At 68.8% G+C, this 57,671-nt stretch carries 42 protein-coding genes and 5 pseudogenes (1 of these 47 running past the window's edge); 32 read left to right on the top strand and 15 right to left on the bottom strand.

Annotated features, from left to right (window positions below):
• Together IF73_RS42740 and msrA are read left to right on the top strand one after the other, a co-directional pair.
• A protein-coding gene (locus tag IF73_RS42740; protein ID WP_324616094.1) for a hypothetical protein crosses the window boundary here: on the top strand, positions 1-15 show its final stretch. It extends 471 nt beyond the left edge of the window; only the last 15 of its 486 coding nucleotides appear in the window; its start codon lies off the left edge, out of view; it ends in the stop codon at positions 13-15.
• A 110-nt stretch (positions 16-125) separates the two neighbouring features.
• The gene (msrA, locus tag IF73_RS0120400) at positions 126-641 is read left to right on the top strand and encodes a peptide-methionine (S)-S-oxide reductase MsrA (RefSeq protein WP_031010084.1); all 516 of its coding nucleotides are present in this window, start codon (positions 126-128) and stop codon (positions 639-641) included.
• A 94-nt stretch (positions 642-735) separates the two neighbouring features.
• On the opposite strand, the gene IF73_RS0120395 is transcribed toward msrA, so the two are convergent.
• A complete protein-coding gene (locus tag IF73_RS0120395; RefSeq protein WP_031010082.1) occupies positions 736-1,734 on the bottom strand; it encodes a helix-turn-helix domain-containing protein in 999 nt (332 codons plus the stop codon).
• A 164-nt stretch (positions 1,735-1,898) separates the two neighbouring features.
• Here IF73_RS0120395 and IF73_RS39665 point away from each other — a divergent pair, with 164 nt between their 5' ends.
• From IF73_RS39665 to IF73_RS0120380, 3 genes are all read left to right on the top strand, one after another.
• Entirely contained in the window at positions 1,899-4,910 is a 3,012-nt protein-coding gene (locus IF73_RS39665; protein ID WP_234338292.1) for a S8 family serine peptidase, read from the top strand.
• A gap of 143 nt (positions 4,911-5,053) precedes the next feature.
• The gene (locus tag IF73_RS0120385; protein ID WP_031010077.1) at positions 5,054-5,419 is read left to right on the top strand and encodes a response regulator; all 366 of its coding nucleotides are present in this window, start codon (positions 5,054-5,056) and stop codon (positions 5,417-5,419) included.
• A gap of 225 nt (positions 5,420-5,644) precedes the next feature.
• Positions 5,645-7,231, top strand: coding sequence for a GMC family oxidoreductase (locus tag IF73_RS0120380; RefSeq protein WP_037879831.1), 1,587 nt, complete (start codon positions 5,645-5,647; stop codon positions 7,229-7,231).
• Positions 7,232-7,484: 253 nt separating this feature from the next.
• Here the strand turns inward: IF73_RS0120380 and IF73_RS0120375 are convergent, their stop codons facing one another.
• A complete protein-coding gene (locus IF73_RS0120375) occupies positions 7,485-9,755 on the bottom strand; it encodes a tetratricopeptide repeat protein (protein ID WP_051717073.1) in 2,271 nt (756 codons plus the stop codon).
• The gene (locus IF73_RS42095; protein ID WP_158822079.1) at positions 9,752-10,186 is read right to left on the bottom strand and encodes a hypothetical protein; all 435 of its coding nucleotides are present in this window, start codon (positions 10,184-10,186) and stop codon (positions 9,752-9,754) included. The genes IF73_RS0120375 and IF73_RS42095 overlap by 4 nt, the downstream gene beginning before the upstream one ends.
• 66 nt (positions 10,187-10,252) lie before the next feature.
• Between IF73_RS42095 and IF73_RS0120370 the strand changes: the two genes are divergently transcribed.
• On the top strand, positions 10,253-10,597 hold the full coding sequence (locus IF73_RS0120370; protein ID WP_031010070.1) for a hypothetical protein: 345 nt from the start codon (positions 10,253-10,255) through the stop codon (positions 10,595-10,597).
• A gap of 405 nt (positions 10,598-11,002) precedes the next feature.
• Here IF73_RS0120370 and IF73_RS0120365 read toward each other — a convergent pair whose 3' ends face one another.
• Positions 11,003-11,425 (bottom strand): SMI1/KNR4 family protein, encoded by a 423-nt coding sequence (locus tag IF73_RS0120365; protein ID WP_234338291.1) that lies wholly within the window; start codon positions 11,423-11,425, stop codon positions 11,003-11,005.
• A gap of 272 nt (positions 11,426-11,697) precedes the next feature.
• On the opposite strand from IF73_RS0120365, the gene IF73_RS0120360 reads away from it, so the two are divergent.
• The 4 genes from IF73_RS0120360 (at position 11,698) to IF73_RS0120345 (ending at position 14,029) form a co-directional block, all read left to right on the top strand.
• A complete protein-coding gene (locus IF73_RS0120360; RefSeq protein WP_158822077.1) occupies positions 11,698-12,081 on the top strand; it encodes a hypothetical protein in 384 nt (127 codons plus the stop codon).
• A 349-nt stretch (positions 12,082-12,430) separates the two neighbouring features.
• Entirely contained in the window at positions 12,431-12,625 is a 195-nt protein-coding gene (locus IF73_RS0120355) for a hypothetical protein (protein ID WP_420706569.1), read from the top strand.
• A gap of 76 nt (positions 12,626-12,701) precedes the next feature.
• Positions 12,702-13,403 (top strand): restriction endonuclease, encoded by a 702-nt coding sequence (locus tag IF73_RS0120350; RefSeq protein WP_031010060.1) that lies wholly within the window; start codon positions 12,702-12,704, stop codon positions 13,401-13,403.
• Positions 13,404-13,600: 197 nt separating this feature from the next.
• Positions 13,601-14,029, top strand: a complete 429-nt coding sequence (locus tag IF73_RS0120345; RefSeq protein ID WP_031010058.1) for a hypothetical protein — start codon at positions 13,601-13,603, stop codon at positions 14,027-14,029.
• 31 nt (positions 14,030-14,060) lie between these two features.
• On the opposite strand, the pseudogene IF73_RS37815 reads toward IF73_RS0120345, so the two are convergent.
• The 3 genes and pseudogenes from IF73_RS37815 to IF73_RS41485 all read right to left on the bottom strand — a co-directional run.
• Positions 14,061-14,870 (bottom strand): annotated as a pseudogene (locus tag IF73_RS37815) (IS110 family transposase); the annotation flags it as partial.
• Positions 14,871-15,423: 553 nt separating this feature from the next.
• Positions 15,424-17,193: an ATP-binding cassette domain-containing protein gene (locus tag IF73_RS0120330; RefSeq protein ID WP_107049302.1), complete on the bottom strand. Its 1,770-nt coding sequence runs from the start codon at positions 17,191-17,193 to the stop codon at positions 15,424-15,426.
• A gap of 378 nt (positions 17,194-17,571) precedes the next feature.
• The gene (locus IF73_RS41485; protein WP_031010049.1) at positions 17,572-17,784 is read right to left on the bottom strand and encodes a hypothetical protein; all 213 of its coding nucleotides are present in this window, start codon (positions 17,782-17,784) and stop codon (positions 17,572-17,574) included.
• A 475-nt stretch (positions 17,785-18,259) separates the two neighbouring features.
• Here IF73_RS41485 and IF73_RS41080 point away from each other — a divergent pair, with 475 nt between their 5' ends.
• Positions 18,260-18,472: a hypothetical protein gene (locus tag IF73_RS41080; RefSeq protein WP_158822075.1), complete on the top strand. Its 213-nt coding sequence runs from the start codon at positions 18,260-18,262 to the stop codon at positions 18,470-18,472.
• 11 nt (positions 18,473-18,483) lie between these two features.
• Here IF73_RS41080 and IF73_RS0120315 read toward each other — a convergent pair whose 3' ends face one another.
• Entirely contained in the window at positions 18,484-18,759 is a 276-nt protein-coding gene (locus IF73_RS0120315) for a hypothetical protein (RefSeq protein ID WP_051717071.1), read from the bottom strand.
• A gap of 454 nt (positions 18,760-19,213) precedes the next feature.
• Between IF73_RS0120315 and IF73_RS0120310 the strand changes: the two genes are divergently transcribed.
• From IF73_RS0120310 to IF73_RS42085, 3 genes are all read left to right on the top strand, one after another.
• Complete coding sequence (locus IF73_RS0120310; protein ID WP_031010045.1) at positions 19,214-19,495, top strand: hypothetical protein; 282 nt, start codon at positions 19,214-19,216, stop codon at positions 19,493-19,495.
• 202 nt (positions 19,496-19,697) lie between these two features.
• The gene (locus IF73_RS42090; protein WP_234338290.1) at positions 19,698-20,486 is read left to right on the top strand and encodes an ISL3 family transposase; all 789 of its coding nucleotides are present in this window, start codon (positions 19,698-19,700) and stop codon (positions 20,484-20,486) included.
• 48 nt (positions 20,487-20,534) lie between these two features.
• Positions 20,535-21,293, top strand: a complete 759-nt coding sequence (locus IF73_RS42085) for a transposase (protein ID WP_234338289.1) — start codon at positions 20,535-20,537, stop codon at positions 21,291-21,293.
• Between the two features lie 9 nt (positions 21,294-21,302).
• Here the strand turns inward: IF73_RS42085 and IF73_RS0120300 are convergent, their stop codons facing one another.
• From IF73_RS0120300 to IF73_RS0120290, 3 genes are all read right to left on the bottom strand, one after another.
• Positions 21,303-21,626 (bottom strand): hypothetical protein, encoded by a 324-nt coding sequence (locus IF73_RS0120300; RefSeq protein WP_158822073.1) that lies wholly within the window; start codon positions 21,624-21,626, stop codon positions 21,303-21,305.
• Positions 21,627-21,729: 103 nt separating this feature from the next.
• Positions 21,730-22,008: a hypothetical protein gene (locus tag IF73_RS0120295; protein WP_234338288.1), complete on the bottom strand. Its 279-nt coding sequence runs from the start codon at positions 22,006-22,008 to the stop codon at positions 21,730-21,732.
• A gap of 456 nt (positions 22,009-22,464) precedes the next feature.
• Positions 22,465-23,148 carry a hypothetical protein gene (locus IF73_RS0120290; protein ID WP_031010039.1) on the bottom strand — a complete coding sequence of 228 codons (684 nt, stop codon included), beginning with the start codon at positions 23,146-23,148 and terminating at the stop codon, positions 22,465-22,467.
• Positions 23,149-23,254: 106 nt separating this feature from the next.
• Between IF73_RS0120290 and IF73_RS0120285 the strand changes: the two genes are divergently transcribed.
• Positions 23,255-23,764 (top strand): hypothetical protein, encoded by a 510-nt coding sequence (locus IF73_RS0120285; RefSeq protein ID WP_107049300.1) that lies wholly within the window; start codon positions 23,255-23,257, stop codon positions 23,762-23,764.
• Positions 23,765-23,802: 38 nt separating this feature from the next.
• A pseudogene (locus IF73_RS39650) lies at positions 23,803-24,078 on the top strand (transposase); the annotation flags it as partial.
• A gap of 76 nt (positions 24,079-24,154) precedes the next feature.
• Here the strand turns inward: IF73_RS39650 and IF73_RS0120280 are convergent.
• The gene (locus tag IF73_RS0120280) at positions 24,155-24,742 is read right to left on the bottom strand and encodes a TIGR04222 domain-containing membrane protein (RefSeq protein ID WP_031010035.1); all 588 of its coding nucleotides are present in this window, start codon (positions 24,740-24,742) and stop codon (positions 24,155-24,157) included.
• Between the two features lie 154 nt (positions 24,743-24,896).
• On the opposite strand from IF73_RS0120280, the pseudogene IF73_RS42855 reads away from it, so the two are divergent.
• From IF73_RS42855 to IF73_RS0120255, 5 genes and pseudogenes are all read left to right on the top strand, one after another.
• Positions 24,897-24,977: pseudogene (locus tag IF73_RS42855) on the top strand (IS5/IS1182 family transposase); the annotation flags it as partial.
• A 131-nt stretch (positions 24,978-25,108) separates the two neighbouring features.
• Positions 25,109-26,083: a hypothetical protein gene (locus IF73_RS0120275; protein ID WP_158822071.1), complete on the top strand. Its 975-nt coding sequence runs from the start codon at positions 25,109-25,111 to the stop codon at positions 26,081-26,083.
• Positions 26,084-26,304: 221 nt separating this feature from the next.
• On the top strand, positions 26,305-26,598 hold the full coding sequence (locus IF73_RS0120265; protein ID WP_031010028.1) for a hypothetical protein: 294 nt from the start codon (positions 26,305-26,307) through the stop codon (positions 26,596-26,598).
• Positions 26,599-26,779: 181 nt separating this feature from the next.
• Complete coding sequence (locus tag IF73_RS0120260) at positions 26,780-28,984, top strand: FG-GAP repeat domain-containing protein (RefSeq protein ID WP_031010026.1); 2,205 nt, start codon at positions 26,780-26,782, stop codon at positions 28,982-28,984.
• 119 nt (positions 28,985-29,103) lie between these two features.
• Positions 29,104-31,368, top strand: a complete 2,265-nt coding sequence (locus tag IF73_RS0120255; RefSeq protein ID WP_031010024.1) for an FG-GAP repeat domain-containing protein — start codon at positions 29,104-29,106, stop codon at positions 31,366-31,368.
• 223 nt (positions 31,369-31,591) lie between these two features.
• Here the strand turns inward: IF73_RS0120255 and IF73_RS0120250 are convergent, their stop codons facing one another.
• Complete coding sequence (locus IF73_RS0120250) at positions 31,592-32,335, bottom strand: EcsC family protein (protein ID WP_051717069.1); 744 nt, start codon at positions 32,333-32,335, stop codon at positions 31,592-31,594.
• Between the two features lie 392 nt (positions 32,336-32,727).
• Between IF73_RS0120250 and IF73_RS0120245 the strand changes: the two genes are divergently transcribed.
• The 7 genes and pseudogenes from IF73_RS0120245 (at position 32,728) to tpg (ending at position 40,339) form a co-directional block, all read left to right on the top strand.
• On the top strand, positions 32,728-33,393 hold the full coding sequence (locus tag IF73_RS0120245) for a helix-turn-helix domain-containing protein (protein WP_158822069.1): 666 nt from the start codon (positions 32,728-32,730) through the stop codon (positions 33,391-33,393).
• 1,489 nt (positions 33,394-34,882) lie between these two features.
• Positions 34,883-35,155 (top strand): hypothetical protein, encoded by a 273-nt coding sequence (locus tag IF73_RS0120235; RefSeq protein ID WP_031010015.1) that lies wholly within the window; start codon positions 34,883-34,885, stop codon positions 35,153-35,155.
• 663 nt (positions 35,156-35,818) lie between these two features.
• Entirely contained in the window at positions 35,819-35,959 is a 141-nt protein-coding gene (locus IF73_RS42075) for a DUF4262 domain-containing protein (protein WP_234338299.1), read from the top strand.
• Complete coding sequence (locus tag IF73_RS42070) at positions 35,934-36,188, top strand: DUF4262 domain-containing protein (protein ID WP_234338287.1); 255 nt, start codon at positions 35,934-35,936, stop codon at positions 36,186-36,188. The genes IF73_RS42075 and IF73_RS42070 overlap by 26 nt, the downstream gene beginning before the upstream one ends.
• A gap of 80 nt (positions 36,189-36,268) precedes the next feature.
• Positions 36,269-36,367: pseudogene (locus IF73_RS42065) on the top strand (AAA family ATPase); the annotation flags it as partial.
• Between the two features lie 1,152 nt (positions 36,368-37,519).
• Positions 37,520-39,774, top strand: a pseudogene (tap, locus tag IF73_RS37800) (telomere-associated protein Tap).
• Between the two features lie 4 nt (positions 39,775-39,778).
• Positions 39,779-40,339, top strand: a complete 561-nt coding sequence (gene tpg, locus IF73_RS0120225; protein WP_031010014.1) for a telomere-protecting terminal protein Tpg — start codon at positions 39,779-39,781, stop codon at positions 40,337-40,339.
• A gap of 449 nt (positions 40,340-40,788) precedes the next feature.
• Here tpg and IF73_RS0120215 read toward each other — a convergent pair whose 3' ends face one another.
• Both IF73_RS0120215 and IF73_RS0120205 read right to left on the bottom strand, forming a co-directional pair.
• Complete coding sequence (locus IF73_RS0120215; RefSeq protein WP_031010012.1) at positions 40,789-42,342, bottom strand: VCBS repeat-containing protein; 1,554 nt, start codon at positions 42,340-42,342, stop codon at positions 40,789-40,791.
• 556 nt (positions 42,343-42,898) lie between these two features.
• Positions 42,899-43,891, bottom strand: a complete 993-nt coding sequence (locus IF73_RS0120205; protein WP_078868162.1) for a glycerophosphodiester phosphodiesterase — start codon at positions 43,889-43,891, stop codon at positions 42,899-42,901.
• Between the two features lie 777 nt (positions 43,892-44,668).
• Here IF73_RS0120205 and IF73_RS0120200 point away from each other — a divergent pair.
• From IF73_RS0120200 to IF73_RS41075, 4 genes are all read left to right on the top strand, one after another.
• Positions 44,669-46,276 carry a VCBS repeat-containing protein gene (locus IF73_RS0120200; protein ID WP_234338286.1) on the top strand — a complete coding sequence of 536 codons (1,608 nt, stop codon included), beginning with the start codon at positions 44,669-44,671 and terminating at the stop codon, positions 46,274-46,276.
• Positions 46,277-46,341: 65 nt separating this feature from the next.
• Positions 46,342-49,989: a LamG domain-containing protein gene (locus IF73_RS0120195; RefSeq protein WP_031010005.1), complete on the top strand. Its 3,648-nt coding sequence runs from the start codon at positions 46,342-46,344 to the stop codon at positions 49,987-49,989.
• A 173-nt stretch (positions 49,990-50,162) separates the two neighbouring features.
• Positions 50,163-57,053, top strand: a complete 6,891-nt coding sequence (locus IF73_RS0120190) for an RHS repeat-associated core domain-containing protein (RefSeq protein ID WP_158822067.1) — start codon at positions 50,163-50,165, stop codon at positions 57,051-57,053.
• Complete coding sequence (locus IF73_RS41075; protein ID WP_158822065.1) at positions 57,053-57,454, top strand: hypothetical protein; 402 nt, start codon at positions 57,053-57,055, stop codon at positions 57,452-57,454. Before IF73_RS0120190 ends, IF73_RS41075 begins: the two co-directional genes overlap by 1 nt.
• Positions 57,455-57,671 lie beyond the last annotated feature (217 nt).

The following is a 57,671-nucleotide window of genomic DNA, read 5'->3' as shown; positions in this document are numbered from 1 at the left end:
CACCGGCCCGGCTGAGCGATCGGTCCGAGACCCACCCACCCTGTCGTCACCCGCCAAGGTGGTGACTATGCTGGAGGCCGGTCATCGAGCCGGCGGCCGGTCGTCGAGAAGAGGAGCGCACGGACATGAGCACAACCGAGGAGAGGGCCCTGCTGGCGGGCGGATGCTTCTGGGGCATGCAGGAGCTCATCCGGTCACTGCCCGGCGTGGTGCGTACCAGGGTCGGTTACACGGGAGACGACGCGAAGCCCCACCCCACCTACCGCGACCACGGACGGCACGCGGAGTCGATCGAGGTCGTCTTCGACCCCTCGGTCACCGACTACCGCGCGATCCTGGAGTACTTCTTCCAGATCCACGACCCCAGCACCCGCGATCGCCAGGGCAATGACATCGGGCTCGACTACCGCTCCGCCATCTACTACACCGACGACGAACAGCGCCGCGTCGCCCTGGAGACCATCGCCGACGTCGACGCGTCCGGTCTGTGGCCCGGCCCGGTGGTGACGGAGGTCGAGCCGGCCGGCGCCTTCTGGGAGGCGGAGCCGGAACACCAGGACTACCTCCAGCGCTACCCGGACGGCTACACCTGCCACTTCCCGCGCCCGAACTGGCGACTGCCACGGCGCGAGGCGTCCTGAGACCGGGAGAGGCCGGGAGGAGCGAGACTCCTCCCGGCCTCTCCGCGTCCCCCTTCGCGGGCCGGCCGCGGGACGACCGGACCCGCGTGCCGCTTCAGAGCAGGCCCCGGGCGGCCGCCGTGACTCCCGCCTGGAAGCGGGTGTCGGCCCCCAGTTTCGCCAGGACCGCCGCGACGCGCCGGCTGGCGGTCCGGGTGCTGCACCCCAGCTGGCGTGCGATGGCCTGGTCCTTCAGCCCCGCCTTGAGCATGCCCAGCAGCACCATGTCGTCCGCGTCGAAGGAGCCGGCCTCGGCGGCGGGCCCGGACGCCTCGGCGACGCGCCCGAGGGGCACGGCGCCTGCCCAGTAGGCCTCGTACAGCTCCATCAGCGCGTCCAGCATGCCGGACGGGTGGATGACGACGAGGTCGTCGTAGACCGGCCCGGACAGCGGGACCAGGGCCACCCGCCGGTCGATGATGTGCAGTTTGAACGGCAGGGAGGGCAGCACCCGGGACCGCTCGCCCCGTTCGGCGAGGCCGAGGAGCGTCGCGAACCGGCCGGGGCGCTCCATCGACTGCGGACAGTAGATCGACCGCACGTCCACACCGCGCTCCAGCCACGCACGCGTGATCGCTTCCTCGTCCTCGTTGCTGTGCTGCCGGCCGTCGGACCGCCCCATGTAGGGCGGACGGTCCAGCGCCCACACATGGCTGCTCGCCGACCTGGTGAGCTGGTCGACCCGCTCGATGACCGACTCGCGGTCCGACAACACCTCCACGAGGTTCCGCGGATCGTCGCGAAGCCGCCCCTCCCGGTACTGCTCGGCGATCCGGGCGATCTCCGCCCCCGCCGAGGACAGCTCGCTCTCCGCCTCGAACCGCCGCCTGGCGAGCAGGGGGACGAGCGCCGACTGGGGGTCCGTCGGCTGGTGGACGCCGTCCGCCGTCGCACGCAGCAGCCCCAGCTCCCCGAGGCGGGCCACGGACCGGTGGACGTCCCGCTCCGGCATGCCGAGGGAGGCGGCCACGTCGGCGACTGCCGCCCGACCGCGGTCCAGGAAGCTCCGGTAGACGCGTTCCTCGCACCCGGATATGCCCAAGGCCGTAAGCACGTGTGTGTACCTCCGTCGCCGCGTGTGTGTCATGTGTGGCGTGGACGGCCATGCGTCCAAACATGCCACCAGAGTATCTGGACACCTATCCGGGGGACAGCGTTCACTTTGCTCGCCGCGACGCTCGGTCGCGTACTCGTCGCTCTCTTCCTCCGGAGGAACGTGTGAGAACCACGTCCCGCAGAACTACCGCCTCCTGGGCAGCGGTGGTCTGCGCCGTCTCCCTGGGCGTCGTCTGTCCCGGACCACCCGCACAGGCGGTTCACGGCCAGTCGATCCCCGTCCCCGTCCCCGCCTCCGCGACCGCGGACGCTCCGGCCGGCCGCTACATCGTCACCCTCACCGACGCACCCGTCGCGCTCTACAAGGGCGGTACGGCCGACCTGGCCGCCACCGCTCCGGCACCGGGCGCCAAGGTCGACACGGGAAGCCGCGCCGCGCGCCGGTACCGTGACCACCTCCAGGACCGGCAGAGCGAGGCCGCCGCCTCCGTCGGCGCCAGGATCCGGGGACGTTACACCGTGGCCGTCAACGGGTTCACCGCGGACCTGACCATTGCTCAGGCCGCCCGCCTCAAGGACAGTCCCGGCGTCCTGGGCGTCAGCCCGGACGGACGGGTCGAGGCGACGGACGACTCCCGGTCCACCGACTTCCTCGGCCTGCCGGGCCCGCAGGGACTCTGGGCGAAGCTCGGCGGCACGGAGAAGTCCGGCAAGGGCGTGGTGGTCGGCGTGATCGACTCCGGGATCTGGCCCGAGAGCGCGTCGTTCGCCGGGGCAGCCCTGGGCACCGCACCCCCCACCGAGAAGGACCCCCACCGCCCCTACCGCGACGGCGACGCCGTCGTCATGCGGAAGGCCGACGGCTCCACCTTCACCGGCGCCTGCCAGACCGGCGAACGGTTCACCGCCGACGACTGCAACACCAAGCTCGTCAGCGCCCGTTACTACAACGAGGGCTGGCTCGCCCAGACGCCGGAACAGCGGCGGGGCGACTTCCTCTCCGCCCGCGACAACAGCGGCCACGGCACCCACACCGCCTCCACCGCGGCGGGCAACGCGGGCGTGCGGGCCTCCGCGGACGGACACGACCTCGGAGAGACCTCCGGAGTGGCCCCGGGCGCCGTCGTCGCCGCGTACAAGGCACTCTGGACCGAGAAGGGCACCACCGCCGCGAGCGGCTACGACTCCGACATCGTCGCGGCCGTCGACCAGGCCGTCGCGGACGGCGTCGACGTCCTCAACTTCTCGGCGGGCAAGGACCGCGAGTCGAAGCTCGACATGCCGGTCCAGCAGGCGTTCCTGGCCGCCGCCCGGGCCGGCGTGTTCGTGTCGGCGGCGGCCGGCAACGCCGGCGTCTCGACCGAGACCATCGACAACACCGCGCCCTGGACCACCACCGTCGCGGCCTCCACGATGGCGCCCACCGAAGCCACCGTGGAACTCGGCGACGGCCGTACCTACGTCGGCGCCAGCAACACCGTACGCGCCGTCTCCGGCCCCGTACCCCTGGTCCGCGCCCAGGACGCGAGGGCGGCCGGCGCCTCGCAGGACGACGCCCGGCTGTGCCGGGACGGAAGCCTCGACCCGGCCAGGACGGCCGGCAAGGCCGTGGTGTGCGACCGCGGCGTCACCCTCCGCCCGACGAAGTCGGCCGAGGTGGCCCGCGCCGGCGGTGTCGCCATGGTGCTGGTGAACACCGAGGACCTCGACACCGACAGCGACCTCCACGCCGTGCCCACCGTGCACCTGAACGTTCCGGGAGCCTCGGAGGTGCGCGCCTACGCGGCCGCGCCCGACGCGACCGTGACGCTGCGCACGGGCGGATCGACCGGCACCCCGTACCCGCAGATCGCGCCCTTCTCCTCGCGCGGCCCCTCGACGGAGAACAAGGGCGCCCTGATCAAGCCGGACATCGCCGCGCCCGGCGTCAGCGTCCTCGCGGCCGTCTCGCCGTCCGGCGACTACGGCCGCGAGTTCGACTTCATGACCGGCACCTCGATGGCCGCCCCCCAGATCTCGGGTCTCGCCGCGCTCTACTTCGGCGTCCACCCCACGTGGTCGCCGATGGCGGTGAAGTCCGCCATGATGACCACCGCCGTCGCCACCAGAACCGCCTCGGGCGGCGTGAACACCGATGTGTACCAGCAGGGTTCCGGCCAGGTCGACCCCGCCGCGATGCTCGACCCCGGTCTGGTCTACGACTCGACGGTCGAGGACTGGCTCGCCTACGAGGAGGGGCTCGGCATCGACACCGGCACGGGTGTCGCCCCCATCGCCCCCAGCGACCTGAACTACCCCTCGCTCTCCGTGGACCGGCTGCTGGGGTCGCGGACCCTCACCCGCACGCTGACCGCGACCCGCCCGGGCGTCTACCGGGCCTCGGCGGAACTGCCAGGGTTCCGCGTCGAGGTGAAACCGTCCACCCTGCGGTTCCGCCACGCCGGACAGAGTGCGAAGGTCACGGTGAAGCTGACGCGCACCACCGCGGCCTCCGGCGTCCCCGTCACCGGGAACCTGACGTGGACCGGCCACGGCCACCTCACCGTGCGCAGCCCCATCGTGGTGACCCCGCGGATGCTGGAGGCTCCCGGCCGGGTCGTCGGCGCCGCCACGGAGGAGGGAAGCCTCACGTACTCCGTGACCCCGGGCACGGAGAGGCTCGCGCTGACCTCCTACGCCCCGGTCGTGGGCCCGCCGGTCTCCGGTGAGGTGGCCACGGCCCGGGGCGACGTGCAGGAGTACACCGTCACCATCCCCGAGGAGAACAAGGCGGCCGAGTTCTTCGTCAGGACGGACACCCCCGACTCGGGCGTGTGGATGTACGTGGCCTCGCTTTCGGCCGACGGCCTGCCCGAGACACTGCTGGACTGGTCCTCGATGGGTTCGACGGCCCACCTCAGCCCGAAGCTCGCCCCCGGCCGGTACCTCCTCGCCGTCGTGGCCTCGGCCCACAGCCCCGGCACCTCGTCCACCGGCTTCACCCTGCGGACCAACCTGGTGAACGCGGACTCGCCGAAGACCGGAAGCTTCGACGTGTCGCCGACACGGCCCGAGACGACGCCCTACGAACCCTTCTCGGTCACCGGCAGGTGGTCCGGCGTGAGCGGGTCCCCGGCCACCGCGTACGTCGAGTACCCGGACGGCACCGGCACCGTGGTCAGCATCGGCGGCTGACATCGTCCCCCGGCGTCCCCTCCACCAAGGACGGGACGCCGGGCCGCTGCGCCTACCGGGGGACCTGTCCATACGTGAGTGGTACACAAACCGTAGGGCTCCCCCTATGGTCCACTCATGCGGCCGTTGTGCATGCTGAGATCATGTGCATCAACATCGTCGTCGTCGACGACGACCCCGAGTTCCGCCGCATCGTCACGACGCTGCTGAGGGCACGGGGCCTGCGTGTCGTGGCGGAGGCCGGGGACGGTTCCTCGGCCCTGACCGTGGTGCGGGCACATCGCCCCCATGGCCTGCTCCTCGATCTGCACCTGCCCGACATGAACGGTCTGAGCGTGGCCCAGCGGCTCGCCGAGGACGAGGTCCGGCCGCGGATCGTGCTGACCTCCACCGACGGCGCATTGTGGTCCCAGGAGGAACTGGAGGCGGCGGGCGTCGCGGGCTTCGTGGCCAAGGACAAGCTCGTCGACGCCGACCTGCGGAGCCTGTTCGCCTCCTCCACCCCCTGACGGGCCCCGGGGACAGCGCCACCGGCGGTGCCCCGCCGCCTCCCGCACGCCGCCTGCTGCCTGCTGCCCAGGATGGTCGTGCTCACCTTCGGGTACGCACGCCACACGCCACACTTGGGCCACGGCCCCGGGGGCAACCGAGCGCGGCGCCCAGTCTCCACCGCGATGCGAACGTTGATATGTTTCGGAATGTATCCGAGAAACATATCTAAGGGGTTGTGAAACATGGATCGTCAGCGCACACCTCACGCGGCACCCTCTGTCGATCCGCGGCACGAGGGAGACCGGAGCTACGACATCATCCTGGTCGGAGGCGGCTCGGCCGGCTGCGTCCTCGCGGCGCGGCTCACCGGCGACCCCGACCTGCGCGTGCTGCTCCTGGAGGCGGGGACTGCCGCCCCGGACCTGCCGGACGCCGTGGCGTTTCCGCCGGCCTGGCCCGCCCTCGCCGCGACGGAGGCGAACTGGGGCGACACGACGATCCCGCAGAACGGCGGTTCCTCCTCCGCCCGGACCGGACCCGCCATCGCGCTGCCTCGCGGCCGGGGCGTCGGCGGTTCCTCCGCGATCAACGCCATGGTCTTCGCCCGCGGCCACCGCACCAGCTACGACCGGTGGGCGGACCACGGAGCCAAGGGCTGGGGCTTCGACGACCTCCTTCCCTCCTTCCAGCGCACCGAGACCGCCGTCTGCGGCGGCGCCGGCCGCGGTGCGTCCGGCCCGCTCACCGTCGGCCCGACGGCCGACCCCCACGAGGTGCTGCGCGCCTGTCTCACCGGAGCGGTCGAGACCGGACAGCGCCGGGCATCGGACATCAGCGGCGGCGTGGAGGAGGGCTTCGCACCGGTCGACCTCAACATCGTCGGCGGCCGGCGCCAGAGTGCCGCCGACGCCTACCTCACCCCGGTGCTGAACCGCCCCAACCTCGACGTCGCCACCGGCGCCACCGCCCACCGGCTCCTGTTCGAGGGCGCCCGCTGCGTCGGCGTGGAGTACGGCGTCCAGGGCCGTGTCCACACCGCCAGGTCCACCCGCGAGGTCGTCCTGACCGCCGGCTCCCTCGGCAGCCCGCAGCTCCTGCTGCGCTCCGGGATCGGCCCCGAGCAGGAGCTGCGCGAGGCCGGGGTGGAGCTGTTCCACGCGTTGCCCGGCGTGGGCCGCAACCTGCACGACCACCCGCTGGTCAACCTCGTCCACCGCACCCGCCGCACCGTGCCGCCGGCCCAGGGCAACCACGGCGAGATCATCGGCCTGCTGCGCAGCACGCCCGAACTGGACGGCCCCGACCTCCAGATCCTCTTCATCGACGTCCCGTTCCCCAACCCGGTCGTCCCGGTGGACAACGGCTTCACCATCGGCGTCTCCCCGATGCTCCCGTTCAGCCGCGGCACCCTGAGGATCACCTCGGCCGACCCGTACGCGGCACCGGTGATCGACCCGGCCTACTTCACGGACGAACGGGACGTGAAGGCCGTGCTGTCCGGCATCGCCACGGCACGCGACATCGCCCGCTCCTCGGCACTCGCGTCCTGGGGCGTCGAGGAGGTCGCCCCCGGCCCCGACGTCACGGACCGGAAGTCGCTCGGCCGCTACGCCCGTACCGTCTTCCAGTCCTACTGCCACCCCGTCGGCACCTGCGCGCTGGGCGAGGACGAGGACTCCGTGGTCGACTCCGAACTGCGGGTCCGCGGGCTGGAGGGGCTGCGCGTCGCCGACGCCTCCGTCATCCCCTCGATCCCGTCGAACAACACCAACGCGACGGTGTACGCCATCGCGAAACGAGCCGCCGAACTCCTCCGCGCCGCCGCCTGACGGCACGCGCCGGGCCGAGACACGAGACCGGCCGAACGCCGGCCCCCGCGACGCGACCCGGGGGCGTGGAAGCCACCTCACTCGCCGAAGTCTCACGGTCTGAGGAATGCGAGGTGGCCTGGTCCAGCGCAAGACGCCCTCGAAGTGACGCGGCCATCGCCTGCACGACCACCGGGAAGAGGGCGAAGCCCTACCGCCGCCCCACTCCCAGCCCAGAGCTCCGCCCACTTCCTGCGGGGCGGGTCTCCGGGTGTCACGGATGCGTGCCCCTCGCGGAAACGGCTTGCTCCAGGTTCGACCGCACCAGCTCCACGAGCGGGTGGTCCTGACTTAGCACCCGCTCGGCGTCGGCGAGGGTCTGCATGTGCAGGGGGATGGCTTGGTCCAGGTCGCCCGCCTCCTCGTACACGAGTGCGAGGTTATTGCGCGAGACGAGGGTGTCAGGGTGGTCTGGGCCTAGTACTCGCTCTCGTTCGGCGAGGGTCTGCTCGTGCAGGGGGATGGCTTGGTCCAGGTCGCCTGCGCCCTCGTACGCGAGTGCGAGGTTGCTCCGCGAGACGAGGGTGTCAGGGTGGTCTGGGCCTAGTACTCGCTCTCGTTCGGCGAGGGTCTGCTTGTGCAGGGGGATGGCTTGGTCCAGGTCGCCTGCCTCCTGGTACGCACAGGCGAGGTTGTTGCGCGAGATGAGAGTGTCGGGATGGTCGTGTCCCAGCACTCGTTCGCAGTTGGCGATGGTCTCTTCGAGAAGGGGGATGGCCCGGCGCAGGTCACCTGACAACTGATGCACGCCCGCCAGGTTGTTGCGTGAGGTGAGGGTGTCGGGATGGTCGTGTCCCAGCAGGCGCTCTCGCCTGGCGAGAGTCTCTTCGAAAAGGGGTGTGGCCCGGTCCAGGTCGCCTGCCTGCTGGTACGCGTAGGCGAGGTTGTTGCGCGAGGTGAGGGTGTCGGGATGGTCGTGTCCCAGCAGCCGCTCTCGCTCGGCGAGGGTCTGCTCGTACAGCGGGGTGGCCCGGCCCAGGTCGCCAGCCGACTCGTACGCGCCGGCGAGGTTGTTACGCGAGGTGAGCGTGCTCAGGTGGTCCGGACCCAGCAGCCGCTCGTGTGCGGCGAGTGCGCGCTGGAAGGCGGGCAGGGCCAGGGACAGTGCGCCCTGGCCCTGCCGGTACGTGGCTGCGCGGTCGAGGGCACGGGCGGTGGCGGGAGTGTCATCGTTGGCGGGGTGGTGGCTGGTGAGGGCGTCGATGTGGGGGAGGAGCGCCTGGTAGCGGGGCCAGTTCGCGGGATCGTCGGCATTCCCGGGGTAGGCCGTGGCGAGGAGCGCGGCGGCGTGGTCGCGGGCACGGTCGATGTCGTCGGGGTGGCGGTGGGGGTCGTCGGGGTCGGGGGTGCGGGCGAGGGTCTGCACGAGGCGGTGGATGGTGAGGGTGCCGTCGTGGTTGTCCGTGATCATGTTGTAGGCGGCGAGTTTGCCGATTGCGGCATCGACCTCGATGGAAGTGGCGAGCGGCGCCAGCAGATCACGGGGGATGCGGTCGGGGGCGTACCAGGCGAGCAGGCGAAGCAGGTCGCCTGTGAGTGGGGTGATGGTATGGAGGCGGTCGAGTGTGAGGCGCCAGATGCGTGCGCAGGTGCGTGCGGAGTCGCCGCCCTCGGTGACGGCGGCGTACATCGCCGCGGGAGCGGAGGCGAGCCGGTCCAGGTAGGTCAGGGGGGTGGCGCCGGTTTCGGCGCAGTAGGCCGCGGCCTGTTCGACGGCCAGGGCGAGGTGCCCTAGCGCGGCGCAGACCTCTTGGGCGCCGGCATGGTCGCGGGTGCCGTGCTGATCGAGGATGTTGGTGAACAGTTCGACCGCGTCTTCGGGGTTGAGGACGCCGAGGCGGACGACGGTGGCGTGGTGGTGCCAGCCGCTGGCCAGGCGGGTGGTGACCAGCACTCTTCCGCCGCGGATCCGGTCCAGCAGCGGGCGGATGTGGCCAGGGGCCTCGACGTTGTCCAGCACCAGCAGCCACCTTTCTGGGTGGTTGGCGAGCCACCGGATCGCGCGTTCGGTCTGCACTTCGGCGGGGAGGCCAGCCAGGCCAGGCTGCAGGGCCCGGGCCAGAGCCGCTACCCCCGAGTCGACCGCGGGCGCGGTTTCGGCCGTGATCCACCATCGCACCGTCTCGTGCCGACCGGCGGCCCACTGGGCGGCGAGCGCTGACTTGCCCACCCCACCCAGCCCGTGCACCGCTTGGACGAGCACCTCTCCCGCCCCGGTGAACGCCTGGTTCAGAGCCGCGAGCTCGGAGGCGCGGCCGACGAACCCTCCGCCGGCGAGGGCCGGGATGTTGGATACTCCGCGTTCTCCTGCATCAGCCGGGATCGGGCCGTGAGCCTCGGGGGAGAGCACGAATGCCTGCTGGGCTTCGACGTGCTGGGTGACGGAACCGGTGACATCGCCGCCGGCGACGATCGCCCCGCCAGCTCCGCTCAGTTGAACCGGTGCTGTGGGCTGCTCTGTAGAAGCGGGGCGTTTCCTGATCACGAGCGGTACTCGGTGGTCGAGTCCTCGATGTCGCCGCCGGCGACGATTGCACCGTCCCGGCCGGCCAGTCCCTCTGCATCTGGTGTGGCGGGGTGGGATGGTGCGGGAGATGTGGCGGTGTAGTGGGTCGAGGAGCGGGTCACGTTCCCCCGGGCCACGATCGCACCCCGCTCCGCAACCACGGGCGCCACCGGAGCAGTCGTCGGTGCCGGGGCAGGCGTCGCAGTCGGTGCGGAGGTGCTGGTGGCAGCCGTGCGGAGCTGCCACAGCGCCGCGCCGGCCGCGACCAGTCCTGCCACCGCGCCGACGACGCCCCAGCCCTGAGCCGATCCTTCTGGGTGCGACACCGTCACCCACACCAGCATTCCCACCCCTGCGCCGGCCCCCATCAGGGCCAGTCCCCACCAGCACTTCCGCTGCCATGTCGTCATACCGCTCATAGTCGCCCAGTCGGCCAGGTTCTGTCCCGCGGATCATGAGGTCGTAGCCTGCGGCGCATGCACAGCACCCTGACCGAGCACGCTCGGTGCCTCTACGGAGACGAGTACCGTCCGACACCGGCGTGCGATCAGGAGCACCGCGAGCACTACTTCGTCGAGGAGCTGACGTTCGCTGACGCGGACGCGATCCTCTCGATGCTGCGTGAACTCAGCCCGCACCTGGTCGACGGCCACCTCCCGGTGTGGATTCGTAACCTCGCCTATCGGCTCGTGCTGCTGCAGCGGCCGGACGAGCCGGCTCTTCTGCGGGAGGCCGCGCAGAACCTGTGGTTGCACGGTCCAGACTGGGACGACATCGCGGCCAGGCTCACCCAGCAGGCCGAAGAGCTGGAAGCCCGCTGACGGACCAGGCCGTCAGCTCTTGAGCCACAGGCGGATCGAGGCCACGGTCACGGTCCCCGTGAAGAGGGAACATCATGACGGTCGTGCGCACGGGGGGGGTCTTCGCTGCCTACCTTGCGAATCAGGGACCCGGCGAGCCCGCATCGATGTCCACCGCTGTGGCGAACCAGGTGCACGAGAGGGTGCGGGCCGCGCCTGTCTCCTGAGCAGCCCGGCAGGCGCCGCAGAGGAATCTTTGCTGTTTCGCCCCGAGCCCCCGGACGGTCCTGCTGATGGTCCGGGTAGCTGTCAGGCCCCTCTTGGGAACTGTCGCCTTCTCTGCGCCTGATGAGGATCCGCAATAATGGCTCGGGTCGGACGTCCGTGAGAGGCCAAGTCAGCAACCTGCCTGGCGGATCGTTTCGGTTACAGCTGATACCAGTCGTCTCCGCCGACGCGCAGCGAACGGCCGAGGTAGTCGCGCAGGTCATTGGCCACCCACCTACGACTGTCGCTCTCGTGTTCCCAGACGAACACGTCCGGGCGCTGCGGCTTCTGCACGAAGGCGAACTGATCACCGCCCCCATTGCCACCGAAGAACATGAGGGCGTCGAAAGACATATAGAGCTGGCCGAAGGCCTCGTCGGACCAGAAGCGGAGGTTCTGCTCGACGATCTGATCGATGGTCCAGACAGTGTCCACGTGAGAGTGACCGAGCACCCCGTTGCTCTCCAACAGCAGGTGCTTAAGGTCCGTCGGCAGAGCTCGCCCCAGCCGCCTCTCGGCCTCGACGATCTCGGACGCCTCGACCGGATCCCGAAGCCCTGCATCAGGAAAGACTTCCTGCACTGACTGTCTCCACATGACAGCGAGCTTAGCCAAGGGCGAGGCGACGTCACTTCTGGTGAACATCCGCAGCACCCAAGATCGCCAACTATCGCCAACTGCTGCCCAAACCGCTGACCAACCGCTGCTACTTCTCGGGTCCTGGCACAACTTCCGTGATGGCTGGCTACGGGTCACTCTTCGTGGTCGCGGGCAGCTGGATGGCTTGGCGTGGACCCGAAAGCCAGCTATGTTGAACGTGTTCGAATTGAACGCGTTCAATCGGGGGAGTAGGTATGGAGCGTGGGCCTGTTCGTACGGGGCAGTCGGTGCTCGCGGTGGCTGCGGTCGTGTCTCTTCTGCCGGCATTGGCCATCGGGCTGCCCAGCGGGCTCGGAGGGATATTCCTCCTCACCGCCACGCCGGTATCCCTTCCCCTCTTCCTGCGACGCTCGCCTCAGGCGTTCGCCTGGGCGTCCCTCATCATCGGTACTGGCTTGCTGGCCTGGGCGGTGGTGGGTCTCATCGTGGGACTGTTCTTGTTCATCCCTGCGGCTCTGATGCTGCAGGCAAGCGCGTTCGTGGACGCTCGCACTCGGCCGGGCGTGCCGGGGGGAGTTGCCGCGTTGGGCGTTCCGCTGGCATCCGGCCTCATGTTCTACGGCATCCCTGGCCTCTGACGAACGAGCACTCCGGCGAAGTCGTGAGGCGGCTGTCCGCCGCGAGTGATCCACCTCCACAGAAGTTGTGCCAGAGCCCGTTCTCGCGTACAAGGCCATGCTGAAGTCGTCCGGGTTGCTCGGGTGCCGCGGTGATCCTGCAATCTGCGAGTTTCAGCGAGGTGATCAGGCAGCCGCCGGTGTTCCCGCGTGTGCTATTCGGCCAGGTCCGACGGCTTTGTGCCATTCATCGGCAACCCTCCTTCAACATCGCCAAGCCGCCGCTAGACAAGAGGTGACGGTGGCATCCAGCCGTCCGTGGAGTGAAGGACAGTCGGTGGGGAGGCCGGGGCGGTTGGTAACCATCAACATGGCGGTGCTGCTCGCAGTCGTCGTCATCTGGCGGCTTCGGCGGCGTACGGAGGCCCGCAGCCGCTTCGACGAGAAGCTGACCGTCGTCATCGTCCTGGCACTGGGCGTCCTGCTCGCCCCCACCGCCGTCGGCGAGGGAATTTTGAACGTCCTGGGGCAGCTGGCGGGCAGCGTTACCCAGGCCAGCCGATGAGCCCCCGTACACGCACGGGCCGGACAGCACCCGCCGGCGCGCACAGCAGAGCACAGGCCCAGGGAGCGGGGAAGTGATGGCGGCACGCCGATCGCGCCGGCGCTTGAAGAAGCAGACCCGCAAGAAGCTGCAGGTCTGGGGTGCGGTGGCGGCGCTGATCGCTGTGGTGTGGGTTGCCGGGAACTGGTCGATGGTGTGGCCCGTCCTGGTCGCCGTTCTCGCCGCGGCCGTACTGGGCGGGGCCGGCTGGGCGCTGCTGCGGGCGCACCGCCGTGCGGTCGGCAGGGACCGGGCGTGGCGGGCGCAGGAGGAGGCACGGGCGCGTGAGTTGTCCATGGCCCAGGTCGACGCGCTGACGTGGCAGGAGTTCGAGACGTACGTCGCGGAGCTGTGCCGGCGGGACGGCTGCAGAGACGTCGTCGTCAGCGGCAAGAGCGGCGACCTGGGCGCCGACGTCGTCGGCTACCTGGCCGACGGCCGCAAGCTGGTCATCCAGTGCAAGAAGTACGCTCCGCACCGGAGAGTGCCTTCACAGGACATGCAGAAGTTCGTCGGTACCGCCCGCCTCGAGCACAGAGCAGACGTCGCCCTGTTCGTCACCACTGGCCACGCCTTCACGAGGGACGCACTCGGCCTGGCACTGCGCCAGGACATCGTGGCCCTGCACCGCGACCTGCTGGGCTCCTGGGTCAAAGGCGCTCACCTGGAGAGCCTGATCCCGCTGAACGGCAGCGGCAACGGCAGCGGCGGCGGCACCAGGCGGCGCCCCTCTGTCTGACCGACCGAAGGGAATGACGGACAGCAGGACCCTGCGAAGGGATCCACCGGGCCCTGCTTGCCGTACGCCCTCCCGGCCTCGAGAGGCGTCAGGGGCCAAGCTCCTCGATGGGCGCCGGGGCTGCTCTGTCGCGGGGGGCCCAAGTCTTTGGTCAAGCTGGTCGGGTGTGAGCTCGGGGCGTCTGGAACGATGTGTCCGTGCATGCTGATGACCAGGTTGGTGAGGGCGTCCCCGCGGAGCTCGCGGCGTTCCTGCGGGGTGCGGTTGACGGCCGCCCGGTGAAGATCGCTCCTTCCGTGTGTGGATGCGGCGGCCGCGTGTTCTTCGTGTTGGTCAATGCGTCCGGTGTGGAACGGGAGTGCTCTGGCTGCAGCAGCCGCGCGTTCATCGCGGACAGCGAGGAGTACTGGAACGAGGAGTCCTGGGAGGACGACGAGCCCGGTGCGGCCGGCTGCCCCTGCGGGAGCGAGGAGTTCGAGGCCGCGGTCGCGTTCTCACTCGGCGACGATGGATCGGTCCGCTGGGTGACCGTGGGCCTGCGGTGCATCAAAGACGGATTCTGCGGGGTCTATGCCGACTGGAAGATCGACTACAGCCCCACGGACCACCTCTTGACCATGGTCTAGGTCTGCGGCGCGACGGCCCGGACCGGCTGCGGCGGAGCATCGCGAAAAGGACGTCGGCCCGTCGTCGGGCGAGGCAGAGCAGGGCCTGGTGTGGTGCTTGCCCTGGGCGATCTTCTTGTCGTAGTAGGCCCGGGATGCCGGGTCGCCCAGGGCGGCGAACGCGGAGAGGAAGAACGCTCGTTTGAGCTGCTTGTTTCCTCTCCTGGAGGGCTGTTCACCGCGGATCGATGAGCCCGAGCTCCGGGTCGCCGGGGCGAGACCCGCGTAAGCGGCGAGGTGGCCGGCGGTCGGGAAGGTGCTGCCGTCACCGACCTCGATCAGGATCCGGGCTCCGGTCCTGACGCCGATGCCCGGCATCGAGGTCAGGACCTTCGAAAGAGGGTGGGCCTCCAGCAGTTCCTCGATCCGCCCGGCCAAAAGCCTGCGCTGGTCGAGCACGGCAGTCAGGGATGCGGCCAGGCTCGGGACGATCAGCGCGGCCGCCTCCGGTGCCCGGGACCGTCACGGTCTGCTCGTCCAGGGCGGCGAAGATCTCCTCGACCAGCCGCTCGGCCATCCGCGGCCCCTTCGGCCTCAGCAGGGTGACCAGCCGCCGCCGTCCGGCTTTGCGGATCTGGGCCGGTGACCCGAACCGTTCCAGCAGCGTGAGGACGGCCGGGTGCTGCAACCGCGGCCACAGCACCCTTTCCAGCGACGGATGGATCTGGGTCAGCAGGCCGTGCAGCCGGTTCGCGACCCTGGTCGCTTCGCCGGCCAGGTCGTCGTCGAAGCCGACGATCATCTCCAGCTCGGCGATCGTCTCGCCCTCGCCGTCGATCGCCCGCAGCGTGTGAGGCATCGTTACGGGTCGCCTTCCCGTAGCTGGTCGACGGCGTCGGCGCACACCAGGCGCAGGCCGGGGGTGTCGGGGTAGCGGTCGAGGGCGCGCTGGTGCTGCGTGGGGGAGGCGTGGACGGTGGTGGAGTGTCGGCGCCGAGAGCCGCGAGACGGGCCGCATGCCGGCCGACCCCGGCTCTCAGGTCCAGGACGCGAAGGCCGGCCACGTCACCGAAGGCGTCGATGCCGGGGCCGGCCTGCGGGATGTCCCAGGCCCAGCCGTCCAGTTCCGGCAGGTCGAAGGCCCGGCCGAGCTGATGATGGCCGTAGAGGGTCCAGATCTCGCCGATGTCCTTCTCGACGTCCGGCACGAGGTACTTCCTTCCGTTCGTGGGGCGGATGGTCAGGTGAGGAGGGTTTGGCAGCGCAGGACGTCGAGATCTGCGGTCCGCACGACGGGCCAGCCCGTCGCGAGCAGCTTGGCCTCCGTCGCGGAATGCAGGTGAGGAGTGGAGGCACGGGCTCTCCTTGATGGTGCCCGCCCCTGCCAGGTGGCAGGGGCGGGGCGGGGCGGGCGGTCAGCGGTCCTGGGAGAGTTCCAGGAGTTCGGCGAAGGTACCGGCGCCGTGGGCGAGGTCGTCGTACCGGCCCTGCTCGGTGATCCGTCCGTGCTCCATGACGATGATGTGGTCGGCGATCCGCGTGTTCTCCAGACGGTGGGTGACCACGATCGTGATGCGGTCGGCGGAGATGGCCTTGATCTGCTCGAAGATCTGGTGCTCGCCGCGCGGGTCCATCTGGGAGGTTGGTTCGTCGAGGATCAGCAGTTCGGGCCGGCGGTAGAGGGCTCTGGAGCAGGCGATACGCTGCCACTGACCGCCGGAGAGTTCCGTCCCGCCGAAGATGTCCCGGGCCAGGAGGGTGTCGAGACCGGCGGGGAGCTCGTCGACGGCGGCACGCAGACCGACCGCGTCGATCGCCTCCCATACCGGTGCGTCCTCGTAGCTGTGCGGTTGACCAAGGGTCACATTCTCGCGCAGGCGCAGCGGCCACTGCCCGAAGATCTGCGGGACCAGGCCGGTCCGCGCCCACACGGTGGCGGGGTCCGCCTCGGCAAGGTCGGTGCCGTTCCACGAGACCGTTCCCTTGTCCGCCAGGTAGACCCCGGTCAGCAGTCGGGTCAGGGTGCTCTTCCCCGAGCCGTTCGCCCCCACGATGGCAAGGATCTGGCCGCGCCGCAGGGTCAGCGAGACGCCGTCGACGGCGGGCCTGTCCTTGCCCGGGTACTGGTAGACGACCTCGTCCAGGCGGATCTCGTCGACCGGTGCGGCCACACGATGGGGACCACGCTTGGGGGCCCGTTCGGCGGCGTCGTCGAGGAAGGACTGCATGTCGCCGAGGTACAGGCTGGTGTGGAAGACCGCGGCGGCGCCGATGACGACCTGGGACAGGGCGGCGAGTGTGGTCTGCACGGCGATCACGGCCGTCGCCGCGACCGCCAGGTCGATCCGGCCGGAGACCGCGAGCCACGCCAGAGCCCCCCACGTCGCCACGAGGAAGACGCCCCCGGCCAGCGCCGACAGCATGCCGATGCGCAGGGTCCGCGGCGCGGCGGCCAGGGTGCGCCGGTCACAGCGGTCGGACAGGGCCCGGTACCAGTAGACGAGGTAGTCGCTCATGGAGTTCGCGCGGACCTCGTCGCTGTACTTGGACTCGGTCGCCCACCAGCGCATCATGCCGCGCACGTTGCGGTCGGCGATGTTGCCGTAGTGAATCTGGTAGTCGACCCGGGCGCTCAGCACGGCCCCGACACCGGCGGGCAGGACGGCGAGCAGGAGCAGCGGGACCAGCAGGGGATTCAGCACCGACAGCACGCCCCCGGCGGTGACCATGCGGATCAGCGCTGACACGAACCGCTGCGCGTCGGCCACCATGACGTGGGTACGCGTCACCCCCATCTCGGCCGCCTCGCGCCGGTCGGAGAAGCCGTCCTCCGCGTATGCCACGGCCTCCACTCGGCACACCGCCTCGACGAGCGCCGAGTCCGTCTCCGTCGTCAGCAGCGGCGTGATCCGCCGCTCCGCGTACGCCGCCACCACGCCGGCGGTGCGTGCCAGTGCCGCGGCGAGTGCCACCACCAGCAGTGCCGGGAGCGCGCCACGCAGTCGGTCCCCGGCGGACCCGGACCCGAGTACCGGCCCCATGGCGCGGGCGGTGGCGGTCAGCAGCACTGCTGCCGAGACCCCGGTGACCAGCTGACAGCCGAGAAGCAGCTGCACGGCACGCCGGTCGGTCCGCCACGACAGCCTCGCGATCCGGCCCAGGACGGCGGGGATCTGCGCGCACATGCGCCGGAACGAGACCTCGGCGAGGGGGTTGACTGAGTACTGCCCGATGTACGTGATCTCCGCCGGCGGGGGCGGAGGCGGCGTCGATCTCTGCTGCTCGGTCACGGGGGTCGGGATCAACGGTGGGTCCTCCTGCACGGTCGTCCGGTGCGGTCGGGAAGCTCAACGACCCCGCCATGAATTTCGAACTGGTGTTTTTCGGTCGCTGTCGGATCCCCGGAAATCAGCGCGTGTCGGAGTGTGGGGGATGCATCGACCCGCCTCAGGCAACAGGGTTGCAGAGGAGGCAAGTTGTCCGAAACGCCGAAGGTCGGTGCCCCGAGGGGCGAAGACGAATGCGTCGGGAGGAGCGGGATCGGATGTGCGACCGGGTGCCGATCAGGCACTGGTGAGATCAGGGCGAGCCGTGACCGCTTCGAGGAGGACACTCCTCTTGGAGTAGCAGGTGTGCTCGGTCGCCCGGCCTCGGGCGCCGAGGCGAGAGCTCAGCCAGGTGTCGATCCGGCGCATCTCACTCAGGGTCTCGTCGCGGTCCCGTTGCAGCACACCGCGGGAGAGCAGGTACTCCAGCTCGCACTGGGAGAGGACCACCTCGGTGCTGCGAGCAGCGCGCAGCGGTCGAGGAAGATTCCGTAGATGTGGCCTGTGCGCATGGACTCGCGCTGGACGTCGTAGCGGCTTTGGAAAGGGGGGCATGGCTCGTACCTGGAGGCCCAGCTCGTCGCGGAGGTACGTTTCGAAGCGGTCTGGTGTGATGTCGATGCCGTGGACCAGCTCCTCGCGGCGGGCGAAGCAGTCCTCCTGGAAGTACTTCCGCTTCAGTACGTGACCGGTGGTGACGGTGGTGGCTATGACTACTGCTTGGGGAGTCGTTTGTCGAGGAGGCCGGGAGGCGTGTGACCCGGGACCCGGGATGCAGTGATCAACATCGACGAGTTTTGGGTTCTGGCACAGATCTTGGGGAGTCGTCGCGGAGCGTTACCTCGACGTTCGGTTGTGAGGAGACGGGTTCGTGTGAGACGGCGTACGCCTTGTCGCCCCGCGGACAGAATTGACGCTCCGTCAGGTGTCTGCCGATCGCTGCTGCGGTCGGTTGTGGACGGTGATGGTGCTGGTCATGCAGACCGATACACCGTTCTGGGGCTCACTGGTGTTCGAGGGGATCGACGAGGTGGATGTCGAGGCGGTTACGGCCGCGTTCGGCACGGTCGAGGTGATGGCGAGAGGCCGCGCGGCCGGGGCTGCGTGTCAGGACGTCATCCTCATGCGCCTCAGCTGAGCGACCGCACGTCACTGACCCTGTCGGCCACAGACGGCGGCAGGGTCAGTCGGCGTTTCGAACGAGGCGCCAATGTTGTTCCACATGAAGGCGACCTTCCAGCCCGGGCGCTCCTTGGCCCAGCCGCTCAGGGCGACGATCACCTTTTCCTGGGAGATCGTCCGGGTCTGGTAGTGCTCTGCCGCCGTCCCGTCACGGAATTCCAGCTGATAGGTGTTGTCATCCCTCAGCCATACCTGCACATACCAATCGCCGGTCGCCTCATCGTCGACTTGCTCGACGATCACGAAGGCGTTGCCCCGGCTGAGTTCGCCACCATCCGGCTCAGGTCCGTGGGCCCCGGATTCCTCACCTGACGACCGTGCTCGTCTCTCGCTTGCAGCATGGCCCGATCATTCCCCACGGCTCTGACACCAGTCGAAGAGCAGCAGTGTCACGCCGGCTCTCGCTACCCACGTTCCCCAGTTGGTTCACTCCGTGAACCAACTGGGGCGAAGAGTAGCTCTGAGGGAAATTCGGGATCGGCATCAGCAAGATGATCCTGCTCCAGTAACACTGCGCGGGCAGCCGCCCACCCGTGGCAGGATGGCCTCATGTTGATCCGAAAGGGCGATGCCGCGTAGGCGTCCCAAGGCCGTCCGCGCAGAGCGGTGGCGGCCACGATGGCAGTGTTCGGTCCTGAGAGTCCGCGGTGTATCCGCGCGGACTCGTGCAGCGATCCGCCGGGTCGAAGACCAGGAGATGTGGCCCAACGCGGTCGCCAATGCGCTCTCCTGTTTCGAGCGAGCCCTTAAGCAGCCGGGACGCTACCTGGACGCCTCCGAGTTCGAATCGCCCGGGGTGGGAGATGCCCGTGATGACCTCGAGTGGGCGATGCGGCACCTTCCTCCCGGAGCACAACGAGACTTGGGCCGACTGATCACACGCATCGATGAGGAACTCGAGCGCCGCACCCTGCCCGACCCGAATAACATCGAGTTGGCGGTGTTCGGCTGGTGGTGGACCAGAATCCGGTATCGCTGACGGGACCGGGACCCGCGCCCCCAATCGAACGACACGTCACCCTCCGTGACGACGCCCCAAGACCTGTGCCAGAAACTCATCTGGTTCTGGTCCACTTCTTGTGGTCGCGTACGCAGCGTGACGATTGGTCGTCGTTCGACGGCGAGTGACATCGCCCGAAAATCGACCTGCCCGAGGGTGATGGCGTCGACAGTTCTGCGCCGTGAACAACGTGCGACCGCAGCTGGAAGAGCTGCTGTTCGGGGCGGTGGAGAACATGTCGGTGGAGTCGGTCCACGTGACTGACACTGTCGTAAGAGTGGAGGCCAGGTCCACGACCAGGCGGGCGGCCTGTCCGGGCTGCGGCTGCTGGTCGAGTCGAATACACGGCTCTTACCTGCGCTTTCCCCGAGATCTACCCACGTCGGGCAAGCTCGTCGTCATGTCGTTGCGGGTGTGCCGGTTCGTCTGCGCGGAGGGCTCCTACCTGCGTAAGACGTTTGTCGAGCAGGTGCCCGGCCTCACCCGCCGATTCGCTCGCCGGACGGAACGGCTGCGAGCGACGCTCGTCTCGGTCGGTCTCGCGCTCGCGGGACGGGCCGGCGCCCGAATGTCGGACGCCTTCGGAGTCCGAGTCAGTCGAAACACCCTGCTGAGGCTGATCACTTCGCTGCCCGATCCGCCCACCGCCACGCCCCGCGTGCTCGGCGTCGACGAATACGCTCAGCGCAAGGGCCGGATCTACGGAACCATCCTCGTTGACGTCGAGACACGCCGACCGGTGGACCTCCTGCCGGACCGGGAGGCGGACACCCTCGCGGCCTGGCTGTCCGAGCGACCCGGGATCGAGATCATTTGCCGGGACCGCGCCCTCTTCTACGCCGAGGGCGCCACCCGCGGCGCACCCCAAGCACTCCGATCGCCGTCCGATGGCACCTCTGGCACAACCTCGGCGAAGCCGCCGAGAAGTGCGTCTACCGGCACCGCGCCTGCCTCCGGCGCCTGCACCTGAATCACCGCAGGAGCCAACCCAGGCGCCGGAATCGCCCACGGCCTCGCCGTGGCCAACGGGCCACCGATTCGCCGAACGCACCCGCGCCAAGCACGCCACCGTCCACGCGCTCCTGGCCGCCGGTCACAGCAAGCGGTCCATCGCCCGGCGGCTCGGCATGGGCTCAACACTGCTCTCCGGTTCTCCCGAGCCACCGAGCCGGAGCAACTGTTCACCGGCCAGTGGCAAAGCCGCCCCACCAAGCTCGACGCCTACAAGCACTACCTCGATCAGCGATGGCAGGAAGGCTGCACCAACGCCTGGAAACTGTGGGAGGAGATCGAGGCACAGGGCTATCCGGACGGCTACGGCAACGTCCGCGCCTATGTGAGCCGGAATCTACGCGGCAAGCCCCAGCCGGTCGGCCCCCGGCCGCCATCCGCCCGCGCCGTCACCCGCTGGATCCTCACGCACCCCGACGCCCTGGCCGAGAGCGACCGGCTCCAGCTCAAGGCCGTGCTGGCCAACTGTCCCGAACTGGACGCCGTCGCCGGGCACGTGCGCTCCTTCGCCCACATGCTGACCCAGCTGCAAGGCCACCAACTGCCGGCATGGATTGAAGCGGCAGCCGCGGCCGACCTGCCCAGCCTCCAGCGATTCGTCCGGTATCTGGAGCGCGACCTCGACGCGGTCACTGCCGGACTCTCGCAGCCGTGGAACTCCGGGGTCGTCGAAGGCCATGTCAACCGGATCAAGATGCTCAAGCGCCAGATGTTCGGCCGAGCAGGCTTCGAACTCCTCCGCAAGCGCGTTCTGCTCTACTCCTGACCTTGCCGTTCAGTCTTCGGCGTCCGGCGAAGGTGAGTCGCTTTCGGCGGCGAGGGTGACCTGGGCGGTCCATGACCAAGGCTCCTGGGGTGGATCCCAGCTCACCTCCACCTCGGTGTCGTGGAAGTCGCGCGCGAGTTCCGACACCATCACCGCCGCCGCAGCCCGCGCGTCTTGCGGGCCGGTGTTGATCGGGACGTTCAGCCCCCCGCAGAGATTTCCGCTTTCGGTAAGGACGCTGATGCGCCAGCCTTCCGGCGTCGCAAACAGGAAGATCCCCTTCGGAGTGCCCCAGGCGGGCCGCTTCTTCTTCTCCTTCTTGCGTCTCACCATGCCGCCCATCCAACATCGTCGAGTTCACGGGGACGAGTCTGGGTGGAGGATCAACCGCCGCGGCACGGTTTGGTGCCGGCCTTGCGCGGCAAGCTGAGACCCTTCAGGGCAGATCGGCGATGAGCCCGAAGCCCTCCGGGAACTCCTCCAGGAACTCACGGCGAGCGGGGTTGGTCTCGGCAGCTGCCATCGCCCCGAGCAGGGCGATCAGCTCCTGCTGCTGATCGCCCGGCAGCGTGCTGACCACGTGGGCGACGCCCTCCATGACCTTGACCGCGTCGTCCTGATCCATCTGCTCGTCTTCGCTGCCGTCGATGAACCACAGGACATCGACCAAAGCCTCGGCCAAGGCACGAGTCAGGGAAGGGTACGAGGACGTCACGGTGGTCTCCCAGCGGATCAACGGCAGAGTCCGGCCATCCCACCACAGACCGCTGACATCACTGTCCGTGAGCCTCCACGGAAAGTGGACCAGAGCCCGTTCTCATGGGCAAAGCCACCGCACCGCTCTCCCGGGTTTGCCGGGCCGTACGCGCCGGCATGCGGAAGGTCCCCTCACCCGTCAGCGGTGAGGGGACCTTCCGCGTCCAGCAGGCAGTCCACGCTTCCCCCTCACGTGTGAACCTCTGCCCCGCGTACGCGAGCGCGGTACCGGTCACCAGACCCCGGCCGGCTTCGGCCCCCAGCAGCTGACCGACCATCGCCGACGTCGTGCCCTGTCCGGCGTCGGCGCAGCTCTGCCGCCAGGTATGCGACTCACCCGTTCGGGTGTTCTTGGTGCCTCACATACGCGTACGCGGTTTCTGCGGTGCGCCCCCAACTTTCCCTAAAACAGCGGCTATTGACCGCAAACGGGATTCTTAGGCGTGTTTCCGGCGTGGCCCAGCCGGGCCGTGCCGTGAGCACGAGAACGGAGAGACGTGATGGGTGAGACGTACGACGAGCAGCAGGCGGCGAGCCGGCTGGGGGTGCCGGTGGCGGCATGGCGGTGGGCGACCGCGTCCGGTATCGCCCCGGTCGCCGACGCCGGGCCCGGACTGTGGTCCGGGCCGTGGTGGCCGCCGTGGACGCGGAGGCGGTCCGTGCGGCCCTGCGCGGACCGGCGGGCGCCTGGGCGGCTGCGGAGGAGCTGACCGCCGCGCTGGGCGATCCGCTGCTGCGCTGCCGGCCGCGCGTGACCCCGGCCGCGATCGGCCACCTCGTCCGCGCCGGTCTCCTCGTCCACCTCGGCGGTGAGCCGGCCTACCCCGACGTGCACCCCGACCAGGTCGCCGCCCTCGCCCGCCGCCGCGATCTGCCCGCGCTCCTCGACCGGCACGTCCCCCTCGGCCCCGACCAGGCCGCCGTACGCCTCGGCGTCCGCCGCACCGACTTCGACCAGGTCGTCCGTCTCGGCTGGATCGCCCCCACCGGCACGGTGGAAGTCGACTACAAGCGGCACGGGGATGTGACCACCGTCCCGCTGTACTCCGCCGAGGACGTCGCGCTCCTGCCCGTCACCCGCCACGCCGTCGACTGGCACGCCTGCGCACCGTCCCCGCCAGCCACCGCTCCCCGCTCGCCGGCCTCACCCCCACCGGCCCCGACGAAGACGTGGTGCTCCTGGCGCAGGCCGCCGGATCGCCGTTGTGGGCCGTGCTGCGGTGGTCAACTGGCGCCGCCGCCACGCCGACTTCCCCGCCCCAGCCGGCGGCACCAACCTCAACCCGGTCTTCGCACGCTCCGCCGTGGTCGCCTGGCTCCTCGACCACGACAAGATCGCCGTACCGTCCGCCGTCCCGAGCGCCACCCTCGACCTGCGCCCCGCCGGCCAGGCACCCCGCCGGTTTTGCCTCGCGGACCCCTGGCTCACCCTGAGCGGCGATCCGCAGGGCGAGGACCGGCTCACGGGGTGGGGGAGCGACGACGACGCCGACACCCTCGCCGTACTCGCCGCCGCCGACGTCCCCGTGAACCGCCTGACCGCCCCCAGCACACCCGCCCTCGCCGTCCCCGGCGCCGTCCGCGTCATCGACCGCTCCCGCCCCGGATCCGGAGGACTGCGCGTCACCCTCGCGTGGCCCAGCCACCTGCGCGGACACGCCGCCCGCACTCACGCCGGCGGAACGGAGCACGGGCCGTTCCCCGCGAGAGCCTGATTCGTCGCCCTCCCGCTCCTGTAACTGATCATTCCAGAATGGGCTGGGCTCAGGGCTTGGCAATCGGGTCGGCGGGCCGCAGGGTTCCGAGTGCGCTGGATGATCTTGTGCCTGATGACCTGTGGGAACGTGTTGCTCCAGTGCTCCCTCCTCGACCACCGCGGCGTCGGCGGTACCCAGGCCGACTGTCGGCCGATGACCGTGCGGCCATGCGCGGGATCGTCTACGTCCTGCGCACGGGTGTGACCTGGGCGGACGTGCCGATCGAGAGGATCGGATGCAGCGGGGTGACGTGCTGGCGACGTGTGCGGGACTGACGCATACCGAGCAGGAACTGGCCGACGGCAAGTAGCACCCGGCGTGGCCGCCGGGTGAGGCCAGTCACCGCTGTCAGTCACCGCCCCCACCGCCTCCGCCAATTCCACCTCCATCCGCACTGCTGTCCGTGCCGTGGCCGCGGCCGTCGTCAAGGGCTTTGCCCATGCGGATCAGGGTGCGCCCGAGGTCGTCAGGTACAAGGTGGGTGTCGAGCGACCCGCGCCGGGCGGAGCCAGTAACGAGTGCGGCGGGGCCGTGAAGCGCGTACGCGGGCACACGTCCCGCTGCGGCCGCGTACGCGAGACATCGCTGTCCGGCTCGGGTGGGTTTCCGTCGCCAGCGGCGCACCAGCCCCAGGGAGACGAGGCCGCGAGCGAATTCGTCGACCTCGGAGGAGTGCCTGACGGCCTCGATCACCTCCCGAATCGGCTTGCTGCGCGGGCAGGCGGCGATGACGGCGAGTTCCACTGGATGTTCGGGGTGTTCCTCGCCGATGACGCGCAGGCGGGCTGCCCCCAGGGACAGAGTCCTGCGCTCGGTGAGGGAGACAACCACACTCTCCGCGACCCGCAGCCCCCCGCCGGCAAGGTAGGCGTACTGGTACAGGTCCAGGTCCTCGCCGCCGCTGTCCGCTCCTCCGCGCCGGAACATCCGTGTCATCCCGTGCCCCCCTCTGTCTCACATACCGTTCCATCAGACGGCCGTCGCCCGCATGATCGCGCCGACACTGCCGCTCAGGCGAGCCTTTACCCCCGTTCAGAGCTTCCTCTGAGCTTCAAGACGTCAGAGACAGCCGCATCCGAGCCAGGAATCAGACCGCAATGGCTGCATGGCACGGGAGCTGTCAGGCGCCAAAGCCGCCGTCGGCCGCATCACTGTGGTCGCTGACGGCGGCTAATGGGGCAGGGGTCTGGTCATCCCGCACCGTCGTGGGTGCGGGCAGTACGGACTGCCTGCCTATGTCGGGGCCGCCGGGAACTCAACCTGACCGGCGCCTCGTTGATCGTCGGTGCCACGGAGATCCAGATGATCGCCGATGCCAATGACGCCCCGGCGTCCAGCGGCGTCTGGAGTCGGGACCAGTTTCGTCTGGTCGGCGAGGTACCCGCAGACATCAGCGAGGCGCTGACCGGCTACCGGGACGTTTGGAGCTTCAACGAACTCCGGCAGCGGCCGGTGAGCATCGCCATCAGAGTCGGTATCGGTTGCTTGCTGCTCGGACGAGCCGAGTTCCGCCACTGGGGGCCCGGCCGCTACGAGTTCGAGTTCATCGAGCCGCTGGCCAGCGGGGTGCTGGAGGTGGTCCGGCCCTCCGCTCCCGATTCGGTACTGCCCACACCGACGTGGGTGGATCTCGTGGCGGCGCGTCCGCAGGAGGCGTTGACGCTGTTCGTCGAGTCGTGGTTCGCCCGGTCCCGACAACCGAGCATCAACACGTCGGCGGAGGCTGTGCCGGCCGCGCTGGCTGCCTTTTACCGCCTGGCCGAAGAGCGGCCGGGAATCCTGGGTTCGCACAACTACGTGCACGAACCGGAGCCCGACCGGTGTGGCCGGGGCGAGGAGCACTTCTCGTTCGCCTGCGAGGGGCAGGGATGCTGGTCATGGTGCTGCCCACGCCGTCCGGACACGGAGAACGGAGAGCACACCGTCCTGCTCGTCCGGGACGACGAGGCACTGCCCGAGCAGGAGCCGCTGAGCAGGTTCCTGCTCCAGTTCGTTCTGCACGAGGCGACCTTCAGTGCTCCTTACCTGGCACAGGCCGTCGCCTCCGCCGACGACATCGTCCCCCTGCTCCGCTCCGTGCTGCGGGACGTCCCGCAGCGGCCCTTCATGGCACCACTCGATCCGACGACTTTCCTCACCGGCCCCGGCATCGTGGTCGCACTCTCGGACGGCCCGGGAGAGGACGGCGAAGCCGCTGTTAGCATCGGCGCCCTCCACCGCAGCGCCCTGCGCCCTCTCGGGCAGTTCGACGTCCCCTGGATCAGATTCGATGGCTGATGCCTTCCCACCCCCGGAGGAGTGGGATGCTGCGGTGGCGGACCTCTTCCGGAACGAGTGCTTCGAGCCCGGTCTGCGGCGCATCTTCCGGTCCGTGGTGGCCGATCGGATACCTACCTCGTGGCGCATGCTGCCGCGCATGCGGTGGTGGGGCGACCGATTCAGGCGGTCACGGCCGGTGGAGGCGGTGGCCCGCCCCTCGGTCACGCAGCAGCAGAGGCGTGGCGAGCGAGCGTAAAGCCCACGCCAGCCACAGAGTCCTGACCTTACCTCGGCCTCAGCTCAACCTCCTCTCCGCGCCCGGGGACATCGACGGAGCCACCGGCGGCGACCTCCTCGCGCGCGACACTCCCGGCGTCCTCTGGCTCTACCTCGGCAAGGGCGACGACACCTTCACCGCCCGCCGCCAGATCGGCGGCGGCTGGCAGCAGTTCACCCACCTCTCGCCCTTCGACGACCAGAACCGGGACGGCCGGGTGGACCTGTACGCCCTCACCGCCACCGTGGGCCGCTAGTACGCCAACTCGGGCCTGGTGGACGCCTCCTTCAAGCCCGGCGTCACGCTCCAGCACCAGCGGACCGTGCTCGGCTCCGGGATCGTCTTCTGAGGCGGCGTACAACCATTCGATCTCCTCACGAGTCATGCGGGCGTGGCGTGTCGCGCCACGCCCGCACTCCTGGGGAGGAACGTCTCCGTTGTCCCACAACGTCCGTGCAGTCGCCGTCACCCTCGTACTCGCCGTGACGGCCGGCGGTGCCTCCGCCGCCCCCGCCGTGGCGGCGCCCGCCGCGACCGGTCCGTCGGCGGCCGCCGACCTGTCACAGGAGCAGGCCGTGCGCGTGCCCGAGAAAGGGCTTCTGCGCGGCGGCGGCCCGTCCGGCTTCCTGACCGTCCACGAGCAGGCGCGCGACCGTTTCACCTGGACCCGGTACGCGGACGGCGGCACCGTCGAGCTGCCGGCGGGCACGTACCGGGGGTCCGTCGGCAGCGACATCGTCGTGAAGCAGAACGGCCCCACCTCCTACGAGCTGCGCGACATGGCGACGGGCGCCGCGCCCGTCGCCGTCGACACCTCGCCCCTCGGCCCCGCCTCCGACCTCCTCAGGGCGGCCGGGAAGACCCTCCTCCTGGCGGTCAAGGACGGCTCCGGGGGCACGAGCCTGCACCTGGTCTCGGTCGGCGACGACGGCAGGATCGTCGACCACGAGGTCGCCGGCCTGCCCGCGGACGCCGCCTTCGGGACCTACGACCTGTCCGTGCCCGACGTCTTCGCCCTCGCGTACACCGGCACGGTCGGCGGGACGGTCCAGCGGCGCCTCGCCGTCGTCAACCTGGCCACCGGCACGATCGCGGACGACCGGGCTCTGCCCGCCTCCGCCACCGACGTCAGCGCCTCCGCCACCCACGTCGCCTGGGCCGAGAAGGACGCGCAGGGCCGGCTGACCGTCGTCTCGGCCCGCCGCGGCGAGACCGCCACGGTCCGGACCCCGCTCACCGGCACCGGCACCGGCCTCCGGGTCGACATCATGGGCGACTGGGCCACGTACACGCTGCATGGCGGAGCCGACGCCTCCGCGCCGAACCCGCTGTTCGCGCTCATGGCCCGCCCGCTCGCGGGCGGGGACGCGGTCAAGGTCATGGACAGTACGAAGGCCCTCTACGGCTCCGGCACGGTCCAGGGCGGAACCCTGGCCGGCGGCGAGGGCGTCTACCGGATCGCCCCCGGCGCGGACGGCCGGCCGGCCGCGACGCTCCGCGCGAGCAGCGGTCTGGCCACCGCGCTGACGCTGACGTACGAGTCGGTCCCCACCACTCTGAGCTTCCGTACGGACGCGCCGCAGCCGACCCTGATCTGGCACGTCGGCCGGAACAACGCGGTGGCGGACTTCGAGCTCGTCCACAAGGCGACCGGCAAGCGGTGGACAAGGGGGAAGGAGCTCGTCAACGGGAACATCGGGCTCGCCGCCGCCACCTGGGACGGCGTCTTCCCCGACTGGTCGGCCGCCCGCAACGGCGCCTACACCTGGACGCTGACCGCCAAGCCCCTCAACGGCATCGGCCCCGACCTCGTCCGGACCGGCACCCTCACCGTCGACAGCGGCACCGGACCGCACGACTACTCGGACAGCGGCGCCCCGGACCTCCTGGTCCGCAACGACGGTGGCCGGCTGCTGTCGTACGACTTCCGGCAGATCCTCTCCCAGTTCACGGACGTGTCCGAGCGGACCGACCACGGCGGCGGCTGGAACACGTACGACCGCGTCGTCTCCACCGGCGACGTCGCCGGCTCCCGCTTCGCCGACGTGGTGGGCCGCGACCGCTCCGGCGTCCTCTGGTTCTACCAGGGCACCGGCACCTCGTTCGCCCGCCGGGTCGAGGTCGGCGGCGGCTGGCAGACCTACGACAAGATCACCGCCGGCTCCGACCTGACCGGCGACGGCCGCACCGACCTCCTTGCCGCCGACAAGACCGGCGTCCTGTGGCTCTACCGCTCCACGGGCACCGCCACGAAGCCCTTCGCGCCCCGCGTCAGGATCGGCGGCGGCTGGCAGACGTACAACAAGATCACCGCCACCGGGAACATCGCCGGAGCCCGCGGCGGCGACCTCGTCGCCCGCGACCGGGACGGCGTCCTCTGGCTGTACCTCGGCAAGGGCGACGGCACCTTCACCGCCCGCACCCGGATCGGCGGCGGCTGGCAGGAGTACGACGAGATCGTCGGCATCGGCGACGCCGACCGGGACGGCCGCGCCGACCTGCTCGTCGACGGGAAGGCGCTGTACAGGGGCCAGTCCCTCTCCTACTACAAGGGCACCGGCGACGTGCGCGCGCCCTTCGCCCCGAGGCGGAAGCTGGGCACTCCGAACACCTTCAACGACGACAACGGGCTGGTCTTCTGAGAAGGCCGCGGAACCCCCGGACCTGACGGACTACCTCGGCTCGCTGTGGAGCGACGCGCAGCTCTACTGACCCTCTCGCTCTCGCCCCCTCCACCCCTCCCTCTGAGAGGCTTCCTTCCTTGGCTCGCCCCAGATACACCGCACACCGCCGTCTCGGCGCGGTCGTCGCCGTCGTCCTGACGGCCACCGCCGGCCCCGCCGTCCTCCCGGCCGGCGCCGCCACCGGGACCGGCTCCCTGCCCGTCACCGCGCCCGCGGCGCCGACGGACGCCACAGCGCCCGTCCTCAAGCCCGGCGACAAGGTCCTGGGCATGGGCCGGACCGGGTTCCTGAGCCAGGACGCGGACGACTTCGCCCTCCGGCGCTGGACCCGCCTGGCCGACGGGGCGGTGACCACCGTCCCGTACCAGCCCCGCACCTACCTCTCCCGCGACTCGGACATCGCGGTCCTCCAGAACCGTTCCACCACCACCCTGAGGGACTTGGCCACGGGCACGGACCTCTTCTCGCTGCCTCTGGACTGGGACCGGTACGCGGGAGCCGTCGGCTCCCACCTCTTCGTCCGGGCCGACCTCTCGGGCCACGGCCCCCTGGACGTCTACTCCCCCAGCACGGACGGACCGGTGCGCCGAACGGTGACCGGGCTGCCCGCGGACGCGTCCGATCTGTTCGCGGTGGCGGGCGCCGACGGCGAGGCGCTGGTGAAGTACTTCACCGGTGAGGGGACGACAGCAGTCGCCAAGCACCTGGCGATCGTGGACCTCGACTCCGCCACTGTGACCTCCTCCCACCGGGTCCCGGCCGAAGGCTCGATGGAGGAATTCGCCTACGCTCTCTCCTCCGGGCACGTCGCCTGGACCGAGTACGAGTCGGGTGCGGGTACGAGCGTCGTCGTCCTCGACCGCTCCACCCAAAAGGTCCAGCGCTTCCCGATGCCCACATCGGGGAGGCTGCTCCTCGGCCTTGCCGGGGACTGGGTCACCTACTCCCGGCCCGGAGGGCTGCTGGCGGAGGAAGCGAGCACGCTCATCCCGCTGACCGCCCGCAGCCTCACCGGCACCACCACGCGCAAACTCCTCGACCACACGGTGTCCGGTTTCGACACCGCCGACGGCACCCTCGGCTTCGTCGGCGGCACAGTCACCGGCGGCGAGGGCCTCTACCGGGTCGCGCCCGGCACGGACGGCGTCCCGGTCGCCACCCGGATCGCCGCGACGGGCGAGCCGACGCAGGTCACGCTGCTCGGCCAGGCCGTCCCCACGAAGGTAGACCTCGACCTCACCGGCGGCAAGCTCCCCATGTCCTGGGAGCTCAGCCGGACCAACGTCACCATGTGGGTCACCCTCCGCCACACCCGCACGGGCGAGTCGATCACGGAGTACGTCGCCCAGCCGGAGCAGGGCGTGGACCCGCAGCCGACCCGGTTCGACTGGAACGGCACGCTCAACTGGCAGGGAGCCCCCAACTTCTGGACCTCCGCCTCGGCCGGCCCGTACACCTGGGAGATCAGCGCGAGCCCGCTCAACCGCGTCGGGCCCACACTGAAGGCGTCCGGCTCCTTCACGGTCACCCGCAAGACCGGCGCGCACGACTACGACAGCGACGGCTCCCCGGACATCCTGGCCCGCGACGAATCCGGCAACCTGTGGCTCCAGGACGTCCACTACCGGGAGGAGTGGCGAGAGACCTACCAGAACCCGGACTCGCTCGTCGGCGGCGGCTGGCAGGCGTACGACCGGATCGAGGCCACCGGCAACATCGCCGGGGCCGCCGCCCCCGAGGTCGTCGCCCGCGACCGGAGCGGGGTGCTCTGGCTGTACCAGGGCACCGGCAACGGCAAGGCCCCGTTCACCACTCGCACCCGGATCGGCGGCGGCTGGCAGACGTACACCCTCCTGACGGGCGGGAGCGACCTCACCGGTGACGGCCGCCCCGACCTCGTCGCCACCGACGGGTCCGGCCGCCTCTGGCTGTACCGGAGCACGGGCTCCGCGACCGAGCCCTTCGCCGCCCGCCGCCTGATCGGGAGCGGCGGCTGGCAGACGTACGACCGGATCGCCGCGACCGGTAATCTCGCGGGCACCGCCCACGGCGACCTCGTCGCCCGCGACCGCACCGGCGTCCTCTGGCTCTACCTCGGCAAGGGCGACGGCACCGTCGCCGCCCGGACCCGCATCGGCGGCGGCTGGCAGCGCTACGACGACCTGATCGGCTCCGGCGACGCCGACCGCGACGGCAGGCCCGACCTGTACGCGGCCGACGTCAACGACGCCATCCCGGCACCGTTCCTCTACCGGGGCACGGGCGCGTGGCAGGGGCCGTTCCGCCCTGGAGAGGGAGTGAACCTCGTCCAGGACAGCCGTTGGTTCAACCTCTTCGCCTGATACCTACCGGCGGGCACGGTCGCCCAGACCGTCTTGCCGACCGTCCAGTCCCTGACGCCCCACGCCGTCGCGGGGGTGGCTACGAGCAGCAGCCCGTAGCCACCCTCGTCCGGCTCCCGGGACGGTAACGGCCGGCACTCGCCGCGCGCGTCCGACAGCTCCACCCGTACGTGCCCGCCCTCTCGGCTCCATCCGCAGCTCGAAGCATGTGAACCGCGTCGGTTCAGCGGAGGTCGGGGCCGCCCGCCTCTGCGAGCTCGCCAAGCAGGCTGATCTCCTCGTCGGCATCGTCCTGAGCCTCTGGGCCGACATCAGGGAACGATTCAGATTCTTCCCCCTCACCGAGATGTGGGTACTTCTCAAGGAGGAACCGCCGCCGGTACGCCGTGTCAGCGGCGTCGACGATCGCCTCCAAGGTGGTCCAGTTAAGGGTGCCTCCGACGATGATCCCGAACGCGGGTACGGCCTTGCCAAGTCCCTTCTTGGTGAGGCGAAAGCCGAATGCCTTCGCAAACTGCTGAGAGACCTTGGCAACGATCGCCTCGTTCAGGACGTCCCACGCCTTGCCACGGACGAGTGCTTGGGTGAGCCGTGAGATGTCGGCCATCGCAGCGGTTTTAGCAGTAGCCGACGTCGCTGTCCCCGCGTTGACGACAGACATCACGAAGAGCTTCTCGGCGGGCTCTTCCGGGTCGTAGCCGTAGAGCAGCGAGATCTGGCCGACGGAGCGAGACGCGAGTCCGAGGACGACCGCGGCATCAGCGGTGAAAGCGCCGACGATCGCGCCTCCCGAGGGCGCTGCCGCTGCGCCGGCGGAGGCGGCGACGGCGAGCTGTCCTCCGGAGATCACAAGCCCTGCGCCCGCTCCCGAGAGCGCTGCGGCGGCCGGGTAGTACCAACTCGCCGCTCGTCCACGGACAGCGTCGATCTGCTCGAGGGCCGCCTTCGACTGACTGGTCGAGATCATTGAAGAGGATGACAAGCCCGTCCAGGCGCCGGCACTGGAACTTCTCCACAACCACCTTGCCGGGCTGGCCGAGGACCTCAACACCGACGCTCGGCACCTCGTCCGGCTCCTCCAGCCCGGCCCGCTCGCCTCGGCCGTCGAGTACGTGGAGACCGCCGTACAGATCCAGCGCCGTGTCGACGCCCTCGTCGCCGGCCTCGTCTTCCTCGCCCGCCGACGGCACATCCCCTGGGACATCCTCGGACACGTCATGAAGACCAGCCCCGAGACGCTCCGCAAGTCCTTCCACCCCGAGAAGGTCCAGCGTCTGCTCGTGGCCGAATCAGGCAAGACCGAAGCCGTCGCCGACGCGATGCAGGACCCTGCCGAAGACGAGAGCGCCCCGCCACCCGTTGTCCGCACACCCCGCAGGGTGTCGAACCAGCTCGCCCCCGTCCTCTCCCAGCTCCACCGCTCCAGCGGCCTGCCTCTGCGCACTGAGCAGACGGGCTCACGTCTCGGCAAGCTTCCTCAGCCGGGTCCTCTCCGGCGAGAAGGTGCCGACCCTGGCCCGCACGGAAAGGATCGGCCAGGCCCTCGGTGCCGACGGCGACGTGCTTCGCAAACTCTGGGACGACGAACAGAACCGGCGGAGCGACACCGGCGAGCCGGCGGCGCCCGGCGACGGGAACGTACCCAGCCCTCTGGTCTCCGCCATCCGTTTCCTCTACCAGCGCGCCTCCCGCCCCAGCTTCCGTGTCCTGACAGCAACGACGGGGAACGTCCTGACAGAGAGCCAGCTCCGCGACTTCTTCCGCGGTATACGCCTCCCGGACTGGCCCACCCTGCAGCTCCTCGTCCTGGCCCTCGACGGCGAGCCGGCCTTCTTCCGTCCCATGTGGGAGCAGGCGGCCCAGGCCGCCGGAGCCGCCGGTCCCGCCCAGCCCGACACCACCCAGGCACGGGTCGGCGGCCTCATGGCCGCCTTCGGCGGCGTCCTCGGCGAGAGCGACCGGCACACCGCCAGCCGGCGCTCCCGCGAGCTGAGACACCGACTCGCCATGACCCGGCAGCTCTGACCCCGCTATCCCCGCCTGATTTTGTCGCGTCATATGAGAGCCGGTCCTTCGGTGTGAACCAGAGCCAGGCCCGGCCTTGAGAGGCCGGCACCGCTTACCACCGGGCTTACCGCCAGGAGTTATGGGCTTGTGACGGCGACTGGTCGCTGGCGGTCAGGGGGTGGTGAGGGGGCGGTCGAAGGATGCGGTGACCTCGTACGACGCCCCTTTCGGGGCCGCACCGCATCCCCGCACCGTGCGGGGTGGAAGGAAGGCCGGCCGTGCCCAGCCACGACACCCCGTCCGCCGTCGAGCTGTACCCGCCGGTCGACGAGGACGGCTGGTATGCCTCGCAGGTACGCGACTGGGTCGCGGTCTGCCCCGAGCACGGCGATCCGGCGGTCCGCCTCTACCTGATCCTGCGGTCGTTGGTGATCGACAAGCAGGGGCCGGTGCGCAAGCTGACGCTGGCGGAGCTGTGCTCTGCTGCCGCGCAAGGCGGTGGGGCCGGGGGAGCGGCCGGAGCCGTCGAGCGGGTCGCGGATCCGTGGTCTGCTCGACCAGCTGACGGGGGTGGGTCTGGTCACGACTCCCGAGGGGCACCGGCTCACCACGTCCTCGCGGGCCCTGGCGGCCGGGCAGGGGCTGCGGATGAGGATCAACCTGATGCCGCGCCGCTCGTACGCCGGGCCGCGCAACGCGTTCGACGTCCTGGACGACATCCGCCCGGCCGCGAAGGAGGCTGCGCTCGCGGCACGTGCGCGGGAGCGGGAGCTGGCCCAGGCCCGCCGCGCAGCCCGCGAGGAGGAGGCCGGGACGAGGCCGCAGACCAGCGTGGCGGGGGCGGGTCAGAATTCCGGCCCGGGGGGTGCGGGTCAGAATTCTGACCCGGATTCGGGGGCTGACCTGCAAGATCGCGAACTCCCGCTCAGTCCTACCGCTCAGACACCGTCACGTCCGTCCGTCCGTCCCCTCAGGCAGTAGAGGGCGGGGGGAACACGGAGGGCAGGACGGAAGGACGGACGGACGAAGGACTGCGGCGGGTGCACGAGGAGGACCGGCTGCGGGCCGGGTGCGCGGACGGAGAAGAGCGGCAGGACGAGGCGGTGGGGGAGCGGCCGGTGATGACGGCCGGTCTCGATGTGCTGTACCGCCCAGGTGCCCAGGTGCCCAGGTGCCCAGGTGCCCGCGCTCGCGCTGGCGGGCCGGCCGCTGGCCGACCAGGCCCGCCGTCTCGACGCCCTCCTCAACCGCACCGCCTGGACCGCCGAGACGCTCCTTGCCGCGCTCGCCGCCCCGTTCGAGGGCCCGGTCCGTACCAGCGCCGGCGCCGTCGTCTCCGCCCGCATCACCGCCCTGCCCGCCGCCCCCGCCTACGTTCCTGAGCAGAGCGAGACGCGCAGCGGCGCCACCGGGGCGGGGATCCGGCGGGTGATGGCGGAGTGCACCGAGTGCGGCCGGCCGCCGGAGGCCGGCATGGACCTGTGCGCCGAGTGCGCCGGCTGGCCGTTTGTGCCCGTCGTGCCACCGCTACCGCACCCCGGACGGCACCCCCTGCCGCCGCTGCGCCGACACCGCACCCGCCCTCGTGGAGCCGGTCGGCCGGTGCGCCGGGCACGACGGCGCCGGCTGCGGGGCGCCGCTGCTGGAGATCGGCCCTCTCGGACCGCTTTGCGACCGGTGCGAGGTCCACGTCCGCCGTGCCCGCGCCGCCAAAGACGCCCAGTGGGATGCGGCCGTCCAGGCCGCCGGCGCCGCCGTGGAGGCCGGCTCCGCCCGATAGCCCCGCGCACAGCAGGAGGGCCCGCCCGGGACTCCTCGGGCGGGCCCTCCTGCTGTGCGCGAGATCAGCGGGCGCCGTCCACGTCCCCTCTCCGGATCGAATCCCCAGCCGACGTCGCCGCGACGGCCGGCCTCAGATGCCGCGGCGACGTCCCAGCCGGTGTCGTATCCCCTGCCGGCGTCCTGGCTTCCGACGATCCCCTCCCATGGTCCGCGGCGCCCGGGACTGCGCCGGCGGAGCGGCCGCAACCGCCGACCGCAGCAACGCACGACCCCGAAACGCGGACCTGGAGGGGCACTCACCACGGCCCGTCGTCGCTTACCACCACGCTTACCACCGGCGGTCACAGCCCCGTGGCTTTGTTCGCGTGGCTTGTTCACGAGAACGGGGTTCTGGCACAGATCTTGGGGAACCGTCGCGGAGGGTGACGGTGTTGTTCGGTTGAGAGGGGTCCGAGCCCCGATTGGTCGACGTGAATGCTCACCTCGTACCCTCCGCACATGACTGATGATCCGTTCCAGTGCCGCTGTGTCCTCTGCCATGACTACGGCGACCGGGATGAGGCGGACCGCGTGGATCTGACGATCATCGAGCATGTGCAGCAGCACGGATGGCACGTCGTGATGGTTCCCGAAGACGAACGGTCCTGGATTCGCCTACACGATCGGCCTTGCGCACACGTACGGCGGGCCTGAGCTCGCCATGTTCGGGCTCGATATTCACGTCATGCACCGCATGCTCAACACACTCGGAGAGAAGTCCACCGCGGGCGAGGGACTTGGCGGATGGCCAGAGCCATCCTGATGTTGTCGATGGTTATCAGGTCGCGCTCAGGCACGTTGACCGCGGCTGGTACCGGACCTTCTTCGGACGGGCCATCGGGTTCTACCGTCGGCCGCCTCTCCCCGTACTGCAAGTCGCGTGGCCCGACGTGAATGGCCGTTTCCACTGGGACGAGCAGGCTGACGAGAGGCATCGCGAGTCACAGCCTCAGCTGTGGCTGCCTCCGAGTGACCATCCTGTCGGGATCTGACCTCAAGGGGTCGGGAAGCCGGGGAGCCGGCACCCGAGCGATACGCTACTGAAGCAAGATCATCTTGCGTAGGCGTTCGAATCGGCCGGCTCACGTTCAACGGCACCATCATCGAGACCGGCACCGACTCCTACCGCCTCGCCTCCACCCGAGCCCAAGCGGAGCGAGCAGCCGGCTGAAAGGCTGAGCAGCTACGTCACGAGGCGTTGGCGGGGTTCCAGCTTCGATCTCCCGCAGCAGTCCCCCGTCATCGTCATAGAGCTCAAGGCTGAACCGCAGGCCGAACCGGGTCAGCAGCGCAGCCAGATCCTCGAACCGTTGAGGATCGACAATTCCGTTCAGGAGTGTGTCCCCGTCGGTCGGGTCGACCTCGATGCGGCACCAGCTGGTCTCGACCTCATACGACTCCCACGACGAGCCTGATTGGGAGCTCCAGCCAGCCCCAATGAAGCGCTCGGCCACCAGCGATGCACTCGGGGCTCCTGCCAGGCCACCACACACATTGTTGTTGATCTCAAGCCAGACGGGATCGAGTGGCTGTCCCTCATCGGATATGTCCACAGCTGGATTATGAAGCAGACCCCGCAACCCGCGATCGCACACGCTATCGACATCAAAAATCCTCGTGAACAAAGCCAGTTCGCGACTACACGTGAACAGAGCCAGCCCCGCCTGGCCCGAACGGTCCGGCGGTAGTTGGCTTCACCCCGGCCTCGGGATCGGTGCCCGGAGGAGAGGACGACGGCGACGGGTGTGTGGTGGTCGTGGATGCCCCAGGCGCCCGGGGCCGGCATAGGCGATCAGCCTGGGGCCAGTCCTCGGTGTCGACGCGGGCCCGGCAGCCGGGGCAGGCGAAGGACCAGTCCCTGAGTATCAGTCCGCCGCGCCCCGGGGCGTGATGAACTCGGCCGTGCCAGTAGTAGACGACCGCTCCAGCGCGGATTGGGCGAGACCAGCGCCGTGGCCCGGCATCGCCGACGGGGGTTTGCCGGGGGTGTGGTGAGCGGTTCCCTCGTGGTGAGCGGGTCCGTGGACCTGATAGGCCGACCCCCTGTTTTCCCAGGTGAATAGCCCTGCTGATAGGCGACCTGATGGGGCGCCGGGGCTGCGCTTACCACCGGGCGGTGAGTGGAAGCGGCCGGTCGGCCAGCTCCGGGAACGGGCCCCGTGGTCGTGTCGGGTGAATGTCTGCCGTTCCCTCCCGAACGCGCCAAACAGGCTCCAGACGGATTTGTGATTAAGGGGCGATGAACTGTTCATTTGTGACTGCTCTGCAAATTCCAACCGCAAATCTAAGGTTAAAACTGATAGGGTCCTCCCGGAGGTGAAGCGTGAAGAGGGATCCGAAGGAGGAGGCCCTGTTCAGGGCTGTGGAGGAGCTGCTGGCCGGAGGGCCGCCGTTCCCGGAGCCTGCTGAACGGGCGCGGCTGCGTGAGGCGGCCGGTGTCACGCAGGCCGCGCTCGCGCGTGTTCTGGAGACGACTCCGCAGACGGTGAAGAACTGGGAGTCGGGACGTTCCGAGCCGCGTCCGCCCCGCCGGGGGCCCTATCTGGCGCTGCTGGAGGGCTGGGCGAAGAAGTACCCCACCTCCGCCGCTGCCCCCGTTTCCGTCAAGGAGCGGCCGGCCACGGCGACCCCCGCCCCTGCCGTCGAGGAGCGGCCGGCCACGGCGACCCCCGCCCCCGCGCCCGCTGCGGCCCGTGTGGTGGCGGCAGCTGGTCCAAGCTCCTCCCCGGCCCCTCCGCGGCCGAGCGTATCTCGCCCGGAATCGGCGCCGAAGCGTCCCGCTGCGCGCGCGGCCACCGGGCGTGGTCGTCCGGCTGCGGCTGCCCAGCGGTCCGCGGCGGTGGATCCGCGGTTCGTGAACGGGCCGCTCGCCGTCATCGACGCAGACGCGGCCGGGCAGGTGTCCACGTACTGCACCGGTGGTCTGGTCCTCGACGTCTCCGCCCGGACCCTGCCGGCTCTGGTGGAGTGGACGCTGACCGAGGCGCGCCTGGGCGCGCCGCGGCTGGATCCCTGGGGCCGCGACGCCGACCCTCTGCTTGCTCTGACTCCGACGGCGCTGGAGTTCTTCGGCCTGCCGGCCCGGCTGTCCGACGACGAGCGTGTGGCGGGCCGGCTGCCCGCCGACCACCCCGTCCTGGAGCAGCTGGCCGCGGCGGAGTGGCAGCTGACTCGGCGCGGGTTCGGCCCGTGGCGAGGATCTACCGCCCCGCCCAGGGCGGGCAGCGGTCCTGCGTCCAGCTGTGCATCCCCTCGTGGCAGGCGCTCGACGCCCGCTCCTGGGGCCACGCCGCCGACCTGCCGCCCGCGGAACTCGCGCGGACGCTGGGCCTGTACGCCTCCCGCGTCCTCACCCCGCGCGGCTCCACAGCCGTGACCGGCCTGGAGTTGATGACGGCGCTGCACCCGCCGACCCGCGCCTCCGCCCCGGACGCCGACGGCCGCCGCCACAGCGCCCACAACCCCGGCTCGCTCGGCAAGGAGCCGCTGGATCCGGCGCCGTGTGAGGCGGTCGATGGTCACCCGGTCCTCGCGCACCTGCCGCGTTTCCATGTCCGCGGCCCCGAAGAGCGCCTCTTCGAGGAGGCATACGACTGGGCACGGGAGCTGACGGACGAGGAGTGCCTGCAGCCGTGCCTGGTGGGCATCGACGTCAACATGGCCTTCGCCGCCGCCGCGAACGGCCTGCCCGTCGGCCTGGCCACCCCGCCCGTCCATGTCACCGCCCCCGTTTTCGACCCGGCGGTGCCCGGCTCGTGGCTGGTCGACCTCTCCCACGTCGACCTCTCCCGCGTCATGGTCGGCAAGAAGTGGGCCGACCTGCGCGGCGACCTGCTCCCGAGCCCGTTCACCCCCACCGGCGAGACCCCCACTGGACCGGCGTGGTACTCGACCCCGACCGTCGCCTACGCCGTCGAACTCGGCTACCAGGTCCAGCCACTGGAGGCGTGGCTCCGCCCGGACGCCGGCCGTTACCTGGACGGCTGGTACCAGCGCCTGCGGGACGCCTACATCGCCACCATGGGCGACCTCGGCGTCCCCGAGAAGACGACACCGGACCAGTTCCTGGCCGCGATGGACGGTTACAAGACCCGCGACCCCGAAGCCGCGATCGTGCTCGGGGCGATCAAGAACACGGTCAAGGGCGGGATCGGCAAGCTCCAGGAGAAGGCCCGCGGCGGAGGCTGGCGCCCGGGCCAGCCCTGGCCCGCGCTCGCCCGCCCGACCTGGCGCCCCGACATCCGCGCCGCCGTCATCTCCCGCGCCCGGATCGGCATGCACCGCAAGATGGTCGCCCTCGCCGCCGCGACCGGCGCCTACCCGGTCGCGGTCCTGTCCGACTGCGCGGTGTACGCCGCCACCGGCCCGTCCCCGCTCGACGTCCTGCCCTACACGCCCGACGGCAAGACCATCCCCGGCTCGTTCCGGATCGGGGTGTCCCCGGGCATGGTCAAGCACGAGGGGACGCAGACGCCGATGTGGGCGGAGCAGCTGCGCGAGCAGACCCAGGCGCCGCTGCTGAACCTGGCCCGCTACATCAAGTCCGGCCACGTCGCCGGCCCGGACTCGGGGGAGTAGCCCCATGGTGAACAGGTCGGTCGGCGAGGCCCTGGACCAGATGCTCCAGAAGGCGTTCACCCGCAAGCCCCCACAGTCCGCCGGCACCCAGATGCGCTTCCTCGTCAAGCAGCTCAAAGGCACCAAGGCCGTCGCCCAGCTCCTCGGCATCTCCCAGCGCACCGTCGAGCGGTACGTGAAAGACCAGATCAAAAAGCCCCGCCCCGACCTCGCCGGGCGCATGGCCGCCGAGGTCCGCAAACGGTGGCAGCCGAAGGTGCGCGAGCGGGTGAAGCGGGCGGCCGCGACGAGCCAGGGCGTGATGATCGACGTCCGCGCCCAGCTCGGCTACGCGGCCGCGGCCGGCACGACCGACGAGGCCCGCGAACGCCACCTCACCCTCGCCCTGCCTCCGCACCACGCAGGCCGCCTGTTCGATGCCCAGGAGCGCGGCGGCGAGCGGCAGATGCGGCAGGCGGTCGCCGACGCGCTCAAGGACGTGTACTTCCAGCAGCGCGGTACCCGGGCGGCGAGCCTGGAGGAAGTACGCATGCTCGGCGTCGAGCACATCGAGTTCGACCTGTGACCGCCCCCGAGGACGAGCAGGCTGGAGAGCACCGGCCGGGCGGTGGAGGGCTGGGCGATGACGAGACCGGCACGCGGCGGGCGTGCGAGTGGGGGTAGCACCGAGAGGAGCGTCTTGTGGCCGCCGCCGCGTACCGCGAGCAGACCCAGCAGGAGCGCCCGGCCGTGGCCGTCCAGCAGTGCCTGCCCCCCCGCACAGGCCACCCTGGCTTTGTTCACGAGTTTCGGCTCTGGCGCAACTTCCGTGAAGTCGTACCAGTCCTCCGTGCCTGAGGCTGTCAGCGGTGGTGAACCGCCAGATCATCAGCTCTCCCAGGGGCGATGTGAGCTCGGCCGGCGGGGGTTTCACGGGAGTTGAGCCAGAACCTTACGACGTGAACAAAGCCACGGAGCCGAATGTTTCCTTTCCGAAGGATGTGGAGGGGTGGGCAAGCCGGTGTTGTGAGTGGATCAGAATGTGGTGATGCCGTTCCAGCCCCAGCCGATTTTCACGCGGGTTTTCAGGGTGCCTTTTCCGTCGCCGTCGTAGCGCCACAGAGTGCCGGCGGGGTCGGTGGCGAGGACGTCGGGTATGCCGTCGCCCGTGAGGTCGCCCGCACCAGTCAGGTGGAGGGTCTTCCAGCCCTGGCCGATCTTGGATCGGCTGCCCCGTTCGTAGCGGTAGAGGTCCCCGGTGGGGGTCTGGCCGAGGTAGTTCTGGTAGCCGCCCGCGGTGACTGCGCCGATGCCTGTGAGGCGGTAGCCGGTGTAGCCGTGTCCGGTCTTCTGGCGGGTCTGGAGGCCGCCGCGGCTGTCGCCCGCGTATTGCCAGAGAGTGCCCGTGGGGTCGGTGGCCAGGACGTCCGGGAAGCCGTCGCCGGTCAGATCTCCTACTGCGGTGAGTTTGAGGTCTTTCCAGCCGGTGCCGATCTTCACCTTCGTCGCGAAGCGGCCGTCTGCTGTTCCGTCGAGGCGCCAGAGGTTGCCGGTGGTGTCCTGGGCGAGCGCGTCGGGGCGGCCGTCGGCGTTGAGGTCGCCGGCGGCGGTGAGGCGGTAGCCCTTCCAGCCCCAGCCGATCTTCACGCGGGGCTTCAGGCCGCCCGTTCCGTTGCCGTCGTAGCGCCACAGTACGCCGGCGTGGTCCAGGGCAAGGACGTCCGCGCGGCCGTCGCCGCTGTAGTCGCGGCGGAAGGTGCCGTGGGGGTTCCATCCGCGGGGGATGACCCACGAGAGATCGGAGGCGCTGGTGTCGGGGGCCGAGAGAATCTTGGGGGTGCTGCCGGGAGCGGTCGCGCTGCTGACGGTTGCCTGCTGGTCCGTGCCGCCGGAGATGTACGCGACCTGGGAGCCGTCCGGGGACCACTCAGGGAACATGACGTTCCTTGCCTTGGACAGGGAGTACTCGCTGCCACTGCTCAGGACGCGGGCGCGGACGTCGTACGCGCTGTCGACATAAGCAGAGAAGGTGATCCGCTCACCGTTCGGTGAGAACGTGGGGTGCAGGCCGTAGGTGACGGGTTTCGGGGCGCCGCCCACACGCGGGTCCCAGATGTGGATCGAGCTGCCGCGCAGGAAGGTTATGCGACCGTCCCAGGCCACGTCGACCTGGGTGTCCCAGGTCTGTTCGGGGGAGGCGAAGACGTAACCGAGGCCGCTGCCGTCGAGGTTGACCCGCATGATGTGCAGGCGGTCGTGGCCCGGCTTGGCCCGGAAGCTCAGGTAGAGCTGCTTGCCGTCGGGTGTCCAGTCGAGGCCGGTGAGCCAGCCGTCGGGCTCGTCGATGTCCATGCGGACGGGGCGTGCGTTGAGGCCGTTGGCGTCGGCGACCCAGATGTCGGCGAAGCCGTCGTTGTTGATGAAGGCCATGCGCAGGCCGTCGGGGGAGTAGGTCACGCTGCTGATCTCGGCCTTGGTCAGGCCGGGGCCGGTGGGCAGGAGGGTACGGCGGTCGGTGCCGTCGGCGTTGACCGTGACGACGGTGCTGTGACGGATGCCGTCGATGTCCCTGTACTCGGTGAAGACCACGCGGGGTTTCGGTACAACCCCGGCGGCCTGAGCCGGTGCCGCCGTGACCGCGGTGAGCGCGGCGGAGGAGGCGAGGACGGACAGGGCGGCCCCGAGAACGCGACGGCGCCCTCGGGTGCGGATGGAACGGGTCAAGTGATCCCCCAGGACGAACGGATGTGTCGGACGCGGTCGGTGACGTTGCCCGGGAGTGAGACGGTCCGCTCCGTCGAAGGGTTGTACGCCGTCAGGCGCCGGCCCGAGGGGTAACGCCGCCTCACACGTGCCCGGCGGCGGGTTCAGCCTCTGGAGGATGAGTGGACCCGCCGCAGCGGGCTGATCCTCATCACCTTGCCGCACGCAGGACAGTCATGTTCGTCGACGGAGTCCATCGCGACCGGGTGACCACAGAAGTCGCACGGCAGCATGCCCTCGCCCGCCGCTTCCCGAGCAGACACGCATCACTCATGACAGGACTACTGCCACCCGACCACCGACATAGGGGTACCCCCGGGGGGGCGAACGACGGATTCGTTTTCGTCGCCTTGCAGAAGGAGAGGTAAAGAGTCGTGCAGGTCTAGCGGGTTTCGGTACGGGCGGCGTTCCAGCCCACCAGGTCCGTCGACCGGTCTGTGATGATTCCGTCCACGCCCAGGTCGGTGAGTGCCTGCCAGCGGGCCGGGTCGTTCACGGTCCAGACATTCACCGATATCCCTGCGTCGTGCAGTTCGGCAACTACCTCAGGCCGCGTCGCCAGAGATTTGTCAGAAATGTTGTAGGCAGTTACTCCAAGCTCCCTGGCCACTGCCACGGGGTCCGCGTCAAGCTTGTCCCGCAGCAGGCCCCTGGGCACTTGAGGTGCCAGGGCAGCGACCTGCTTGAGCGATTCCGGGAAGAAACTCTGCACGAGGACCCGATCCATCATCTGCTGCTCTTGGACGGTCTGCATGATGCGCTCGATGTCGGCCTTCCCGCGGGTTCCGGTGATGTCCAGCAAGAGCCGTCCGCCTCGTTCTCGCAGGTCGGCGAGCTGAGCGGCGAGGGTGGGGATCCTAATCCCGGCATAGGCCGGAGCGAACCACGAGCCGGCGTCCAGGGCGTCGATCTGTGCCGAGGTCAGCTTCCCCACGTGGCCGGTGCCGTCGGTGGTCCGGTCCACTGTGGCGTCGTGGAGCACGTAGGGGACACCGTCCCGGCTGGGCCGGACATCGTTCTCGATCCAGTCGACTCCGGCTCGGCGGGCCACTTCACCGGATATCAGGGTGTTCTCCGGAGCGACCGATGAGGCACCTCGGTGGGCGATCACATCCGGCACCGCCGGGGTGGAAGCGGCAGCGGGTGCCGAGTCCCGGTCGGTCACCAAGCAGGATGCGGTCAATGCAGCGGTCAGGAAGGCGGCCGATGTGGCTGCGATGCGCCGCCGCCGAAGTCTCACAGGAGTCACGGTGGCGGACATTAACACGCGGGCCGGACAGTCAGGCCTTCCGTGTCCAGCCTTCTTCACGCGGCAGACCGCGCCGCTCTTCACGGCAAGCCCCTCTTCTGCTTGCGGAGGCTTGGGGTTGCTCATGTGCGGGCGCCGACCGAAGCGGTCGCATCCGCGCACTGATAGGTGGCGGCCTTGCAGCAGGCAGGGTGGGTTGGGCCGGGTCTGACGCCTTATGAGTGGTGCTTTCTGGTGGGGCTGCCGGTTGCACAGCACGGACGGGAATGCCTTCTATCGATGTATTGATCTAATTGAGAAGAACATCACGATTCGGAATTTTAGGTGCATTATGGGCGGTTTATCCCTCTCGTCCAATAAGTGGAATACCTCGCTCCCCTTCGCTTGTCATGTGATCAGCAAGCGTGTTTGATGTGAGCGTTCATGAATGTTTGATGAATGTTGGGGGCTAGACGGATGCCGGGGCTGGGGGGCTTCGTGATAAAGAGTCGGGTTTGTTGCAGCTTTCCTGCCGGGGGAGTAGCGCGGCGACGACTGAGGATTGGCGAGTAGAGGACTGGGGCGTCCCTCTCGGGCATGCAGGGTATCGGCTCTTTTCCTGCTTCCGGGACGGTTGGTTCGACCAGGGTTCCCTGCAGGCGTCCCGTCGCATCTGGCTTTCCTGAAGACCGTCTCACTGTAAGAGACGCCGACAGCGGCCGTTGCGTTCCGTGCGTCCACAAGGCTGCCTTGTCCACCCCGCGCCTTTCCCTCTCTATGTCCGCCTTGTGCGGGCATTTCGTGCTGCATCCAGCCGCCTTGCCGAGAACTGCCCTTCTACGGATGGCCTCTGTCCGCCAGGCATCCTTCCGGGCGCCCCCGCGCCCGTATCCGCAATGACACACAGCTAGGAAGAGTATGAGAGTGAGATTCGGAGAGGCGCCACCTCTCTCTGGGCGATCGCGGAACCTGGGCCGGGGGCAGCGCCGCTGGGCTGCCCCCGCGATTGCCCTGCTTGTCGCGGCCGCCGGCCTTGGTGCGGGGGCTTCCCCCGCTGCTGCTGCCGTCGCGTGTCCGTCCGGGGTGGAGAGCGACTTCAACGGAGACGGCATCCGAGACCTCGTCGTCGCCGATCCGGAGGCGCCCGTCGGCAGTCAGGCAGACGCGGGCGAGATCACCGTCGTCTACGGCGGCGGCAAAGGCTCCCTGCGCATCAACCAGGACTCCCCTGGCATACCGGGAGCCGCCGAGCAGGGCGACCAGTTCGGATATGAGCTCGCCGTCTACGACGAGAACCAGGACGGCTGCAGCGATGTCGCGGTCGGCCTTCCGTATGAGGACATCGACATCAGAGACACGGCCGGGAACCTCACCGGCGTCGCCTCGGACGCGGGCATGATCCAGATCATCCACGGCTCCACAGCCGGCCTCGGAGCCGGTGACGGCGTCACCGAGTACTGGCAGGGCGAAGGCCGCCCCCTCGGCGGCGCAGCCGAGGCCGGCGACTACGTCGGCTACGCCTTGGCCGCCGGCGAGACGGCAGCGGGCGTCCCCTTCCTCGTCGCCGGGTTCCCCGGCGAAGCCATCGGAACGGACCAGGACGCCGGTGGAGCCGCCTACATCCACGGCATCAACCGGGCGGTGGCCGCCTTCAACCAGGACACCACGGCAGGCGGAGACGTGCCGGGCGGCACGGAGCAGGACGACCAGTTCGGCGCGTCCGTCGCGGCGTCCCCCAACCATTTCGCCGTCGGCATGCCCGGCGAGGCCCTGGGGTCCTACACCTTCGCCGGCGCTGCCGCGGTCTTCAGCCACACGCTGGTCAACGGCCAGCCCAAGCCGCTGTTCGGCATGGGCCAGGACCAGGACAACGTCTCGGAGTACGAGGAGACCGGTGACAACTTCGCCACCGGTCTAGCCATGGCCCCCTACCGGCCCAGCGGCGCGAGCTCGACCAACGAGTCTCTCCTCGCCGTCGGTATCCCGGGTGAGGACAACGGCGGCGTGAGAGATACCGGAGCCGTGCAGATCTTCCGGATCACGGCAGCCGGAACGTTCACCGAACTGAACTGGATCTCCCAGATGACGCCGGAGGTGACGGGCACCGACGAGGCCGGTGACCGCTTCGGCCACGAGCTGGCCGCGATCAACACCTCGCCGAGCACGGTGTCGACCGGCTCGACCGTCCGCCTCGCTATTGGTGTTCCTGGTGAGGACTCCGGCTCGGGAGCTACCGACGCAGGCGCCGTCAGCATCGTTCCCATGGTCGGCGCACCCGGCGCATCGGACAGCTGGCTCGCACCCGGACCTGACACCCCGATCGCCGACCAGGAAGACCGCTACATGGGGCAGAGCCTCGCCGCCGTCCCCAGCCACCTCCACGTCGGAATCGCCTACGGTCCCGTCGCCTTCCGTGGCATCGAGAAGTACACCTGGAACACGCCTGCCGGCGGAGCCCCTGCGGATCGCCTCCTGCCTGGCACCAACGGCCTGGCCGCCAACGGCAAGGCGCTGGGGGCCAAGATCCGATGAAGACCACAACGAACCCGTCCCCCCGAAGCGGCGGGGAAACAGGCCGAGTGCCGCGGAGCCGCGTAATGACAGGAAGACGCAAGGGCGCCGGGCTGCTGGCAGCAGCCCTGTCGAGCACCGTCCTGGCTGGAGCGCTCATCGGCGTGGCCCCCGCAGGCGCAGCGCCCTGGACCTCCGCAGCCGAGACCCCCCCGCCCACCACGTCCGCACCGAGCGGCAGCGAGGCGCTGAAGAAGGCGAAGGAGACCGGCGAAGCAGTCGAGATCACGTCCCAAAGGGCCGAACGCCGACAGGTCTTCGCCAACCCCGACGGCACCTTCACCGCACGCGAGTACGCCCAACCGCTCTACGCGGCCAAGGACGGCAAATGGGTCGACGTGGACACCACACTGATCCGCAACGAGGCCGGACAATGGACCCCCGAGGCGGCCACGATCGGCCTGGCCTTCTCCAACGGCGAAGCTGGCGAACCGTTCGTCACCATGGAACGTGCTGGCCGCAAGCTCTCCCTCACCTGGCCCTACGGCCGGCTGCCCGCCCCCCACGTCCAGGGCGACAGCCTCACCTACCCCGATGCCATCCGAGGCGTCGACCTGGTGGTCCGTGCCGAATCCGACGGCTTCGCCCACCTGCTGGTGGTCAAAACTCGCGAGGCTGCCGCAGACCCGCGGCTGGACCGCATCGAACTCGGCATGAAGACCGACGGGCTCAAGGTGGCAAAGACCCCCTCGGGCGCTCTCGTCGCCAAGGACCCAGGCGCGGGCGGAACCGTCTTCGAAGCTGGCGCCCCGTCCATGTGGGACTCCGCCTCCGTTGTCGAACAGCAGGCCAAGCCCCAGGGCAAGGCCGCTGTCGCCAAGGCGCTCGCCACAGCCGAAACCGCGAAGAAGACACCCTTCGAAGGCCCGCTCGGCGGCGGCAAGGAAACCGAACTGACCGTCGACGTCGAGCAGGATCAGCTCACCCTGACGCCCGACCAGAAGATGCTCGACGGAGACAAGACCGTCTTCCCCGTCGTCATCGACCCCATCCCCCGCACCACCAGCCGCTCCCTGTGGACCGGCGTGATGAGCGGATTTCCCGACGAGCAGGACTGGCAGTACTCCGGCCACGCCGGAGTCGGCCGCTGCCCCACCGACTACAACCCCGTTTCCTGCAACGGAGTCGGCGTCCGCCGCCTCATGTTCACGATGCCGGTCTCCTTCTACAAGGGCAAGCAGATCCTGGGCGCCACCTTCTCCGCAGAGGTCGCCCACATCTACAGCGCCACGCCCACCCCGGAACCGATCCACCTGTACCGCGTCGGCGGCAAAAACCGCATGCTGACCTCGACGGACGACTGGAACAGCACCAAGGACGAGTGGTCCGACCACCTCCAGACGGTGAACCAGGCCATATCGCCCACCAGCTGCTCAAGCGCAGCCACTTCGGCCAACCTCCACTTCGAAGGAGGCGCCAGCGGCGAACTGACCACCGAGATCAGGACCGCTGCCGACCAGGACTGGGACCAGATCACCTTCGGCCTCAAGGCCGCCGACGAGACCCGCTTTCAAGAATGGAAGCGCATCTGCGGCAACGCCTTCCTGTCCGTCAACTACAACACCCTGCCCAGGCAGATACCGATCAGCAAGATGTCGTCCAACCCGGGCGGCGCATGCAAGTGGGGAGCCGCACGCCCCTACCTCGAAGAGCGCCCGAAGCTGCGTGTTTATGCCACAGACCCGGATCACACCAGCGCACGCACCGACAAGGTGAAGGTGCGGTTCCGAGTCCACTGGAAGCCCGCCGGATCCACCACCGAGACGTACTACGAGTACGACACCCCGTACGCTGCCCCCACCAGCGAAACACCCTTCGAGCACACCGTGAAGTCCTCCGTTCCCGAGAACACCGTCGTCTCATGGAACGTCAAGGCATGGGACGGGGACGGCTGGGGACCGTGGAGCACAGACGGCGAGGGGACAGAGCGATGTGAATTCATCTACGACTCCACCCATCCGCCTGCGCCGAAAGTCTCATCACCTGAGTACCCCGAGCTCAGCCCGAAGCACTCGATCTGGTGGGACGGCGTCGGCAATACGGGCACCTTCCGCTTCGGCCCCGGCCGATGGACCAGCGTCGGGACCTACAGCGATGTCGTCAGCTACCGCTACGCCTTCGACAGCGACGCAACTCCCACCAGCACTATCGCCACCACCGCTTCAGACAAATCGGCCACCGTGCAATGGACTCCCACTACCGCCGGCCGACACTGGGTGGAGGTCATGGCGGTCGATAGAGCCGGCAATCCCAGTGCTGTAAGTCGCTACGACTTCCTCGTCAACGACGGCCGTCCGGTGGTCGGCCAGTGGAACCTGGCAGAGAAAGCGGGAAGCACCGAAGCCCACGACGAGACCACGAAGCACCCCGCTGATCCAGGCCCCGGCGTGTCATTCCAAAAGGAGGGACCCGGCGGACCGATCGACTTCGCCGCCAACTTCGACGGCACCTCCGGTGCCTACCTCGACACCGCAGAAACCGTCCTGAACACCGCCCGAAGCTTCACCGTCAGCGCATGGGTACGTCCCACCGCGTTGGACAAGAACATGACCGTCATCAGCCAGGACGGCACCGGCGAACCTGGTTTCGTCCTCGGCTATGACGCCACCACAAAGAAGTGGTTCTTCTCCTCGGCCGGCTCTGACGTCGACTCGCTCGGCGAATGGAAGGCCACGGCAGCCAGCGTCACACCGATCAAGGACCAGTGGGTCTTGCTGACCGGCGTTTATGACGCCACCACCGTCAGCACCCCGGAGCTGCGGCTCTACGTCAACAAGGACCTCAAGGCGACTGCCGTCCGCCGCTCGGTCTGGCAGTCCTACGGTGACCTGCAGATCGGCCGGACCATCGCCAAGAGCGGCTACCGTGACTTCTTCAACGGGGACATGGCAGAAGTCCGGGTTTTCGACCGCATCCTCCCGGCCGCACAGGTCGCAGAACTGATGACGGTCAGGCCCGTACGCAAGGGCTACTGGCAGCTGAACACCACCAGCCCCGACAGCATCACCTCGCCGGAGTTCGCGGGTGGCCAGCCACTCACCCTCGCCGGCGGCGCGCTGATCGAACAGCCGAATACAGAAATGGGCGGGGGCCTCGTCGGTACCGGCCACCTGAAGCTGAACGGAGCCGGCGCCTACGCATCGACCGCGACCGCACCGATCACCGGCGCGGGGAGCTTCACCATCACGGCCCGCGTCCGGCTTGCCGCACTGAGCACGGCGCCCCAGACGGTGCTGTCGCTTCCCGGTAACAACGCCAACCGGATCAAGGTCCTGTACAAGCCAGGCCCCGATGGGATCGCCGATGCCCGCTGGACGGTGGTGGTGGCGGAGAAGGACGACGCAGTCGCACCGGCTGAGAGGAGTCTGGCCGATGGCGTGCGCCTTCCGGACACGGATGGCCTGGGGCAGCATCTCGCCGTGGTCTACGACGCCGTAGCCAACGAGATCCGTCTCTACGTCGATGGCCAGCTCGACGCCTCCAGGGCCGTACGCAGGGACACCACCCTGTGGGCCGCCACCCGAGGACTCCAGGTCGGTAGGTCCCTTGTGGGCGCACCCGAGTACTTCTCCGGCCTCATCGATGAGGTCCGGGTCTACAACGGCGCAGCCGACCTCACCGGCGTCATGCAGTTGAACCAGACCGGCGAGTTCGGCGAGCACGGCGAGTGGTAGTCGCCCGCCGGAGTACAGGCAGCAGCCAGACCCACACGTGACGGTGCGGGAGGGGCAACATGCCCCTCCCGCCCTCCTTCACGCCCATACCCACGAGAAGTGGAGCACCGATGCGTTTCCAAGGCCGTTTGTTGAACCGCCGAATACCAAGAAGCGCTCTGCGCGGCACAGCAGTGAGTCTTGTTCTGCTGCTGTCCGCCACCTCGATCCAGCAAGTGTCCTTTGCAGCAGATCAGCGCACCAAGCGCCCTGACGTCCAGGATATGGGCGACCCCGTGGTCGGCAAGGACGCCCCGGCAAGCAAGCGACCCAACCCACCCGGCCGCACGCCGACGGTCACCAAACTCGACCCCGCGACCTGGCCGACCCAGGCACACGCGGAAGTGAACGTCGCCGCCGCCGGCGAGAAGCAGTCCGCGGCCAAGGCTGGCGCCCTGCCGATCTCTGCACAAGCACCTCAGCACTCGGCAGCGATCGGTGCTTCCCGCCTCACCGTGCCGCACGAGATTCCCGAAAAGATCGGGGTCGACGTTCTCGACCCCAAGCGAGCCGCAGCCCTGGGTGCTGCAGCCGTGTTCGGAGTGGAACGGTCCGACGGCGGCGCCAAACCCGCCAAGGTCCGCCTCAACGTCGACTACTCCACCTTCAGCGAAGGCTTTGGCGGCTCCTACGGCTCCCGCCTCAACCTCATACAACTTCCTGCCTGCGCCGCCGTCGCGACACCCGGCAGTGAGAAGTGCCCTGAACAGCCCAAGATCCTGCCCACCCGCAACGACACCACCACCAACGTCCTGTCGGCCGATGTCACCGTGGCCCCGGACTCCTCCGGCATGTCCACGATGAATACCGGTGATGTCTCCCTGATCGCGGTGGCGGCCGGCCCGTCGTCCGCCCAGGGCGACTACAAGGCCACCCCGCTCGCACCCTCGGCCAGCTGGACCGTGTCGGCCTCCTCCGGCGGGTTCTCATGGAACTACCCCCTGCGCACGGTGCCCACCCCGGGCGGCCTGACCCCGAGCCTGGGACTGAGCTACACCTCGCAGTCGGCCGACGGCCGCACCTCCGCAACCAACAACCAGGGCTCCTGGATCGGTGAGGGCTTCAGCTACGAGCCCGGATACATCGAACGCCGCTACAAGCCCTGCGCCCAGGACGGCCACACCGGCTCTGGAGAGCAGTGCTGGGCCTACGACAACGCCACCGTCATGCTGGAGGGCCAGTCCAGCCAGCTCGTCAAGGACACCACCACCAAGAAGTGGCACCTGTCCAATGACAGCGGCGCCACGGTCGACAAGCTTGTCAACACCGAGAACGCCGACGATAACAACGAATACTGGCGCATCATCACGTCTAATGGCACGGAGTACTACTTCGGCCTGAACCACCTGCCCGGCTGGCAGACAGGCAACGAAGAGACCAGGTCGGTCTGGACCGCCCCCGTCTTCGGCGACGACTCCGGCGAACCCTGCTACAACACCACCTTCGCCAACGCCCACTGCAACCAGGCATGGCGCTGGAGCCTCGACTACGTCAAGGACACCCACGGCAACGTGATGTCCTACTTCTACCAGCCAGAGACGAACTACTACGCCCTCAACGGCAAAACGGACGTCAACGGCACCGCCTACCACCGCGGCGGCTTCCTCAAGCGCATCGACTACGGTCAGCGCGACGGCCAGGTCTACGCCGGCAAAGCCCCCGCACGCGTCACCTTCATCCTCCCCGAGCGCTGCCTTCCGGACACCCAGTTCGACTGCCACGAATCCAAGCGCTCCACGGCCAACGCCGCCTACTGGCCCGACACGCCAGTGGACCAGGAGTGCAAGGCCAACACCCCCTGCACCGTTGGCCAGACGTTCTGGACCAGCAAGCGTGTCGGCACCATCAACACTCAGATGCTCAAGGACGCCACGACCTACCAGGACGTGGACCGCTGGAACCTGACCCACACCTTCACCGACAACGGCGACACCTCGAAAGCCCTGTGGCTGTCCAAGATCCAGCACGAGGGCAGGGCAGGCACAGCCGTCCAGCTCCCCGAGGTCGAGCTCTTCAGCGAACAGTTCCGCAACCGGGTAGACGCGGTCGGCGACAACACTGCGGCCTTCTATCGTCCCCGCCTCGCCATGGTCCTGAGCGACACCGGAGCACAGCTCGACGTCAACTACGCCGCCCCTGAGTGCGACGCGAGCGCTCTGCCCACCCCCGGCGCCTCAACCAAGCGCTGCTATCCCGTCGTGTGGGCACCGCCCGGCAAGATCGAACCGGAGACCGACTGGTTCCACAAGTACGTCGTCGCCGAGATCATCCAGACCGACCGCACCGGCGGCAGCGACAGCCTGGTCACCCGCTACAACTACGACAACGGCAAAGGCGCCTGGCGCAAGAGCAAGCCGGACGGCATAACCGACACCAAGTTCCTGACCTGGAGCAACTGGCAGGGCTACGACAAGGTCACCGTCACCAGCGGCACCGCCGACCGACAGACCACCCGCGTCGACTACCACTACCTGCAGGGAATGGATGGCGACACCGACTCCACCGGCGGAACACGCAGCATCGAAGTCAGCGACTCCAAGAACACCACGTACACCGACGCCGAGGAATTCGCCGGCCACGAACTAGAGTCATTCACCTACGACGGTTCCAAGCTCGTCTCCCACACGATCAGCGAGCCGTGGAAGCACGTCACGGCGACCTTCTCACCCACCTGGGGCAAGACCTACGCCGCGATCGTCAAACCCCGCACCACACGCGCCTTCTCACTCCTGTCGAACGACACCTGGCGCGAGACGAAAACCGTCCCCACCTTCGACACCGCAACACGAACAGGCCGCACCACCCAGATCGACGGCCTCGGTGACGTTTCCACCACCGCGGACGACACCTGCACCCGGCTCTGGTACGCAGACAACCTTGACGAGAACATCCTCTCCCTGCCCAGCCGCAGCGAGGTCGTCACCGTCAACTGCGCCACCACCCCCGATCGCAAGACCCAGGTCCTCACCGACGAGCGCACCTTCTACGACGCAGGCGTCTTCGACGCCGCACCCACCAAGGGCGACGTCACCCAGACCCAGCGACTGACCGCCCACGACGGAACCACCGCCACCTACCAGACCACCGGCACCAGCGGCTACGACGCCTACGGGCGCATCCTGTGGCAGAAGGACGCCAAACTCAACGAGACCAAGACCGCCTACACCCAGGTCAACGGCCTCGCAACCCAAGCCACAGTCACCAACGCCCTCGGCCACATCACCACCACCGACTACGCCCCCGCGTGGGGACAGCCCACCGGACAGACCGACCCCAACAGCAAGCGCACCGACCTGGCCCGTGACGCCCTCGGCCGTATCACTTCGGTCTGGCTGCCCGACCGGTTGAAGATCCAGGCCCCGTCGTCACCGAGCATCAAGTACACCTACAACCAGCGAAAGGACAAACCCACCTGGATCCGCACCGAAAAGCTCAAGAACGACGGCACCTACGGCTCTGAGTACGAGCTCTACGACAGCCTCCTGCGCGGACGTCAGATCCAGACCCAGGGGGTCGACGGCACCCGACTCGTCGCCGACACCTGGTACAACGGCACCGGCAAGGTCAAGAAGACCAACGCCACCTACAGCGCAGCCGGCGCGCCCTCCGGTGAACTCCACGAACTGACCACCGGAGCCAACGGAGCCGTCGGAGCCCAGAACCGCTTCGAGTACGACGGACTCGGCCGGATCACCGCCGAGATCTTCGACATCTCCGGCGACGAACAGTGGCGCACCACCACCACCTACGACGGTGAGAAGACCACGGTCGACCCGCCGACCGGCGGCAGGGCGACCACGACGGTGACAAACGCCGAGGGACGCACCACCAGCCTGCTCCACTACCAGGGCGACCGGCCCGACCCCGCTCTCGGCACCCCGGACGAGACGAAGTACACCTACACCCGCAACGGCCAGCTCGAAACCGTCACCGACGCCCAGGGCAACGTCTGGCGCTACGAGTACGACCAGCTCGGCCGCAAGACTAAGGCCGTCGACCCCGACGCCGGAACCTCACGCACCGAGTACGACGAACTCGACCGCCCGGTTGCCAGCTACGACGCCCGTAACAAGAAGGTCTCCACCCAGTACGACAAGCTCTCCCGCCCCACCCTCACCTGGGAAGGAGACCCCACCACTGGAACCAAACTCACCGAAACCCTCTACGACACCTCCGGCCGACTCGGCATGGCCTACTCGACGCGGCGATACACCTCACCGACCGAGTACTTCGCCACCACCATCCAGGTCGTCGACTCCCTCTACCGCCCTCTGAGGACCGGATACACCATCCCCGCCTCCCAGGGCGCACTGGCCGGCCTCTACGTCTACGACAACACCTACAACACCGACGGAACGCTGCAGGGCACCTCCCTTCCCGCCGCAGGCGGCCTTCCCGCCGAGCCTCTCGTCACCTCCTACGACACGCTCCAGCGGCCCACCACCCTGACCGGCGCGACCAGCTACGTCACCAACACCATCTACTCCAGCAGAAGCCACGTGCAGCAGCTGGAACTCCACGACGGCAGCGGTAAGAAGGTCTGGAACACCTACCAGTACGAGAAGGGCACCGACCGCCTCACGCAGGCGTCCACCGACGTCTACCTCGCCTCATCCACGGCCAAGCAGTCCAACTACTCCTACGACCAGGCCGGCAACGTCCTCTCCATCTCGGACGTCTCCGGACCGGTGTCGAACGACGTCCAGTGCTTCCGCTACGACGGTCGGCAGAGCCTCACCCACGCATGGACCCCGGCCGCTGCAACCGACGCCGACGCCACAGGCAGCGGCACCGTAGGCACACGCGTGACCGTGACCGGCTCCATGCCCAAGGCATGTGAAGCGGCACCCGGCACCACACCCCTGGGCGGCCCGGCCCCCTACTGGAAGGAATACCGGGTCGACTCCATCGGGAACCGCACGTCCGAGACCATCCACGACATCTCCCTGGATGAGACGAAGGACATCACCCGCACCTACACCTACGGCACGGGCATCCAGGGCACTGACCCTCACCAGGTGACCCGCGTCCTGGAGAAGACTCCGACCGGCGACCGCCAGTCCACCTACGAATACGACGCCTCCGGCAACACCACCAAACGCGTCATCGCCGGCGACACCCAGAACATCACCTGGGATGCCACAGGCAAGCCCACCAGCGTCACCAGCGTCGCCGGCCAGACCACGTTCCTCTACGACGCCGAAGGCAACCGGATCGTCCGCAAGGACCCCTCCACCACCACCGTGTACCTGCCCGGCATGGAACTCTCCGTAACCAACGGCAGCTCCACCGTCAAGGGCACCCGCTACTACACCCACGCCGGCCAGACCATCGCCGTCCGCACCTCCGACGGCAAACTCTCCTTCCTGGCCTCCGACCACCACGGCACCAGCGACGTCGCCATCGACTCCACCACAGGAGCCGTCACCCAGCGCCGCTTCGACCCCTACGGCCTCAACCGCGGCACCCCCAGCGGCCCCTGGATCGGCGACAAGGGATTCGTCGGCGGAACCGCGGACGCCTCCACCGGCCTCACCCACCTCGGCGCACGCGAATACGACCCACAACTGGGCAAATTCATCTCCGTCGACCCCCTCATCGACCACACCCGACCCCAGCAGATCAACGGCTACGCATACGCGAGCAACAGCCCTGTCACACGCAGTGACCCATCCGGACTCTGGGACATTCTTTCCACACTTGTCTCAGGAGTTAAGAGAGCGGCTGCCGACGTCATCGATGCGGCGACACAAGGGCTGATTCCTGCCGAAGAAGAAAAGGATCCGGCGGTCGAGGAGGCTGAAGAGAGCAAGGAAGCAGCCGAGGGGCAGTACGACCGGGCCACACAGAAGATTCAGAAGGCCGCAGAAGAGGTAGCGACAATTGTCGCGGACGAGCTAGGGATCCCAGCCGCCCTGGACTGCCTCACCACCGGCAACCTTGCGTCGTGCGGCGAATCCGTTCTCAACATTGCCGGCAGCTTCGCCGGAGGAATCGCCGGAAAGGTCCTCGCCAAGTACGGCATGCCCTGGAACTGGGAAAAGGGCGCCGAACTGGCGATGCGAATCACCGGCCTCGTCGATGAAATCATCGAAGGCGCCTTCGAATGGATGGCTGCTTCGAAGGCCGTCACGAAGGCGGAAAAGGCTCTTGAGGCAGCCAAGGCCCGCGTAGCCAAAACGAAGTCTGGAAGCGGAAAGGATGGATGTCTCACCGAGAGTAACCATAGCTTCCTGCCGGGAACAAGCGTCCTCACTGAAGACGGCACTACCAAACCCATCGAGGAAGTGAAACCCGGAGACAGGCTCACCGTCACTGACCCCGAAGCAAACGAAACTTCCGTCCGTGTCGTAGCCGGAACCATCATCACCGAGGACGACAAGCACTTCGTCGACCTGAAGATCGCCACACGCGACACCGGGACAGAAGAACAACTGACCTCCACGACCACCCACCCCTTCTGGGTTGTCTCCGCCAACGCCTGGATCGAAGCCGGCGACCTCAAGCCAGGCATGACCCTGCGAACCTCCAAGGGAGGAACCGCCAAGGTCACAGGGGTCGCCCGCTACGATAAGCGCCAGCGTACGCATGACCTCACCCTGACCGACGTCCACACGTACTATGTGCTGGCGGGGGCCACGCCGGTACTCGTTCACAACTGCAATAATGCGGCGACTCATGACGTCGGGAACGTTGTCGATAATCTCGATGACAATGTCTACTTCCATTACACGAGCGAGGGAGGACACAGTGGGATTTTGGCCGATGATGGCAGTCTCAGGATTGGCGCCAACTCCGCCGGAAAGGTCCATGTGACCCAGGAAATTGGAAGCCCGGCAGAGATCGAGCAGAACATATTCATTGGTAACCCGATGTATGCAGGAAAGGCTGACTACATGTTCGCCTTCCGAATGCCTGAAGGTGTCGAGCTTGGGCCGGGATCTCAGCCAAATGAGCTGATTACGAGAGGCTCGTTGAAGATCCCGGCGGGGAACGTTCTCTTCCACGGAAGGAACCCCTTCTGATGTCAGAGCTGGTCGAGTTCGACAACTTTGCCCAGGTGGAGATGCTGCTCCGTGCCGGTATGGAGCTCAAATTTGAGCTCTCCGATGACACGGACGTGCTCAACGGGAGTCCGGTCTATGCGTCGGCGCTGAATCGTCTTCGCGAAAGTCTGATCTCGGGATTGCGTTCGAGCTCAACGCCAGGACGAGCGCAGAAACAGGCTGACTGGTATCGACTCTCGCAGCACCAGCATCGCTGGCGGATCATTGCACACAGAGCTGCTATGCATCCGCGTTGGCGAGACCTAACCGAGGCCGAAATACGGCACTGGGTCGAAACGCTCGCAGCGCCACTCACAGTGGATGATGGGGCGTTGGAAGCAATCAAGGCGGCAGTCGAAAAGATGCTTGATGGTGACTGACGAATATTCTCGCCAATAGCTCAGTAAAGGCCCCACCGGATCTATTTCCGGTGGGGCCTCTGGAGCGTCTGACGGCAGTAGTTGACGGCAACGTCAGCGAACAGGTGCGGCACAGAGGGGCGTCGGAGACATGAACAGCGACGGGCGTCCCGACCTCTACGCCCGCGAAGCCGCGACCGGCAAGCTCTGACTCTACCCGGGCAGGACCGGCTCTCTC

It is taken from the genome of Streptomyces sp. NRRL F-5727 (assembly GCF_000719555.1).
Lineage (GTDB): Bacteria > Actinomycetota > Actinomycetes > Streptomycetales > Streptomycetaceae > Streptomyces.
The sequence above is the reverse complement of the archived record's forward strand: the minus strand, read 5'-3'. Positions and strand labels throughout refer to the sequence as shown.

Bases quoted from the DNA above. Each gene is read 5' to 3' on its own strand.
- msrA (WP_031010084.1), top strand. From the start codon at position 126: ATGAGCACAACCGAGGAGAGGGCCCTGCTGGCGGGCGGATGCTTCTGG.
- IF73_RS0120385 (WP_031010077.1), top strand. From the start codon at position 5,054: ATGTGCATCAACATCGTCGTCGTCGACGACGACCCCGAGTTCCGCCGC.
- IF73_RS0120380 (WP_037879831.1), top strand. From the start codon at position 5,645: ATGGATCGTCAGCGCACACCTCACGCGGCACCCTCTGTCGATCCGCGG.
- IF73_RS42095 (WP_158822079.1), bottom strand. From the start codon at position 10,186: ATGACGACATGGCAGCGGAAGTGCTGGTGGGGACTGGCCCTGATGGGG.
- IF73_RS0120370 (WP_031010070.1), top strand. From the start codon at position 10,253: ATGCACAGCACCCTGACCGAGCACGCTCGGTGCCTCTACGGAGACGAG.
- IF73_RS0120360 (WP_158822077.1), top strand. From the start codon at position 11,698: ATGGAGCGTGGGCCTGTTCGTACGGGGCAGTCGGTGCTCGCGGTGGCT.
- IF73_RS0120355 (WP_420706569.1), top strand. From the start codon at position 12,431: ATGGCGGTGCTGCTCGCAGTCGTCGTCATCTGGCGGCTTCGGCGGCGT.
- IF73_RS0120350 (WP_031010060.1), top strand. From the start codon at position 12,702: ATGGCGGCACGCCGATCGCGCCGGCGCTTGAAGAAGCAGACCCGCAAG.
- IF73_RS0120330 (WP_107049302.1), bottom strand. From the start codon at position 17,193: ATGTGCGCGCAGATCCCCGCCGTCCTGGGCCGGATCGCGAGGCTGTCG.
- IF73_RS0120310 (WP_031010045.1), top strand. From the start codon at position 19,214: ATGTGGCCCAACGCGGTCGCCAATGCGCTCTCCTGTTTCGAGCGAGCC.
- IF73_RS0120300 (WP_158822073.1), bottom strand. From the start codon at position 21,626: ATGGTGAGACGCAAGAAGGAGAAGAAGAAGCGGCCCGCCTGGGGCACT.
- IF73_RS0120280 (WP_031010035.1), bottom strand. From the start codon at position 24,742: ATGACACGGATGTTCCGGCGCGGAGGAGCGGACAGCGGCGGCGAGGAC.
- IF73_RS0120275 (WP_158822071.1), top strand. From the start codon at position 25,109: ATGATCGCCGATGCCAATGACGCCCCGGCGTCCAGCGGCGTCTGGAGT.
- IF73_RS0120250 (WP_051717069.1), bottom strand. From the start codon at position 32,335: ATGATCTCGACCAGTCAGTCGAAGGCGGCCCTCGAGCAGATCGACGCT.
- tpg (WP_031010014.1), top strand. From the start codon at position 39,779: ATGGTGAACAGGTCGGTCGGCGAGGCCCTGGACCAGATGCTCCAGAAG.
- IF73_RS0120205 (WP_078868162.1), bottom strand. From the start codon at position 43,891: ATGAGCAACCCCAAGCCTCCGCAAGCAGAAGAGGGGCTTGCCGTGAAG.
- IF73_RS0120195 (WP_031010005.1), top strand. From the start codon at position 46,342: ATGACAGGAAGACGCAAGGGCGCCGGGCTGCTGGCAGCAGCCCTGTCG.
- IF73_RS41075 (WP_158822065.1), top strand. From the start codon at position 57,053: ATGTCAGAGCTGGTCGAGTTCGACAACTTTGCCCAGGTGGAGATGCTG.